The sequence below is a fragment of the Bacteroidota bacterium genome, from assembly GCA_016715945.1.
Lineage (GTDB): Bacteria > Bacteroidota > Bacteroidia > Bacteroidales > F082 > JALNZU01.
On sequence record JADJXJ010000001.1, the window covers coordinates 692,058 to 749,728 of the forward strand.

Below are 57,671 nucleotides of genomic sequence, written 5' to 3' on the forward strand. Positions count from 1 at the left end.
ACCGACCATTTGCCTTGCCCGTTGGGCTTCAGCAGGTCAAAAACCACCTCGCCACCATGTATTTTATGATCGGTTTGTTCGGTGATATCGGTTTCATGGGGTTCGAAGTCGAACTTGTTGCCTCCCCGTCTGAACTCATCTATATAATGATAAACAGCCGTGATTTTCGAGTTTTTTCCCGTCTTGTAGTACGACCGCATACCGGCGCTGCCGGCATCAATCAGTCCCAGCTCCGAAAATCCATCCCCATTGGCATCCCAGTAATCCCGCTTCCGTTTGTTTGCAAATATGCTCACACCTGATTTGTGTTCACTTTCCACCAGGGTCAGATGAAAACCTAGGTTGCGGTCAGCCGCTTCACCGTTGATCAGGGAATAGGTCGAATTCATATTCAACTGGTTCTGAAGCGGTTCGCGTGTGATGATGTTGATCGTCCCGGCTATGGCATTCGAGCCATAAAGAGCGGAACCTCCACCCCTTACAACTTCCACCCGGTCAATCATGTTCAGAGGGAATTGTTCAATGCCATAAACACCACTCAATGCGCTGATTACCGGACGGCTATCAATGAGGATTTGCGAATATGGCCCCTCCAGCCCATTGATACGTACCTGCTGAAAGCCGCAATTCTGGCAGTTGTTTTCTACACGCAAACCCGGACTCAGCGAAAGCCCGTCGGACAAACAGACTCCGCCACTTGCCTGCAGCTGTTCGCTACGGAGCACATTGACTATCATTGGGGCTTCCGACCTTGACATCTCATAGCGCGAAGCCGTTACGACCACCTCATCAAGCCCGAAACGTAAAGCATTCAGCTCGATGTTTAAAAAACTTTGTGCGCTTCTGCAATCTATATCCACTTCATATGACTCATATCCAACGCTTTGAAAACGTAAGCGAACCCGTTCTGCGGCCAACCCTTTCAATTCCCAGTAACCATCGTGGTCGGCTGTTGTACCGGTTGAAGTTCCAGGAATCAATACTGTGGCATATGGCACACCACTGCCTTTATGGGTCACCCGGCCGCGTATTTCCGGACATCCATTGTTGGTTGCCTGAACTAAGAAAGCGATGAGTAAAGAAAAGATCAGGGAAAGAATTTTTTTATGCATGGTTTTGGTCTTTTTTCACGAACAAAATTCCGCAACCATGCCATGCACGAACATACCAAGCTTTTGGTATTCGTTAATGAAATCTTAAACTTGTTTCAGAGCAAAGCTGAACTGCCTGAAAATAATATCAATATAAACGGAAAAAGCTGGAATTCAGTTGCATGGAACGAAGCCTGCAACCGTCGGATTGAAGTTTTAACCTGAGGTCGTCTTCTTTAAGCATGTAGGTGTAGCGCCCGGTCGTATTGTTGCAGGCTGCTGGTCCGGAACTGGTTTTCAGTACCAGCACACCGTCCTGTATGGCAAAGCTACCCGAGATGAGCTGGGTTTCTTCGACCGAGGGCATTTCGAGGGTGTAGGTGTTGTTGCTGAAAGTAATCATGGCGCTGCTGCTGTTGCTCACCCAGGTGCCTGCCAAAGCGGGTTCGGTTGTGATTTTTGGCTTTCGGTTGTTTTCAGGAGTTGCGCCTTCGTTCGCTGCGGTGTCTGGTTCGGCCAGGCCGGAAGTTGTGTCTTCGATGACATTGGGCTGTTCGTGCGGGATCACAGGCAGGCTTTCATGCTTTTTGTTGAGACGGAAATACACATGGCTGGCAGCGAAGGCGATGATAGCCAGGCTGATCAGGGCTACCAAAACCATCAGCAGATTTTTGAGCGCAGGCTGACTTGTTTTGCTGCTTAGTCGCTGCTGTCTCCTTTTTCGTGTGCTTGATTTTGCGGGCATGACCTTTGATTTGGTCAGGCTAAGTTACGCGATTTTGAACCAAGATGCCATTAGGGATAATAGATCGGGGCGCCCGGACCGAGTGGGATTCCCAGGAGTGCCCAGAGCACAAGAAAAGCGGTCCAGACCACAAAAAACCACAAAGAATAAGGCAACATGGTGGATATCAGGGTGCCAATGCCGGCCCTGGGGTCGTACTTTTCGAAATAAACGATAATCAGGGCAAAGAAGCTCATCATTGGCGAGATGATGTTGGTCACGCTGTCGCCTACCCTGAATACGGCCTGCGACAGTTCGGGGCTGTAGCCGAGCAACATGAACATAGGTATAAAAACCGGACCGAGGATGGCCCATTTGGCGGAGGCACTGCCCATAAAGAGGTTGATAAAACCGGAAAGCAAAACGAACATAATCAGCAGCGGAACCATGCCCAGATTGAGTTGGTGCAGCACCTCAGCCCCACGGATGGCAATGATGAGGCCCAGGTGGCTCCAGCGGAACCATGCCACAAATTGTGCAGCAAAAAACACCAGCACCATGAAAGCTGCCAGACTTTTAAAACTTTCGGTCATGCCTTTGATCACATCCGCATCACGTTTGTATTTGCCTGTGGTGGCGCCATAAACGATGCCCAGACTGCCGGCGGCAAAAAACAAAAGCGCAATAAAACCCTTGAGTAATGGCGACCTGAGGATGGAATTGTCCGGCCCCCGGAAAAAACCATTTGCTGGTATAGTGGTAATCAATATAAGCACCAGCCATGCCAGCGAGAGCCACACCACCCGGCGAAGCCCTTTGCGTTCCAGGTCGGTGAGCGGATTGATGGGCTCAGGCATCACATCACCCTGATATTTTCCAAGACGTGGCTCAACCACAGCATGGGTAATCCATGTGGCAAGTATTGCGATAATAAAGGTAGATGCTGCCATGAAGTAATAATTGGCAGTGGGCAGGACGTAATAAGTCTCGTCGAGGATTCTGGCCGACTCGGTGCTAAGTCCGGCCAGCAAAGGATCGATGGTGCCTATGAACAGGTTGGCGCTGAAACCTCCCGAAACACCGGCAAAGGCTGCAGCCATTCCGGCGATAGGGTGCCTGCCCAAAGCGTGGAACACCACGCCTGCAAGTGGAATGATCAGCACATAACCCAGGTCGGAAGCAGTGTTGGACAGGATGCCTGCAGTCACAATCACAAAGGTAATCAGCCTGCGCGGAGCCTTGAGCACCAGCAGCCTGATGGCTGCGCTGATTAACCCGCTACCCTCAGCCATACCAATACCCAGTAGGGCTACCATTACTATCCCCAGAGGCGCAAAGCTGGTGTAGTTGTCCACCAGATCAAGAAAAATACGGTGGATGCCTTCGCGCGACAACAGATTGACCACAGTGACCGTTTCGCCCGTTGCAGGATGTGTGGCTGACCAACCTTGGATGAATCCCAGCCACGAAAAAAACAGCACGCTCAGTGCAAGCAAACCAAAAATGCTTGCAGGATGGGGCAGGGCATTGCCCCCAACTTCCACAAAATGCAAAAAACGGTCGAACAGGCTCTTTTTAGCCCTGGCTGAAGGTTGCTCCATAGGGAGGTTTTGGTTAAGAATTACATGTGACGGACAAATTTACGAAAGTTATGCTGGAATGAGAAGGCTTATTTTCAGCGCACTTTGGTGAGAGCTTTCCAATGCTGTCGAATTTTTGAGTTATTTTGCAACATCAACAGTGCCTGGCTTCATGACGCACGAAACCATCCTTATCCTCGATTTCGGATCACAATACACACAGCTTATCGCCCGCAGGGTGAGGGAGTTGAATGTCTATTGCGAGATTCATCCCTTCAATCATTATCCCGAGCTCACGCCAAATGTTAAAGGTGTCATTTTGTCGGGCAGTCCATATTCGGTGCGCGACGGTCTTTTGCAACCTTCGCCGCTTCCGGCCATTCGTGGTCGGGTTCCTCTGCTGGGTGTTTGCTACGGTGCACAGCTTCTGGCCCACGAAAGCGGAGGAACGGTTGAAGCTTCTGCGATTCGCGAATACGGCCGTGCAAACCTGAAACACATCCGGCACGATTCGCCGCTGATGGCGGACATCAGCCTGAATTCTCAGGTCTGGATGTCGCATGGCGATACCATCCTGCAACTGCCGGACAGCTTTGAAGTGGTGGCCAGTACCGCAGATGTCGAAGTGGCAGGTTTCTCAGTCAAAGGTGAACCTACATTTGGCATCCAGTTTCACCCCGAAGTGTACCACTCCACCGAGGGTATGAAGCTGCTGAAAAATTTTGTGGTGTACATTTGCGGTTGCAGCCAGGACTGGACACCAGCCTCGTTTATCGACGACACAACCCAGTGGCTTAAAAATACCCTTCAGGACGATAAGGTTGTGCTCGGGCTCAGCGGAGGGGTGGACAGCTCGGTGGCCGCAATGCTGCTGCACAAAGCCATCGGCCACAACCTCTATTGCATATTCGTGGACAATGGCTTACTGCGAAAAAACGAGTTCGAAAAAGTGCTCGATTCCTACCTGCATCTCGGCCTCAACGTCAGGGGCGTCAGGGCAGGGGAGCGCTTTCTTGATCGCCTTGCCGGAGTGACCGACCCGGAACAGAAACGAAAGATAATCGGCAACCTGTTTATAGAAATTTTCGACGAAGAAGCCCATCGCATAGAAGACGTGAAATGGCTGGCCCAAGGCACCATTTACCCTGATGTGATTGAGTCGGTTTCGGTCAAAGGCCCCTCGGCCACCATCAAGTCGCATCACAATGTGGGGGGGTTGCCCGACTTTATGAAGCTTAAGGTGGTTGAACCGCTCAAGACCCTCTTCAAAGATGAAGTGCGTGTCATCGGGCGTGCGCTTGGATTGCCCCCGCTCATCATCGACAGGCACCCCTTTCCCGGGCCAGGCCTTGGTATCCGCATTCTGGGCGAAGTAACCCCCGAAAAAGTTCGCATCCTGCAGGAAGTTGACGAGATCTATGTGCAGGCTTTGCACGATCACGGGCTTTACAACAAAGTGTGGCAGGCAGGCGTTATCCTGCTGCCTGTGCAATCCGTCGGGGTAATGGGGGATGAACGCACATATGAAAATGTTGTAGCTTTGAGGGCAGTCAACTCAACCGATGGCATGACAGCCGACTGGTCGCATCTGCCTTATGAGTTTCTGGCCAAAGTGTCGAACGACATCATCAACAAGGTCAGGGGCGTAAACAGGGTGGTCTATGACATCAGTTCGAAACCTCCGGCAACCATCGAGTGGGAGTAACACAACCAAGGCCATGGAAAGACGGATTAAATACTTGTGGATCATACTGATAGCCTTTTTGTCGATGGCAGGCATCGCCATGGCCCAGGTGCCGGTGCAGGTGTCGCAAACCATTGAGACTTACGAAGGAAAAGCATATTATCTGCACACCGTCGAAGCGCAGCAAACCCTTTACAGCATTGCCAAAGCCTACGGGGTGACGGTAGAAGCCATTTTGCTGAACAATCCCGATGCCCGTCGCGGGCTTCGCGTGAATCAGGTGATCCGGATTCCGGCTTCAGGTGCAACGGCTGCCCCGGCTCAGGCTCAGGGCAGCACGAGGCAGGCCCAGGCCACAGGTGAGGCTGATGAGTTTGAATACATCTATCACGTAGCTGGCAAAAACGAGACTTTTGCTTATGTGGCCTCGGTGTACACTGTGCCTGAGAAACGCATCCGGGATGCCAACCCCAGCAGGAGCGAGCCTTTTCGCGAGGGCGATTATATCCTGATACCGATTTTGCGCAAAGACCGCAGGCCACCTGTCACCGAATCAGCCCAGCTGCGCCGTAGCGGATTCGATCCCTACAACACACCCGGACAGCAAAGCGGCCCGACGCGCCGCGACCTGGTGAATGCCGCCAACACCAGCGCTGCCGGACAGACCGAGCCCGCCGCATCCACTTCGCCGGCACAGCGGCAAACATCCACTCAGGCTCAAACAACACCTGCAACCCCACCCAGACAATCGTCCTCTCAGCCCCAGCCGAATGCAGGAAATACTGCCCAGGCAGCACAAACAAACGTGCCCCAGTCGCGGCCGCTGATGCCCGAATCCGTGCCCTCGAATGCAGTGGAACAAACCAGACCTGAAAGGCACATCGTCCGTCCACAGGAAACACTCTACAGCATTGCCCGCAATTACAACCTCACCGTTGCCCAGCTTCAGCAGGCCAACCCTGGCCTGACCGAAAATATTCAGGTAGGTCAGGTGTTGCTTTTGCCATCATCGGCAATTCCACAATCTGCTGTGCAACAGAATGTTGAAGCGGATGAGATCGTGATTCATACGGTTGCGCGGGGAGAAACCCTCTTCCGGATCAGCCGGAATTATGGGGTGACCATCGAAGAGCTTAAGCGATTTAACCCGGGACTTACAGAATCCTTGGCAACCGGTCAGCAGATCAGGGTTCCCAAAAAAAAAATAATTCAGTCGTACCTGATCCATCAGGTAGATAAACAGCAGAGAACCAGGCAACTGGCAAGAGACTACGGCCTGACCACCGAGGAACTCCAGCAAGCCAATCCCTCCATCGGCAAAAATGTGTTTCCAAAACAGGAGGTAAAAATACCACTTCAGACCAAACCTTCTGAAGCCAGGGCAGTTGTAAAACATCCGGAACCTCTGATGCCTCATCCCCAGGCAAAAAAGGAAAAGGAGGTGTTGCATTCAGACGATATTGCTGAACAACAGCCAGATCCCGTTGTAGGTTGCCTTCCTGACAGGAGCAACGAGCAAAAGGTGTACCGGGTAGCTTTGCTTTTGCCTCTCTACCTTAACGAAGTTTCTACCAGCCTGGGTTTTAACGGGCGCAATCCTGCCAGTGAGGCACCCCGCGGGCTGAGCTTTGCACAATTTTATCAGGGATTTCTGGTCGCTGCCGATTCGCTTGCCACAAACTTCGGCCTGAAAACGGAATTGCTGGTGCTCGATGTAGATCAGAGCACAGCGACGGTGCAACGTGCCCTTGCCGATCCACGACTTCGCCAGAGCCAGCTGATCATTGGCCCGTTTTTCAGTCAGGCTTTCGAACAGGTTGCCTCTTTTGCCCGGTCGAACCAAATCCCGATCATCAATCCTGTCACCTTGCGCAGGCAGGTGGTCGAAGGCAATCCATATGTGATTAAACTCAGGCCTGATCAATCGTCACTTTTCAACCAGCTGGCAATCACGCTTACAAACACTTATCCTGAGGCTGGCGTTATTGTACTGCATGCCCCGGGCCGCAACCAGGCCGAAGCCGAACAGGTGGTCAGGGCTTTCGAACAACACATTGCCAGCCGACCCAGGGTGGCCAATGCCGACATCCTGAGGGCCTTGTCGGCCAGAAGCTCCGGGCCGGCTTTCATCAATGCAGGCGGAAAATATATCGACCTTGCTGAGCTGCGTGCCAGATCGTGGGACAGCACCCGGCTTGAGCGCAAGGTTCAGCGCATGGCTTTCGACCGCAACGACCTGGGACGTTTCAGGGAAATGGCTGATACCTGGCGAAACAATATCGTGGTCGTCTATTCCGACGACCGGGCTTATGCCATGGAAGTACTCAACCGGCTCAATCAGGTGGCCGACCAATACAACATCCAGCTGGTGGGTCTGCCCGACTGGCGGAGGTTCGATAACTTATTCACTGAACACCTGGTGCGGCTTAACCTCCATTATACCGATGCCACCTTTGTAGATTATAACGATCACTGGGTCAGGTTTTTCGTCTGGCAATACCGCGAACGATTTGGCATCGAACCCAATAGTTATGCCTTTGAAGGATTCGATACTGGCTGGTATTTTCTGCAGATGCTGATGCGCCATGGCAATGCATTTCTTCCTTGTTTGCCCGACTTTCATATCCGGCTGATGACCAATAGCTTCCGTTTTGTCCGCACAGGCGAGGAAAATGGTTTCGAAAACCAAAACTGGAATATCAGCCGTGTGCGCGACTACCGCTTCGAACCCCTTGAGATGAATCGCTGACAACTGATGCGCCGGAATATCCTGTTCAATTTGATGATTTCAGCAACATTGCTCGTAGGGATATCGTGCAACAGCAATGTGAAAAAATCTTACCACGAAAACGGAAAGCTCAGTTCGGTGCTGCGCTACGAAGATGGCGTACTGCATGGTTTAAGTGAGTGGTATTTTGCCAATGGCAATCCCATGATGCGAACGCATTACAATCGCGGCAAATTGCACGGGAAACAGGAGCGCTTTTACGAAAACGGCGTACTGCAGAGCGTTTCGTGGTATAAAGAAGATCAGCTCGACAGCCTGATGCAGCATTACAGTATCGCGGGCCGCCTGGTGCTTGAAGAATATTATCGCAACGATGTTCTCCATGGCCCCTACCGGAGGTATTACGACGATGGCGCCCTGTTTGCCGAAGGTGCATACCACGAGGGGATGATGGATGGCAGCTGGTTATATTATTCCCCGGATGGCATGATCATTGGCAAAGGGGAGTTTAAAATGGGTGCAGGTGTTCAAAAAGCCTGGCATCCCAACGGCCAGACACATCGCATCATAACTTACAAAGACAACCTGAAACACGGACCTGAGGAACATTACGACCCGCAAGGCAGACTCATCCTGAGGCGCATCTATGAGTCTGGCATAATGGTGAGCGAAGAAAAGACAGAATGAATTGTGGGGTCAGCGGGCAGTAACCTGAAATTTCCGTCCGGCCACGCCCTCAGGTGTCCAGAGCCGGACAATCATGATGCCTTCCGGCAGTTGGGAATGGTCAATGTCGTAAATGTGCTCCCCTGCTTCCAGTTGCTTTTCACATAGCTCGAGCACGCGCCTTCCCTGTAGATCATATACTGCCAAATGCACAGGGCTGGAATGGGCAAGCGTAAAGCTCAGACGACTTTTGTTCGCCTCATTAAAAAAACGTACCGGAATGCCGCCTGCGGCTTCAACGTCCTGGATGTTGACTGCTGAGGCTGAATAGGTTAGCGACATGTTCTTAAAATACGTCTGATCAGGGATAGTAATGTTCAGGGGTGTTGAACCTTTGTTGAATGCAAATGAAAAAAACGGACCTGCGATGCCATTGCTCGCCGAATTGCGGCTGGTGTATTCTATCCAAACCTCATAGGCGCCATCGGGAACCACTTCACCCTGAAGGTTACGGCAGTCCCAGCTAATGGTATGCGAGGTGTGCTGGTTGAGCGTTGCACCGGTGATGGCATCGGTGCTGTTGTTGTTCGAACTTGCTACCCATTTAACCAGATGCTGCTTGCGTACCCCTGCCATCACCTTGCGGCTTTTCACAAAATTGCCGGCACCATCTTTGATCCAGATTGCCAGCACATGTCGGGGGGCATAGGTGCCACCGTCGCTGACGGTTGTCACCTGAAAAGTAACCATGCCTTCAGTATTTACCTGTGCATCAGAGGTATAAAAGCAAAATACCGAAAAAACAGCGATCAAAAGCTGATGTATGGTTTTCATGGCAGGAAATATTCGCACCAAAATTAGCTTTATCCCATGGGTACGTAAATCATTTTTTTCTTTTTTGCGACGAACCGGGCGAAAAATGAGGTTTAATGATGATTTTGGTGCTCCGGCAAGCCTGACTGGTGTAATTTAGTATTCCTAAAACTCGTTCAACCATGGCCAACGATCGCCCACGCATCCGTATTCAACTTACCAAAAGTGATATTATCCTCGAAATCAGCGCACTCGTGCTGCTCCTTGCACTCGTGATCTACAGTCTGGTATCTTGGACCATGCTGCCCGAAACCATACCTGTTCATTTCGATATCAGCGGAAGGCCGGATGGCTGGGGTGGGCGTGCAACAATTTTTTTCTCACCGGCCATTCTTGCTGTGGTTTACATCATGTTGACTGTGCTCAACCGAAGCCCGCACATTTTCAACTATCCGGTGAAAATTACTGCCGAAAATGCGGAGTTTCATTATCGCCTGGCCACCCGCATGTTGCGCATGCTGAAACTATCCATGGTGATACTATTCGGAGCAATCACCTGGGGCACAGTGCACTCAGCTATCTCAGGCGATGCTTCAGCCATGATGTGGGTGTTGCCGTTTGCGCTTATAATTACTTTGCTGCCCATAGTGTATTATCTCTTCAGGGCCTTCGGGCACAAGACCGCCGCTGATAAAAACGACAGGGAAATAAAAAATAAGCGGAAGAAAAACTATAAACTCTATTAAGCAATGAGAGATATTCGCATCCTTCTGTATCTGAGTCTGTTATCATTGTTGTTGACTGCATGTGGACGCCACGGCACGCTTACAGGTTTCTGGGGAGTGGAGGTGCAATTTTCGCCACACGAAACCCAGCACACCGGACTGGTTCTATTCGACGATTCCACCTTTTATTACTTCAACCGGCCTAATAAGGAATTGCCCTGGTCACTTAAAACAGGCACATGGACGATGAGGTCGGGCAAGATCTACCTGGCTTCGGATGGTTTTTTCAATTTGTGGTTGCAGCCGAAAGGAAATCAACTCGAGATACTTGATTTTGAGGGTGATGCAGTCATATCAGGCAAGCCTGTGCAGCTTGCCCGCACTAGCGCAGCCCCCTGGTCGGACGAGATAAGCGTGCCAATGACAGGCAAACTGCTCCTGATAGAGAGCGAACCCTATTTTCTGCCCTGCAACACTTTTCATTTCATCCGTCTCGCACCACTTACCGATCAGCAACTGGGCCTGGTTAACCAAAGTCTGAGTGTTATGCTCAGCGTGGTGCCGGCCAGGGTACATACACAAAAAGCCGAAGCCATCAGGCTGGGCGGGGTTTTTGGTCCCACGGAATGCCGCTGAACAGCCTGTCAGCCAGTATGTTTCAGCCCACCCGATAAGGCGTTGGTGAGCATCAGCAGCAGGGGAAGCATCCTGTCGGCCTCATTAGCCTGTTGCGACCTAAGCTCCCGCCACTTTTTGATTAAAGCTATCTGACGGTGGTTGAGCAGACTCAGCGCCGGACCTCGACACTCCACATTGGCCAATTGGCTTCGCCTGCGGCTGAGCATATTGCCGCCGAGCAATTCGTTGATCAGATTGCGGGCATCTTCCATTTCGCTGGTAATCAAACCCAGAATGCGTTCGCGCGCCGGCTGGTCGTCGAAGAGCTCAGCATAGCTGCGCATGATATGCTCATCGGCATTGAGCAGATTGGTTTCGATGTGGATCAGGGTGTAGTGCAGGAATGGCCATGCAGTGGCATATTGCTGAAGCACCTGCCAGGTTTCGGGATGGTTGTCGCGAATGGTTTTCAGGGCAAATCCCGATCCAAACCAACCGGTGAGGTTGAAGCGCGACTGGTGCCAGCTGAAAACCCAGGGGATGGCCCGCAGGTCACCTATGGTTCTTCTTCCGGTACGGCGAGCAGGCCGGGAGCCTATCTTGCTCATCTCGAGCACATCAATGGGCGTAGCCTGACTGAAAAATGGCACGAACGCCTCGTCGTGTATGAGTCGCTGATATTGCTGCAGACTAAGGCTGGCAAGAAGTTCAAAAGATTGCTCAGGATAGTTTTCATGCGCCGGATTGCGGGTGAGCTGCCGGGCGGTTCCTGCCAGAAGCATCTCGAGGTTGTAGCTGGCATTGAGCAGGTTGGCAAACTGCTGCGAGATGGTTTCGCCTTGCACAGTGATCTTGATGCGACCGCTCAGGCTGCCGGCAGGAAGGCTATCGAGAAAACGGTGGTACTTGCCTCCTCCACGGCTGATGGTTCCGCCTGTGCCGTGAAAGAAAATAAGTTTAACTCCATGTTTGTCAGCAATTTGGGTTAGCTTCTGCTCGGCTTTGTAGATGTTCCATCTGCTGGCCAGTATGCCTCCGTCTTTGTTGCTGTCCGAATAACCCAGCATCACTTCCTGCCAGGCCTGACCACCGGTATTGCTTTGCGTCAGCGGATGCGACAGGAACCTGTCGAGTATTTCAGGGGCGGCTTCGAGGTCTTCAATGGTTTCGAACAAGGGGACAACCATAAACTGCCGGGGATCCAGTCCGGCTTCACGCATGAAAAGGTAAGGCAGAAGCAAATCGCTGAGGCTGCGCGTCATGCTCACAATAAAGCTGCCAATACCCTGGCTGCCATATTGTTCAACATGTTCAGCAATGGTGCGATAGCAGCGCAGCAGTTCGTCGGCTTCCGGCCCGGCAGGAGTTCCGGGATAAAGGAAAGGACGCCTGAGCTGCAGTTCGCTTTGCAGAAAATCGAGGCGTTTGTCCTCCGGCCAGTTGCTGTAATCGTAATCATCAAAACCTGAAGCTTTCAGCAGCTGACCGAAGGCTTTGTCGTGCCATGCACTGTTTTGCCGGATGTCGAGCCTGGCAAGGTGGAAACCGAAGGTGCTCACCAGGCGCTGTATCGGCAGCACATAAGTATCGGCAATGTTGCCTGCATTCATTTCGCACAAAGCTTCGTGAAGCACCTGCAGGTCGTCGAGTAGTTCCTCCGGATGGGGGTAAGCAAAACTTTTTTCTTCGCTTGAAATAAAGGTATGCTTCAGCCTGAGCAACAACAGATTTACATTTTGCCTGAAAGGCTCATAGGGGTTGCGCTCGAGCATTGGTGAAGCCGCTGTCCCCAGCAGGTTTGTCAGCTTTTCGGTGGCCCGGCTCAGCTTGTCAGGAACCGGATTGTGAAGTCTGGAGATGCTTAGTCTGGCGGCCAGATTTTCCAGCTGACTGATTAACATCAACCCCGCTTTTTGCCGGTGTTCGAGCAAGGTTTCCATTGTCACCTCATAGGTGACAAGGGGATGGCCGTCGCGGTCGCCTCCGATCCAGCTTCCGAATTGCAATCGGGGATAGTTGCGGTAGTCTTTGAGCGCTTCTGCCGGGTAACCTGCTTCCTGCCAGGCATGCCGGAGGGCCTGGTCGGTATGCTGCATGGCCTGAGGAAAAATCACCGTAAAGTAGTGCATGATGTTGCGACGCTCATCGGCCACGCTGGGTTTTTCGAGATAGATGTCGCCGGTTCGCCACCAGCGTTCCAGTAGTGCAATAATCTCATTTTCAATTTCTTCGCGCTCTGTTTTTGTCCACATGGAGTTTTCGAGCTTTACCAGCAGGAGGTATAGCTCGCGGTGTATCTCGAGCACGGTAACACGCTTGGCTTCAGTAGGGTGGGCGGTGAGCACGGGCCTTACTTCAACCTGTCTGAGCATCTGCAGGGCATGCCCGGTATCCACGTTTTGTTCGCGCCAGCGGCGAAATGTCTCGGCCCAGCTTCCCCGGATGGCTTCGCGACCCAGCTCGTCCTGCAATCTGCGGCGGTATTGCACAGCGGCGTTTTCTTCCACCAGGTTGAGCAGTTGAAATATCATACCTGTGGCGCGGACAAGCTTTTCCTCCGAAGCCAGGTCGCCTTTTGGCCCTGAGAATCGGAATTCACGCACCATCACAGCGGTTTCCTTCTCGCCTATGTGGTCGAGCATGCGCTCGAAAAGTCGCATTATCTGCTGGTAGTCTTTCCAGATCTTGTCGAGGCCGGCATTTTCGATCAGTTGTTTCATTGCAGTAAGATGTGGAGGGAATATTTCAAACAACGTGCCTGAGCAGTTGTTTAGTAAGCACCATTAAATTGTTTTCGAAGTTCCCAGGTAGCTCTGAGTTGGGTGTAAAGCCTTGATGCTTCGGAATAATCGAGCGTCTGTTGCCCGTCGGACATGGCTCTTTCGGGGCAGTTGTGCACTTCGAGCAATACGCCGTCGGCTCCTGCCATAACGGCAGCCAGGGCCATCTGTGCCACATATTGCCTGACACCCACCCCATGCGAAGGATCGACGAACACGGGCAGGTGACTCTTTTCTTTAAGCACTGGAATGGCATTGAGGTCGAGCGTGTTGCGGTATGCCGTCTCGAAAGTGCGGATGCCACGTTCGCACAGGATAATCTTTTCGTTGCCTGCCGAAAACACATATTCCGCCGCCTGAAGCATTTCTTCGAGTGTGCCCGAGAATCCCCGTTTCAGCATTACAGGCTTTCCGGCTTTTCCCAGCTCGTCCAGAAGGCTGAAATTCTGCGCGTTGCGTGTGCCTACCTGAAACACATCCACGTAATCGTACATTTCGGCCACCTGCGATACCTGCATCACCTCGGTTACGAACAACATCCCATGCTCCCGACACATGGCCGATACCTGTTTCAAGCCCGACAGTCCAACTCCCCTGAATGCATAGGGCGAAGTCCTGGGCTTGAAAACGCCCCCGCGCATCATTCGTAATCCGTTGGCTTTCAAATGATTTATGGTTTGAAGTGTCTGTGCCTCGCTTTCGATGCTGCATGGACCGGCCACAATGCTCAGGTTGTGGCGACCAATCTGCACTCCCTGGCCGAGATCGATCACTGTGTCATGCACACGCCACTTGCGGGAAACGAGCTTGTAGGCATCATCCACACGGTGGATGTCGCGCACACCATCGAGCTGACCAATGGTGCGAATGTCCACTTCTTTCTTTCCAATGGCCACAATGTAATGGTTAAACTGGGTGCGCACCTCGCTGGTGCTGAATCCATTACGGGCCAAAACCCCAATGATGTGCTGAAGCGTTTTCTGATCTGTGTTATTGTCAATCTGAAGAATCATGACTCAGGATTTAGCAAATGTTTCATAAAAGATGGAATGCCGTAGTCGCTTTTGCTGGCGTCGAGATGCCTGATCAGCGCGCTGCCTACTACCGCTCCCGGCAGGTGATCAAACACAAAGCGGAGCGAACGGTTGTCGGATATTCCAAAGCCGGCCAATACGGGATTGTTGAGTTTCAAACCGTTCAACCGCCGAAACCAGGCTGCTTCGAAATCACCAAACTGTTTGTCTTTGCCAGTGGTTGAAGAGGTTGAAACGGCGTAGAGAAAACCCCGGCTCAGGCTGTCGAGCATGCGGATGCGCTCGTCGCTTGTTTGCGGACTCACCAGAAAAACCGGATAAAGGCCGTAGGTTTCATACATGGCCTGGTATTTGGCACGAAACACCTCAGCAGGCAGGTCGGGAAGAATAACAGCAGATGCCCCGGCCCGGGCCGCGTTGCGGAGAAAACGTTCGAAACCATATTGCAGCACAGGGTTGAGGTATCCCATGAGCACTATGGGAATGGAAATATTCACCTGGCTGAGCTGTTCAAGTATTTTGTCGATGGTAATTCCCTGTTGCAGGGCCACCATGCTGCTGTGCTGAATCACAGGGCCATCGGCCAGCGGATCGCTGAATGGCAGCCCGACTTCGACAATGTCGGCCCCGTGTTGCTCCAGCAAACGCAGGATGTCGCCGGTGGATTCCGGATTGGGATAGCCGGCGGTGAAATAGATGTTCAGAATCTCTTTCTGCCTGGTATTGAATAGTTTATCTAACGGATGCATAGCTGTCGGCTTTTTGCATGTAAGTTGAAAGGTCTTTGTCGCCACGTCCCGAAAGGTTGATAACCACAAGTTGGTTTTCACCAAAGCTGACTTTCCCGAGCACGGCCAGGGCATGGGCTGTTTCCAGGGCAGGGATGATGCCTTCGAGCCGGCTGAGCAAAAAAGCTGCCTGAAGGGCTTCGTGGTCGGTGATGGCAAGGTAAGTGGCACGTCCTGAGGAAAATAAATGTGCGTGCATGGGTCCGATACCGGGATAGTCCAGTCCGGCCGAGATGGAATGTGGTTCGGTAATCTGGCCTTGTTCGTCCTGCATCAGCATGGTCATGCTGCCATGGATGATGCCTCTGCTGCCGGTGTGCAGTGAGGCTGCGGTGAGCCCGGAGTCCACACCCATTCCAGCTGCTTCGGCTCCGATAAGTTGAACTTCAGGCGATTCAATGAAATGATAAAAGGCTCCGGCTGCATTGCTTCCTCCGCCCACGCAGGCGATAACTGCATCAGGTTTCGAACGGCCGGTGTGGCTGAGCAATTGAGAGGAAATTTCGCTGCTAATCACCGATTGCAGCCTGGCCACCAGATCGGGATAGGGATGCGGCCCCACCACCGATCCGATAATGTAATGGGTGTCGTCCGGATGATTGATCCAATAGCGAATGGCCTCATTGGTGGCATCTTTCAGGGTGCGGCTTCCCGATTTAGCGGGCCTTACCTCTGCTCCAAGCATCTGCATCCGGGCAACATTGGGCGCCTGCCGCTGCATATCGGTTTCGCCCATAAACACAATACATTCCATGTTCATCAGTGCGCACACCGTGGCTGTGGCCACCCCATGTTGTCCTGCTCCGGTTTCGGCAATGATGCGCTTTTTGCCAAGTTTCCGGGCAAGCAGCACCTGCCCGACAGTGTTGTTGATTTTGTGTGCTCCCGTGTGGGCCAGGTCTTCGCGCTTCAGCCATACATTGGTCTTGTAGCGCTCCGATAGGTTAGGGGCCAGATAAAGCGGGGTCGGACGGCCAACATAGTCGGCAAGCAGGCGATGAAACTCGGTCTTGAACTCATCCGAACCCAATATGTGCAGGTAGTTTTGCCTGAGCTCTTCCACATTCGGATACAGCATTTCGGGGATGAAAGCTCCGCCAAAATCACCATAAAAACCCTGTTCGTCAGGTTGATAGTTGCTATTCATTGAAGTAGGAGTTTAATGAAGTGAGTGAGTTGATTGATGTCTTTTATGCCGGGTTGTGTTTCAAACCTGCTGTTGAGGTCCACACCAGCCAAAAGGGGATGGCGGATTTGCCTGATGCTTTCGGCATCTCCCGGCCCAATGCCTCCGCTGATAAAAAACGGCACCTTGCCTTTGTAGCTGGCCAGCATTTCCCAGGCAAATTGTTTTCCGCTGCCCCCGCTTCCTGTTTTGCCTGAGTCGAAAAGGAAAAAATCAGCGCAATCCTCGAACGCCCCGGTGTGCGCAAAACCCTCATCTTCAGGATGGAAAACCTTGATCACCTGCAGGCCGGCTTTCTTCAGTTCATGACAGTCGGAGGCTTCGTAGGGACCATGCAATTGTACGGCACCCAGGCTGAACTTCTGGGCAGTAGCAAGAATGCTTTGGATGTCGTTATTGACAAAAACGCCTGTAAGCGTGGGTTTTAGCTCCACCTCAGGCAATTTGATGTGCCTTGCATAACGCGGACTCGAAGGATGAAAGATCAAGCCCAGGTAATCTATTTCGGGCCGGTTCAGCTCCAGCAGTTGTTCGGCAAGGGTGATTCCGCAGACTTTAACCTTGAGTGGCATAGGCATTTCGCAGCTCAGAGATGAGTTTCCGGCAGGCATTATGTGGCCTGGTATGTTGCATAAAATATTCCCCGATCAAAAATCCCCGGTAGCCGGCCTGCCGCAGCGCGACAATCTGGGAGGCATTGCTGATGCCGCTTTCGGCCACTTTGACCTGTTCGGCGGGCAGAAGCGATGCCAGCCTGAAGGAGGTCTCCACATGGGTGGTCATGCTTTTGAGGTTGCGGTTGTTTACTCCCACAATCACTTCAAAGTCAGGCAGTTTTTCAAGCTCTTCCTCCTCGTGTATCTCCAATAGGATTTCCAAGCCCAGCGAGGCCGCAAGACTTCCAAGTTTTGCAATTTCTTCTTTTGACAACAGGGCAGCAATGAGGAGAATGGCATCGGCACCAATGCTTTTGGCTTCGATCACCTGGTATTCATCTATGATAAAGTCTTTTCGCAGGATGGGGCAGAAGTTGAACCGCCTGGCCTCAGTGAGGTCTTTGTTGCTCCCTCCGAAATAGGTGCTGTCGGTAAGCACCGAGAGGGCAGAGGCGCCAGCCTGCATGTAACCTAATGTAACACGTTGAATATCTGCAAATTCATTTATCATTCCCTTTGAGGGCGATTTGCGTTTGAACTCCGCAATGATGCCATGCAGGTCGTCGCGCAACAGGTACTTCTTTAATGACAACGGCCTGGTTTCGAAATAAATACTGCGTTCGAGCAGTTTTACGGGATAGAGCGACCGGCGTTCGTCCACTTCGGCCCGCTTGGTTTCGGCAATTTTTTGAAGGATGTTTGTCATGCCTGTAGCTGTATGAGTTTTTTGAATGTTTGGTATGCTTTTCCGCTTTCGAGTGTTTCGTTGGCCAGCATGATGCAATCGGAGAGCTCCATGCCGCTGATGGTGCGGATGGCGAGGGCGGCATTGGCCACCACCACCTGTTTTTGAGCTTCTGAGGCTTTGTTTTGCAAGATGTTCAGGAAGATGGCTGCATTTGCTGCCGTATCCTGACCTCCAAACAGCGCTTCCGGCCTGAGCTTCTGCATGCCAAAATTTGCCGGTGCGAGCAACTCTTCTCCTCTTCGGCTGAATGCTTTAAGGGTATCAGTAAGCGCACATTCGTCGTAACCATCCAGGCTGTGCACCACGCAATATTCCGTTTCGCCTTGTTGAAAAATGTAATGATACAGCCTGGCAAGTTCGAGGCTGAACACCCCGGTGAGCTGGTATTTTGGTTTGGCAGGATTGACCATTGGGCCAAGCATATTAAAAAAGGTTTTGATGCCCAGTTCTTTACGCACAGGGGCTACCGATTTCATGGCAGGGTGAAAAAGCAGGGCATGCATAAAGCAGATGTTGGTCTGCCCGAGCTCGGTGGCCAGTTTGGCGGTGTCGGCCGAAAACTTATACCCCAGGTGTTCTAGCAGGTTCGACGATCCGCTTACCGAACTCACCCCGTAGTTTCCGTGTTTGGCCACTTTGAAGCCGGCAGCAGCCACAACAAAGGACGCCGTCGTCGAAATGTTGAAAGTGTTTTTTGCATCGCCACCGGTGCCGCATAAATCAATGAACTCGTGGGTGCCGAGTTCGACTTTGGTACACAGGTCGAGCAGGGCATCCCTGAAACCGCTCAGCTCCTCCACTTCCACCCCCCGCATCAGAAATACGGTCATAAAACTGGCGGTCTGGGCAGGATTGAAGGCGTTCCGGGTGAGGGCTGTGAGCACTTCCCGGGCTTCTTTGTAGCCAAGTTTTTCGTGACTAAGCAGCGCTTCGAGTGTATGTTTCATTATTTCAATGGTTTAACCAGTTTTCTATAATTTTCTTTCCATAGGGTGTGAGGATAGACTCCGGGTGAAACTGTAGTCCCGCCAGGTCATAAGTCCGGTGCCGGATGGCCATGATCCAACCGTCGTCATCTTCGGCAGTAACCAGAAAACATTCGGGTAGACTCGCACGATCGGCCACCCATGAGTGATACCTTGCAGCCATAAAGTGCTCAGGAATACCTTCGAATAAAGGCTCTTCGGGTGTGGTACGATGGATATTTGTTGCAAGCCCATGATACACCTGCCCCAGATTGATCAGTTTGCCCCCAAAGCTCTCAGCCATGGCCTGCAGGCCTAAACAAATGCCCAGCATGGGTTTGGAAGCAGCATATCGTTTGATCAATGGAATCAATAGTCCTGATTCTGAGGGAATTCCTGGACCAGGCGAGAGGATAATGCGGTCGTAGTTCTCCACTTCATCCAGACTTATTTTGTCGTTTCGGGCAACCACGGGAAGCTTTCCGGTGAGCTGCTCCACTATCTGTACAATGTTGTAGGTAAATGAGTCGTAATTATCGAATACAAGAACATTCATTGCTTAGGATTTTGAAGCGGTTTCGAGGGCATGCCTTAGTGCGGCCAGTTTATTGTTTACTTCCTGAAGCTCGTTTTCGGGCACCGATGTCGCGACCACGCCCGCACCTGCCTGGAAATAAAGATGTTGACGAATGGAAAGGAACGATCGGATGAGAATAGCCAGATTGACCTGGCCATCGAAACCCACAAATCCGGCAGCTCCGCCATAAAAACCCCTGCTGTGGGGTTCCAGGGCATCGATCAGTTGCATGGCCCTCACTTTGGGTGCGCCCGACAAGGTACCTGCCGGGAAAGTATCGGCAACCACCCTGAACCAGTCGGCCGGATTGCGCAATGTGCCGCTTACTTTGGAAACCAGGTGAATCACGTGGCTGAAATACTGGGTTTCGCGCAGGGTTTCCACTTCCACGTCGCGGCAGCTTCGGCTCAGGTCGTTGCGCGCCAAATCGACCAGCATGGCATGTTCGGCGTTTTCTTTGGGGTCGTTGCTGAGCTTTACAGCCAGAGCAGCATCAGCCGCAGCCTGACCGGTACGCCTGTAGGTTCCGGCAATGGGATTCAGTATGGCTTTGCCCTCCCTGATGCGTAGCTGGCTTTCGGGCGAGCTGCCGAAGAGCCGGTAATAGCCGTAATCGAGGTAAAAAAGGTAAGGGGAGGGGTTGATGCGCCGCAAAGCCCTGTACACATTAAAATCGTCGCCTGTATAGTCCACCTGAAAGCGCCTCGAAACCACCAGCTGAAACACATCGCCCCTGAAACAATGCCTGCGGGCCTGCTGCACCATCCCCAGAAATTCCTCATCGGTGGATGTGCTCGTCACATCGCCCCTTGTGCCAAAAGGAAACGACAGGTTGCGTTGAATCCTCATGGCTGCCAGCAAGGCCTCAAGCTGAGAGCTTTCTCCATCGGGAATAAACTCATAAATCCTCAGGCTATCGTTGAAATGGTTGAGGTGCAGCACAAAACGATATACACTCATCACCATGCCGGGATGCACATAATCGGGTTCATGGCGCAGGTTGAGGTCCACATCCTCAAAAAATCGCAGCATGTCGTAGCCAATATACCCGTACAATCCGCCCACAGGCACTGTCGTGTCGGGGACAAAGCTTGTGGCAAACTGTACGAATACTTCCCCAAAGCTGCTTCTGTTGATTGGGATGCGCGCTTTCACTTCCTTTAGGTATTCTATAATAGCCTCGTTGTCAATCACTTTGAAGCTACTCAATGGATCAAGACAGATGAATGAGGAGCTGTCGGAAGCGGAGTGATAATCGGAGCTCTCGAACAACAGGGCCGATGGATAACGGTCGCGCAGCGCCATGTACAATCCGACCGGTGTGGTCAGGTCGCCTGCAACTTCTTCTATTCTGACTTTTAAGTTCATAGTTGTTGGATTTAACTTTTAACAGAAAAGGTCTGCCGCGGACGACAGACCTTTTCGTTGATTTATTGAATGGCCGTACAATTCCTCAGCTCGAGCGGAAGAAACTTCTGTGCCACCACCAGAAATGTACGTGCATTTGCATTGTCAGTGTTCTTGTTTGACGGGCCAAAATTATGGCAAATCTTAAAAAATGCAAGAGCGTAACTGATTTTTTTGTGAAACATGATTAGGCGTATATTTGCAACATATAGTACAGGAATGCGAATTATTTTGATTGTCATTAATTTGGGTTGTGTTTTCATCCTGCCAACATTTGCCCAGGTTGACCAGGTCAAGATGGAGCGCGAAGTGCGGATCAGCCGTAGCGTATTTCCGGAAAGAGCCATTAACCAACTCGCTGCCATCGAAAACGAGATAAGCCTGGTTCGTTATTTCAAAGAATTTAATGAGTCCGATACTTCCTATGAGGCCAAATTTGAGTGGAAGGGCCACCGCTGGAGCATGGAGTTTGACAAAAATGGTCGCTTTGAAGACCTTGAGAAAAGCCTTCCACTGAAAAGTTTCATTTCCAAAATGGGCAAGACTATGAGATCGGAACTCGAATCGCTCGGAAAGCATTACAGGATACTGGAAGCGCAGCAGCAGTATTCCTGGGCAATTCAGGATGGTCGCGACTTTGAACCCACAATGATTCAGCCCGGGCACAAAGGTGTGGTAATCAGGTATGAGCTCGAGGTTGAGGTAAAAAAGGCCGGAAGTCCTGTGGTTACCTATGAGCTGACATTTGACGAAGAAGGCCGGTTGCTGTCAAGGCGGGAGGTGGCGCCATATTCCGACACACATATTTTGCACTGATGCACAAGGTTTTCCCATTATTTCTGGCTATTATATTTGGCTTGATGTCGGGCGCAACCGGACAAACTCCTGTGGTTTGGGAACCCGATGTGAGCTTGTCGGGCAATATTGCCGGTTCGTGGTCGTGGAGCTCAAAATTAGTAACAAGGGTGAGCCTGGGTCAGCTGGGAGATAATACGGGATCGCAATCCGGGAAGCTCATTCTCGGCGAAGCACAGGCTTACCTCAACCGAAGGCTGGTTGGTGGCAGGAGGCTGACATTTGGCCTGCTTTATGGCATAGAGAACCCATTGGAAAACGAACGCTCCACCGAGCTGAGGTTTATCTGGCAATTCAGCAAACGGCATGCGGTAGATTTGTATGGTTTTTCGCATCGGTTCAGGCTCGAACAAAGGGTGTATGAAGATCGCTTTCAGCACCGTGCACGTTACCGCATCGTTGCTGAGCGGCCTTTGTCGGGCGATCGGATTGATCCTCGCGAATGGTACCTGATTGCTGGTACGGAAGTGCTTTTGAGTGCCGATGAGGAGCTAAAAAACTTCCGCCTGGACAACAGGACTGGTATAGGTGTCGGCTGGCTGTTCGCAAACGAACACCGGCTGCAGTTCGAGCTGCAACACCGTGCACAACGCATGTTCGATGCAAGATACCAGTCAGGGCTGTGGCTGCTGACTTCCTGGGTGGTTCCGCTGTAGTCCGATGATTTGCAATGTTTTGTTTCAAACGATTGCAGGCGGTTTATTTAGATTCAATCCATTATTGCTGATCAGCATGTAAATGTTGTGTTATTTTTTGTGGTGGTAACATTAAAAGTACTACTTTTGTATTGTTAAAGTATTCACACTGTGAAAAGTTCACAAAAAATAGTTTGATTTACCTCACAAAACACCAAAACCTATGAACCTCGAAAAAATCATGAACGACCTGGAGAAGAAGCATCCGGGCGAAGTGGAGTATCTGCAGGCAGTGCGCGAAGTGCTCGAATCGATTGAGGAAGTGGTGAACCAGAACCCTCAGTTCGAAGCCAAAGGCATTATCGAGCGCATTGTGGAGCCCGACAGGGTGCTGATGTTCAAAGTGCCGTGGGTTGACGATCATGGAAAAGTACATGTCAACCTGGGTTACAGGGTTCAGTTCAACAATGCCATCGGACCATACAAAGGCGGGTTGCGTTTTCACCCCAGCGTAAACCTCAGTATCCTGAAGTTCCTTGGTTTCGAACAGATTTTCAAAAACAGCCTGACTACTTTGCCCATGGGCGGCGCCAAGGGTGGATCGGATTTTGATCCCAAGGGCAAGTCGGATGCTGAAATCATGCGTTTCTGCCAGTCGTTCATGCTCGAACTCTGGAGGCTCATTGGACCCGAAACCGACGTGCCTGCAGGAGATATCGGCGTAGGTGGCAAGGAAATCGGCTACCTCTATGGCATGTACAAAAAGCTGACCATGGAGCATGTGGGCGTACTCACTGGCAAAGGCATCAACTGGGGTGGTTCGCTCATCCGTCCCGAAGCCACAGGTTTTGGTGCTGTTTATTTTGCACAGGAAATGCTGGCCACACGCGGTCAGGATTTCAAAGGCAAACTGGTTGCTGTTTCGGGATTCGGCAACGTGGCATGGGGTGCCATCACCAAACTGAACCAGCTGGGTGCCAAGGTGATCACCATCTCCGGACCTGATGGCTACATCTACGATCCCGATGGTATCTCGGGCGAAAAGATTGATTATCTGCTTGAGCTCCGCGCTTCGAACCAGGATATTGTGAAGCCCTATGCACTCGAGTTTCCCGGCGCACAGTTTGTGCCCGGCAAGCGCCCCTGGGAAGTAAAATGTGATGTGGCTATGCCTTGCGCCACCCAGAACGAATTGCACAAGGAAGATGCCGAGAAGCTTGTAGCCAATGGTTGCATCTGTGTAGCCGAAGGCGCCAACATGCCATCGACTCCCGAAGCTATCGAGGTGTTTAAGCATGCACGCATTCTGTTTGCCCCGGGCAAGGCTGCCAATGCCGGTGGTGTGGCCACTTCGGGCCTCGAAATGACCCAAAACTCGATGAAACTCTCCTGGAGCCGCGAAGAAGTGGATGCCCGCCTGCACGAAATCATGCGCAACATCCACAACGCGTGCGTGAAATACGGCAAACAGGATGATGGCTATGTGGACTATGTGAAAGGCGCCAATGTGGCCGGATTCCTCAAAGTTGCCAATGCCATGATGGATCAGGGCGTGCTCTGAGGCTTTCGTAAACAGCACTTATAAAAAGAGGCTGATCCGCACCGGATCAGCCTCTTTTGTTCATGCACTGATTTAAGCTACATCGGAGGCAGGAAAAACATATCGCGCGGAGGGCCTTGAGGTGCTGCCGGGGCCTGAGTCCGCTGATTCTGTGCGCCAAAGTTGCGGAAATTGTAGGTAAATGAGAGCATAAGAAAGCGGTTGAGTACATTGTACCGCGCGTTCTCAATATAGGTATCCGTCACATTTTGCGCGACACTGCGGTTCTGGTTCAACAGGTCGTAAACCCCGAGGGTAAGTTCGCCGCGATTGTTCTGAAACAGCTTGCGTCCGACGTTGATGTTCCAAAGCCAGTAATTCTCGTTGAAGTTGTCGCCCAGCCCCGTGTAATACAGGTTGTTCAGGTCGCTGCGCAGCACCCACTTCTTGTGTACGGTCCAGGCCACTCTGGCTTCACCCACATGATAGAAGTATTCGTTATTGGATTGTGGCCTGAGCTTGTTGGCAGCAGTTTGGTAATTGAGCCGGTATGCCAGGGTAAAATCGAGGTTCTGACTGATGTTGCTGCTTAGGGTTGCGCCGGCTGATGTGGTGTAGGTGTTGGTAATGTTCTGCAACTGATTGACCAGGCTGGGGGTGCGCGACCAGGCAAATCCTCCGGTCAGGTTGACGTTGCTCTTGATTTTGCGGAAGGGAAAGCCATAGGTGAGCGAAGACCTCAGATTGACCATACCGCTCAGGTTTTCCGGCAGGCTGTATTGTGCGCCGGCGGGCAGGGTATAGCCATTCTCGAGCACGGTATCGCTGCGGGCAATGAGCAGCGAGTTGCCAATGTAATTGTCGGTCAGATTGAGAAAGACAAAACCCATAAACGACTTGCCTTTGGCAATGCGGGTCAGGTTGTAGCTGCCGGTGAGGAAGTGGCTGTAGCTCTGTTTGAGTTTTGGATTTCCGCTCGAAAGCAGCAAGGGATTGGTGTTATCAACCACATCCGAAAGTTGCGCAGCCGAAGGGCCGTTGGTAAATGTGCGGTACATCAGGCGGGCAGTCTCGCTGCGCGAAAAGTTGTAGTTGAATTGAAGCGAAGGCATCAGGTTACCAAAACTGTAGTCGGTTGTTTTCACATAGGGCAGGGTTTGCTCGGCCTGCAGCCTTGCTTCCTGCCAGGCCAGCTCGAGCAGGAAGTTAGATTTCTCGGTGCGGTAACGATAGCCGGCGCCGGCCCGGTGTGTCACATAGCCGCTGTTCAGATCGCTCGAAAGCTCCGGTACCAATTGGTTGTAGGCCCCGGCGATAATATCGAAATCGTTGGTAAGTCGCTCGCTCTGGTTTTTGGTGTACGAAAAGTTGTAAGAAGCCTGGATCATGCCGTTTTTGCCGGCCGGTTCGGTAAAGGTAAGATTTGCCGAATGGCTTTGGTTCAGGGTTTGGGTGGTTGATTGTTGACGGGTGGTATCGCTGTGGAGTACAATTCCGCCGGTGTATTCGATGGCATCGAGGGTGTAGAGTAACTCGTTGTTGTTGAGGTTGTTGTTGATGCGGGTGGAAATCGAGCGGCCTTTTTCGTTGAGTCGCAGGCGGTAGATTAATGTGTTGCCAAAGTTGAAGCCGTCCCATTCGCGCTTGTTTGAAGTGATGCTCTGGTTGCCTGCCGATTGCATGAGCATGGCCATACTCGCCTGGGTAAAGTTGTCGGAATTGGTTTTTTGGGCGCTGAAGCGGGGAATCAGCATCAGGGTATTGTTGTCGTCAATTTTGTACTCGAGCCTGGCATTGAAACGATGGTTGTAGTTGTCGCGGTTGCTCTTGCTGGTTTCGTCGTACTGCCTGCTCAGGTTTTCGCCTATGAAATATTTCCGCTCAACCACCTGATTGGTGTTGTTGCGCGAAAGGTTGAAGAAATAGCTCATGTTGGCATTTAGTTTATCAAACCACACATCCGTGTAATTGATGCCGTAGGAGTGGGTGGTGTTGTTGCCATTTTGCTGGCCAACTAGAAAATCGCCCCGGTTGAATCCTCCGGGGAAGCCTCCGGCACCACCGAACATCATGCGCATGCCACCACCTCCGCCTCCGCTTCGGCCGCCCGAGAAAAAGCCCGACAGGTCTTCGGTGCTGAAGTTTTGCTGGTTGATGTTGTTGCTCATCCCAAGAATGGAAAACCGCCGCTTTCCGAGGAAAATATTGGTGGTGATGCCTGCCTGAAAGCGTTCATTTTCGCCAAAGCCAGCGTAAACTTTGCCAAACTGCCCGCTGCGGCGGTCCTGGCGTGTGACAATGTTGATGGTTTTGGTGCGTTGGCCGTCGTCGAAACCTGTCAGCCGCGACTGGTCGCTCATCTGGTCAAAAATTTCTACCTGGCTGATCATTTCGGCCGGCAGGTTGCGCAGGGCGATGTTGGGGTCGTCGCCAAAAAATTCCTGACCGTCCACCAGCACACGCCTTACGGTTTCGCCCTGTGCCTGAACACCTTCCGGCGTTATGGTTACTCCGGGCAGCTTGCGTACCAGGTCTTCGGCTGTGGCATCGGGATTGGTCTTATAGGCCTGGGCATCAAATTGCAAAGTGTCCGATTTGACCCTCACCTGCACTGCTTCACCCGCCACAGTCACTTCGTTTAACATGGCATCCGCCTTCTCGAGTGCTATCGAACCAAGGTTGTTCGATTCCTCGATGATGGTCAGCTGCCGTTCATCGGTTTTATAACCAAGGTAGCTGGTGCGCAGGGTGTAGCGCCCACGAAGCATATTCACCGAAAACTGGCCGTTATTGTCGGTGGTTGTGCGCACAACCCGGCTGGTATCGCGCATGTGCCTGAAAATGAGATGGGCTCCAGGTAAACCTGCGCCATCGGTTTTGTCGGTTACTTTTCCAATAACCTTCACAGGTTGCATCATCCGCTGGGGATCGGGTTGCGCGATTGTATCAATCGAAAAGAGTAAAAAAACAAAAAAAACTGACAGTAAGGCACGTAGCTTCATTTGGTGCTGAATTTTGGTATTAAACAAAAAACCAGGGGATCGTATTCCTGTTTCTATTGCTGCGTAAAGGTTTTTTGATGGGGGGCTGGTATAAAAAATTCGACCATTTGTCACACAACTGGCTAAAAATCAGCATTATGTTAATTTATTGTAACCCGCATCCGGTGAAATGCATTATGCCTAATTTTGCACCGGTCTATGAAGTTTTCCAGAAAGCATTTAGTTCACCTGCTGCTTGCCGTTTTGATCATCATTGCAGGTTATTTTTTAACACTTACAGCCTTCCCGAAAAACGCCGGAAGGTATCCATTTTTCGTTTTCCTCCTGCTCATCGACGTGTATGTCTGGGGGATGTTCAGGCGCAAGCTGTTTACCTACAATAAGTTGCTTAAAACATTGCTTATTTTGGTTTACTGGTTTCCGCTTGCTGCCCTGGCCGTTTCAACCATCATTACACTCAGTTTGGGGCAATACGACTGGCTGCCATGGGTGCGCAACCTCGTATTTGGAAGCATCTTCACATTTTATGTGGCCAAGTTTTTCATGGCGGTCATCATTTTCTTTGCCGATATTCTTAAGTGGATCAAGGGTTTGTGGGCATGGTTCAGTTTTTCGAGAAACAAAACGCCAGGCGAAGGCGAAACCAAATACAAGCGCTCTGAATTTCTGCAACAGATGGCGCTGGTCACAGGAGGACTTGTGGTCACAACCATGTTTACCGGTATGTTTCGCTGGGTGCATCGTTTCGATCTTAAGCGTTTGACCATCAGGCTTAAAGGCTTGCCTGAGGAATTTTCCGGGTTCAGGCTGATTCAGATTTCCGACCTCCACCTTGGCTCCTGGTCGTCGGTGGATGCCCTGGAGGAAGCCGTGGACGACATACTTTCGGCCAGGCCAGATGCCATTGTGTTTACGGGCGATCTGGTCAATTATACCAGCAGCGAGGCCGACCGTTTTGTTGACGTGCTCAGTCGCCTCAAAGCGCCGCATGGCGTTTATGCAGTGTTGGGCAACCACGACTATGGCGACTATGTGAGCTGGCCCGATGCTGAGGCCAAGGCGAAAAACATGCAGCATTTGCTCGACATCTATCGCAAGGCGGGTTGGAATCTGCTTCGCAACGAAGCAGCCATTCTGACCAGAGGCGAGGCCCGGATGGCCATTGTGGGTGTTGAAAACTGGAGTGCCAATGCGCGATTTCCCCGCAAGGGCGAGCTCGATGCTGCATTGCGCGAAACCGAAACCATAGAAACGAAAATCCTGCTCAGCCACGACCCAAGCCATTGGAGTGCCCAGGTAACAAACCATCCCTCGAAAATTGGACTCACCTTGTCGGGTCATACGCATGGGTTTCAGTTTGGTATCGAGTTACCAGGTTTCAAGTGGAGCCCGGCCCAATACGTTTACAAACACTGGGCAGGACTCTATGAGTCTGAACAAGGTCATTTTTTATACATAAACCGTGGTCTGGGCAGCATCGGCTACCCCGGTCGCATCGGCATTCTGCCGGAAATCACATTAATTGAGCTTTATCCCTCAAACGAACTCACATGAAAGCAAAAGTTTTATTCATTGTCCTGGCCATTTTGGCTGTTGGTATCGAGGGCAGGCTGTTTGCCCAAAAGAAAAAATCCAAAGCTGAAACTGTGCAGCCGACAACAAAGGCTGATGCAGAAGTAAAAAATGTCATTTTCCTGATAGGCGACGGCATGGGGCTTGCGCAAAGCCATGCACTGATGCTGGCTACCAACAAAATGCCATACATGTTCAAAGCTCCGGTGGTCGGTTTGATCAGCACAAACTCCTACACACACAAGATTACCGATTCCGGTGCGGGTGGCACTGCCCTTGCCACCGGTTACAAAACACGCAATGGGATGATTGGTATGCGTCCCGACAGCACGGCAGCGCCCAGTCTGGTGGACATCTTTGCCTCAGCCGGAAGACGCACAGGCGTTGCGGTCACCTGCGACCTGACCCACGCCACACCTGCTGATTTTGTGGCAAAAAATATTTCGCGTAAAAACGAACAGGAAATTGCTGCAGATTTTATCAAATCGCCCATAGATGTGGCAATTGGTGGCGGATTGCACAATTTCACAAAACGAAAAGATGGCCGCAACCTTGTGGCCGAGATGACAGACAAGGGCTTTGCCTTCTTCGGTCAAATGCCCAGAAGTGGCAAGGGCTTCAGCAAACTGCTCGTGCTTACCGATACTGCACATCCTGCCCCGGCTGCAAGTCGTACCAATTATACTTTGGCCGAAGCCACCCGCGTGGCTATCGAAGCATTGTCAACCAACAACGACAAAGGCTTCTTCCTCATGGTCGAAGGCTCGCAAATCGACTGGGCTGGTCATGCCAACGATTCTGCATACCTTATCACGGAAATGATCGACTTTGACAAGGCAGTAGGGGTGGCCGTCGAATTTGCAGAAAAGAATCCGGGCACCCTGGTCGTAGTTACAGCAGACCACGAAACTGGTGGCCTGACTTTCATCCATGGCGACAACAAAAAGAACCCCGGCGTCAAATTTCATTTCTCAACCAACGACCACTCGGGTGTCCTCGTTCCGGTGTATGCGTTTGGCGCTGGCGCCCATCATTTCAGCGGAGTATACGACAATACCGATGTTTTCAGAAAAATACTCAAAGCTTCAGGTCTTGAACCAAAGTAGAAGCTTGCGTTATGGGTAGATTGCTTCGTAAACCACTTGTTTACAAGTTCTTACTATTATTAACCCTGTTTATGGCCACGGGACCGATGCAAGCACAAAAACCTGAGCGGCCTCTGGTGATTGCACACCGTGGCGCATCGGGTTCGGCCCCCGAAAATACCCTCGCGGCCGTTTCCAAAGCCATGGAAATAGGCGCCGACCTCATTGAGATCGATGTGCACCTCACGCGCGACAGGCAACTGGTTGTGATTCACGATTATACCGTTGACAGAACAACCAACGGAACAGGAAAGATAAAAGACCTCGACTTCAATACAATACGTGAACTGGATGCCGGGAGCTGGTTTTCAAAAGAGTTTGCCGGTGAAATGGTGCCCACCCTGGACGAGGTGCTCAGGCTCATCGGTGGAAAACATAAGCTGCTGATTGAAATCAAACCTACCTGGACCGGCGACCATGAAACCGAAAAACAGGTTTTAGGATACATACGTGCCCATGCCGCCGAAAGCTGGTGTGTTGTGCAAAGCTTTGATCCACAGGTTATCCGGAATCTCAGGCAGCTCGATCCGAAAATTGAACTCCACCAGCTTGTTGTGGGTAACCTGCCTTTGCTGCCGCTGCACTTTCATAAATCGCTGGCAGGAGGCTCCTACCTTCGCCATCGTGATGTGGCAGCTGTCAATCCCAACTACAGGTTTGTGGGTGCCGGAAAAATCAAACGCCTGCATAAAAGGGGACAAAAGGTGTTTGTGTGGACGGTGGATGAACCGCACAAGATGGAAGCCCTGATCGATGCCGGTGCCGACGGAATCATTACCAATCATCCGGAAAGGTTGATTAATATACTGAAAAACAAAGGTTTAATGTAGAACCTTTGGCCCCGGTGATGCCAATTTAGAATCATTCAATCTGTTTTTTGGGCTAATTTTGCCGGCAAACCAGCGACAGATATGAACCAGAGGATTCTTGAACTCACCTCCGATGTACGATGGATAGGTGTGCTCGACAAAGACCTTGTCACCTTTGATGTGGTGATGGAAACCAAGTATGGCACCACCTACAACAGCTATTTTATCAATGCAGAAAAGAAAGCCGTGGTTGAAACGGTAAAGGAGCGTTTCTGGCCCGAGTATGAAGCCAAGCTCAGGTCGCTGATGAATCCTGCTGAACTTGAATACATTATCCTCAATCATACCGAGCCTGACCATTCCGGATGTGTGCAACATTTGCTCGAGATTGCTCCACAGGCCACAGTGGTAGGTAGCGGCAATGCAATCCGTTATCTCAATGATCTGGTTTCCATTCCTTTCAAAAGTATTCAGGTCAAAGATCAGGATACGCTAAGTCTGGGCAACAAGACCCTCCGCTTTATCTCGGCACCTAATCTTCATTGGCCCGACAGCATGTACACCTGGCTTGAAGAAGATCGCATTCTCTTTACCTGCGACTCTTTTGGCGCACATTATGCTGATGATCGGATGTTCGACGACCTGGTTGGCAACTGGGATGATGCATTCAAGTATTACTTCGATGTGATTCTCAAGCCTTTCAGCAGGTTTATGATCAAGTCAATCGAGCGCATACGTCCGCTCGACATACGGATGATAGCCACCGGACATGGCCCCATACTGCGCACCCATTGGAAGCGCTATGTGGACCTCTCGGAGCAGTATGCGCGCGAATACCTCGCCCTGCCACAGCCGCACCGGGTGTACATTCCATATGTTTCGGCATACCACAAAACCGGAGCCCTGGCCGAAGCCATTGCTCGTGGCATCGAGAAGTCGGGCATTGTAAAAGCTTTTGCTCAGGATATCGAACATACCTCGATAGGCGACCTGGAAATGCAGCTCACCATGTCGTCGGGCTTGATCGTAGGAAGTCCGACCATCAATCAGAACATCCTTCTGCCCATTTACAAGCTCTTTGCGGTGATCAATCCCTTGCGCGACAAAGGCAAGCTTGCCGGAGGTTTTGGCTCTTATGGCTGGAGTGGCGAGGCCATGAAAATCATTCGTGCCAACCTCGAAAGCCTCAAACTCAAATACACCGACACCGATGTGTTTGTGAAATTTTCGCCCGCCGAAGAGGACCTTGCACGCGCTGAGGCTTACGGGCAAAAATTTGCCGAACAGCTGCTTCAGCAGGCCTGAAGTTTTTGTTAATCTGCCCTGATGTGCCTTGCATTGGAAGCCATTGATTAACTTTGCCGTCAACCGGTTTCCTATGCGAAAAAGTAATTTTTCGGTTCACCTGCTCCTGTTGGTTCTTGTTGCAGCCTTATCGTCATGCTCCCCGGAGCGCAACCTGGCACGCAAATATGCGACACAGGCAAAAGACAAACCGGTGTTTGTGCTGCTGCCTACCGAGGTTTGGCTGGTTAACCAGAAATCTGATTATCCGGATGGCAGTTTCACTTTCGATCAGGCACGCATCGACCCGCAACTGCTTGAAAACACATTGATTCTGCCAAAACTAAGCCGACAGGGTGTGCTCCGCTTGTTTGGCGAAAATTTTATCAACGAATTGCGCAAATATGGCCTGAAAGTCTTTACCGAAGACCAGACCGAAGCCTTCATGGCTACCGACACCACAGCTTATATCCTCAATCTGGCACAGATTGAGTTGCAGGAATACTATAGCCCGGTGGAAGACGAGGTGCTTGTGGGTGAAACCGTTTATACCTACGATTTCACCATCAATGGGTTCAATCTTGGCCTCTGGCTCGAGCTGAACAAATTCAACGACACTAACTTGCAAAAACCCAGGGTGCTTTTTGCCACACACGACCTGCTCGACCGCTATGACGGGTACTTCACCATGAAGTTTATGACAGGAAAAGTAGATTACAAGCTAAAGGTAGATACGCTGAGTCTTGAGCGTGTGAACAATTTCATTGCATATCTTGGCAGGCTCTATGCTGCCTATACCTTTGATTATATGATGAATGCGCATGTAGAGCGCAAACTTGGTCCGGCTGTGGTGCCTCGCAGATATTTCCGTTGGGATCCGTACAACAAAACCCTTAAGGCGACCACCACCGACAGATTCATTCCATTGGAAGAATAAAAAAAAGCCCGGAGCACAGCTCCGGACTTTCTGGTTATGTTGCTTCGAAATCTAAACAGTTTTTAGCACATCCCACACAAAGGCCCGGATGCCCACCTCCTGATTGATGGCATCAATGCGTTTTACCTTTTCGAGTAAAGAATCCACCTTGTCGTCATCCACAAATGTGATGACCGCCGAGTTGATTTCGGGCCAGGTATGGGTGCCCATGCGGGGTTCGCCGGTGTGTGTGCCGCGTCCTTTCACGTTTTCAAACCAGCTGTAGCCACGTATGCCAAGTTGGTCGAGCACGTAATCCACACGCTCGGTGTGGGCGATATTGAAGATAATCATGACTGCTTTCATAGGTTTTCAGATTAAAGGTTTTGCTCCTGGAATTTGCGTCTCACTTTCATTAGTTTATCGCGCTCACCGCTGCGGGCAAGCACGGCATACATAACCGGAACCACCACCATTGTAACTATAGTGCTGAATACCAGACCTCCTATAACCGAAATACCCATAGGTCGCCAGATTTCGGAACCTTCGCCCGTACTTAATGCCAGCGGTAGCATCCCAAGTATGGTGGTAAAAGCAGTCATGAGCACCGGACGCAGACGCGAACGGCCGGCATTGGCAATGGCATCATACAAACGTTCTCCGCGGTCGCGCAGCAGGTTGATGAAGTCAACCAGCACAATCCCGTTTTTCACCACAATACCGATCAGCAACACCGAACCCAGTGCGGCAATAATGCTGAGCGAAGTGCCTGTGAGCAATAAGGCCAGGATCACTCCTGAAAATGCAAACGGGATGGAAAACATGATGATGAATGGCATGGTGAATGATTCGAATTGCGAAGCCATCACAATGAATACCAGCACAATACTGAGAAGCATGAGTAAGCCCAGGTCCTGAAACGACTCCTGCTGGTCTTTGTAAGCCCCGCCGATCTCAATCATCACATCCTGAGGCACATTGCTTTTGTCCAGATCTTTGATGATCTTTTCTGCCAGCTGGCCCAGTGTCATGCCATCGGGTTTGGCGCTCACCGTAACCACACGTTCTTTGCGTTTGTGCTGAATGGCTGGCGGCCCCCAGTTTTCGACAATGGTGCCAAGCTCTTTAAGCTTGATTTTCTTGCCCTGAGGATTGGTGATGCTTATTTCTTCAAGCAACGTAATGTTGTTGCGATACTCCTCGGCCAGGCGGACAACAATCTGATATTCGTCGCCCTCTTCTTTGAGCAGCGATGCCACCATGCCACTGATACGGTTGCGAAGCATGCCGCCTACCTGGGCTGTGGTCAGGCCATTGGCAGCCAGTTTGTCGCGGTCGAGCACAAACTGCAATTCAGGTTTGTCTTTCTTGCGGCTGATGGTGATGTCTTTGGCTCCGCCCATAGCCAACAACTGGTTTCTGAAATCTTCCGCAATCCGGTTGGTGGTGTTGAAATCGTAACCAAAAATATCGATGTCAACCATACTTTCGCCACCGAACGACATGCCTCCGCCGGATGTGGAAACGTTGTAATTGATCACCTCCGGAAACTCGCTCAGGCGCTGGCGCAAACCATCGGCCACCTGCCAAACGGTTCGTTCTCTTTTATCCACAGGCGCCAGGCGGCTCAGCAGGTTGATGATATTGGAGCCTGATTGTTGGAAAGTGGAAAACATCGCTCCCTCGTCGTCGGAGCCTGCTGTCACAGCCATAATTTCGATTTCCGGAAACTCATTAAAAATAATCTGCTCCAGCTTGCGGGCGGTTTTCATGGTTTCTTCCACCCTTGTTCCTGTTTGCAGCTCGATGGTAGCTGTGATGCGCGACTCGTCGGTCTGAGGCAGGAAGTCGGTGCCCACAAAACGCAAAAGCATCAGCGATCCCACGAAAACAGCCGTGGCTGTGAGCATGGTAAATGTTTTGTGTCTAAGGACCCATTTCAGCGTGCTCACATAAAAGTTGTCGAGCCAATTGAGCATGGGCTCAACTGTGCGCTGGTGATGATACCATTTGGGTTTTGTCTGTTTTGGTTTTAGCCGGAGCAAACGCGACGACAGCATGGGCGTCAGGCTGATGGCAGCAAGGGTGGAGGTGGTCACGGTGATGGTTACAATCCAACCTAACTGGTTGAATAGCATGCCCGTAAGACCTCCAACCAGCGTCAAGGGGAAGAAAACGGCAACCACTACAAGGGTAGTGACGATTACTGCCAGCCATACTTCGTTGGTGGCATAAATGGCAGCTTCTCTCGGGCTGTTGCCTCGTTCGATATGCCGGGTGATATTTTCGAGTACCACAATGGCATCGTCAACCACCATACCGATGGCAATCGAAAGTGAGGTGAGCGAGATGACATTGATGGTATTTCCGGTGATAAACAGATAGATGAATGAAACAATGAGCGCAATGGGAATGGTCAGGATGATGATAAAGGTTGCACGCCACCGGCCAAGGAAGAAGATAACAACAAGCGCCACAAAGATGAAGGCATACATCAGTGTGGTGGCCAGGTTGTTGATGGAGCCACGGATGAAAGTGGAGGTATCGAGGATTTGTTCCACTTTCACATCAGGCGGCAGGGTAGGGAGGAGCTCGGCCATTTTTTTGTTGATCTCTCTGGCCACCTTCACGGTGTTGGCGCCCGATTGTTTCATCACAAACAACCTAAGCCCGGTTCTGCCATTGATCTTCTCATCCTGCGATTTGTCTTTCAACGAGTCGCGTACCATGGCCACATCTCGCAAATAGATCGGGCGACCGTTGAAATTACCCACTACGATGTCCTGAATTTCCCGGCTTTCGACAAACTCGCCCATCACACGCAGCTGGTAATCAAATTGCCCCATGCGGAGGTTACCTGTTGGAACATTGGCGTTTTCAGCAGCAATCGCATTGCCGATTTGCTCGATGGTCATGTTGTGGGCTTCGAGTTTCCGGGGGTCAGCTTCCACATATACGACGCGTTTGGGCACGCCAATCATTGATACTGAGCCAACCCCATCCACGCGGTTAAGGGGGTTGACGATTTTCTCATCCAGAATTTTCTCCAATCCTGGATAACTTTCACCAGCCGTGACTGCATAAAACACAATTGGCATCATGCTGGTGTTGAACTTAAAAATGGTGGGCCGGTCCACACCCTCGGGCATCCGGTCGTATATCCGGTCGATAACATCCCTGATCTCGTTGGTGGCCTCCGCCAGGTCGGCTCCCCAGTTAAATTCGATGGTGATCACCGACAGGTTGTCGCTCGAGGTGGAACGCACCATTTTTACCTTATCAACCGTGTTGAGGGCATCTTCCAGACGCTTGGTTACATTGGTTTCGATGTCGGCCGCACTGGCGCCCCTGTAGGTGGTAAGCACGGTGAGAAATGGCGGATCAATTTCGGGATACAGGTCCACCGAGATATTCATAAGCGAGTAAATCCCCATCACAATCACGGCGGTAAACACCATGAGCGTGGTGATGGGTTTGTTGACGGCAGATTTGTAGATACTCATCTCAGTATTGTTTAGTTGTTGACAACCTGTACTTTAGAGCCGTCGAGCAACCTTGCCTGACCTGATACAATTAATTTCTGCCCGGGCTTGAGCTGGTCGCTTTCCACTTCAACCATCTCGTTGTAACGTTTGCCGAGTTTCACGGCTATTCTTCTGGCAACGCCGTTTTCTTCAACAAACAGGTATCGGTCGTTCGAACCCTGCAGCTTAAGCACGGCTATGTCGGGTACAAGCATGGCATTGTCGCGGTCGAGATCGAGGGTGACGCGCACAAACATACCCGGCCGGAGCAGTTCGCCGGCGTTATCAATGGTAACCTCAATCTGGAAAGTGCGGCTCATCTGGTCAACCACCGGAAAAATATTGGTGACTCGTCCTTTGAACTGTTGTCCGGCATACACATCGCTCCTTACATTAGCCTCAATGCCTCGGCGGATGAGCGGGAAATACTTTTCAGAAACCGGAACAAGGGCTTTGAGCTGGTTGATCTGCACCAGCGAGACGATGGCCGGCTTTCCAACCGAGGGCACGGGTGCGCCGGTATAAACCTCGCCATTTTCGAAGTATTTGCCTGAGATGATCCCTGCGAAAGGCGCACGAAGCTGCGTGTTCTCGCGGAGAAAAGCAACGTTGTTGCGCAATACCTCAAGCTGCGATTTGAGCTGATCATATTGCTGCTGCGCCACCGAACCAACTTTCCGCAAAGTATCGAGGCGGCGAAAATCGGTTTCGAGCGTGGCAAGCTGTATCTCGGCCTGACGCAACTGGGTTTGATCCATTTGAACCAGCAGATCGCCTTTGCGAACCCTGCTGCTAACTTCAACAGATATGCGCTCGATGCGTCCGGGCGATGAAGGCGCAAGGTGCAACTCCTCAAAAGGCATGAGGGTCGCCGTGTATTCCACACTTCGGGCAATCTCTTGCAAACCAAGCTCCAGGGTCTTGACCGGCTCGATGCGTTCGGCCACTTCAAATTTCTTGCTTTCTTTCTTTCCGCACGATGCAAGCAAGGCCGGAATCAATAAAACAGGTATGAGATGAATTCGTTTCATGATGTTTATGTTATTGAATTACTTAATGTTACCATTTAATTTGTCGAGCTGAAGCTTGGCATTGAGCACCTGCATCATGGCATTCAGATAATCCGACTCTGCCCTGAGGTAGTTGTTGTCGGCCGTGGTCAGATCAAGACCGGATATCATGCCCTGGGCATATTTGTTCTGAAGGTTCTGATAAACCCGGCGTGCAACTTCGACGCTTTTTCGCTGGTTCTCGTATTGCTCGATGGCGCTGTTGAGGTTGAACCGCAGTTGTTTTTCCTGAATACGGAGCTGATCGGTGAGCAGCTCGCGGGTATTCTGCATGTTTTTCTCATCTACCAGCGCCTGTTGTACCTTGTAATGTTTTACACCACTCGAGAAAATGGGTATGTTGAGCTGCAGTCCGACCACATTATTTGGTGTCATGTCAAAGTCGGGCTTTAATATTTTGTAGGTGTAGCGGTAATAGCCGGCAAGCGTAGGCAGGTAAGCGGCGCGTTGCAGGTCGGTCATTTTGCGGCTCATGCGTTCCTGCTGTTTGATCAGGCGATATTCAATCTGGTTTTCAAGCAATAATCCCTGAAGCCTGGCCACCGCCTCATAATTGGACTGGAGCAATTGCTCGAGCTGATCAGTCAGCTGCAATTCTGTTTCAGGCTGCAATCCGAGCTGGAGCCGCAAAAGGTTCAATGCCATCTCGTGCTGGCGCTCGGCCGAGGCCAGGGCATTGCGCAATGCCATCATCTGAACTTCGAGCTGATCCACATTGGTTTGCTCTATCATTCCCACTGCAGCCAATGCATTGGTTTTTTCGAACAGCTGCTGCATGTTTGCCAAATTCTGGCTGATGATGCGCTGGCTCTCGGCTGTGAGCAAGGCCATGTAGTAAGCCTCTGTAACTCCGCTAAGTACCTCAAGTTCAGTGCGCTCCCGGCTCAGCTGCGTCAGCTCTTTCGACAGACGGGCCATCTGCACGCCTACAATGTAATTGCTGCTGAACAGCAATTGCTGCACATTCACAAACAAGTTGCTTGTGGGCTTGATGTCGATCTCGCTTGGGGGCATGTTTTCGTTGAATCGGATGATGATCTTGGCGCCGAGGGCATTGCTGTAATCGGCATTGGCATTGATCTGTGGCAGACCGTTGGCTATGGCCTCGCGCAACGCCATCTCGGCCTTGGTAGTGGCATAGCCGGCTGCTTTCATCTGTCGGTTGTGCTCCAATGCATAAGCCCTGGCTTCCGATAAACTGAATACCCTGGCTTCGGCTGCCGAAGCAAAAAGCGTGGCAGAGAGCAATAATAAAGTAAGTAAGTGCTTGGTTTTCATTATCATTAGATTATGATGTTTGATGCAGAAAAAAATTCGTCCATCAGTTTCACCCCACGTTCGGTGCAAATGCCTCTGAAATAGGGGATGAAGATGTTCACAAGCAGTTCGTGATCACCGGGATTGAGCGCCTTTATTCGGGTACTCACGTGAATCACGTTCATCATTTCGTGAATGAAATTATCCACAATGGCAATGTTGATCTCGCTGCGGAAAATGCCTTGACTCATGCCTTCGCGCAGCAACACAAAAGACGCAGAATAGCGCGAAAGGTCACTGTTGTCGGTGTAAAACATCTCCTGTATTCTGTCGATATACTTACCGATGTCTTCAATGAACAGCGGCGAAACCGAGAGTCGTTTATCCCGCTTGTGTTTCATTATGCGGAACAAGGCCTCCACAACGTGCTCCGAGTCGGAGATGATCTGCAGCATCTCGTTGTTCTCCCGGGTGATCATCTGCCGGAAAGTTTCGAGCACCAGATTGTCTTTTTGTCCAAACAGCTCGTAAATGGTACGCTTCGACATGCCCAGGTCTGCGGCCAATCCATCCATGGTCACATTCCGGATACCAACCACAGGAAACAACTCGCAGGCCCTGTTAATCACTTTTTCCCTGGCTTCCATGTGAAAAATTTTGGCAAAACTATAAAAATTATTTCGTTTCAAAGTTTTTTTTTACAAATTTCACAGAAGTCCGAAAGCCACAGAAACAAAAAAAGCGACTCTGCTGAGCCGCTTTTTCTGGTCTAAAGAACTAAATTAATTGTTTATCAACAGCTTACGGCTTTCTGTCCGCAGGCCGTCAACGACATGGACGAGATAGGTTCCGCTGGTCAGGTTCACATTGATCGAGGCATGCGGCCCGGCAATATTGCCTGCATAAACAACGCGTCCGCTCAGGTCGGTAATGGTGACATTCGCCTTTGCAGGTGTGCTGCGCTGGATGTGTATGTGCCGGCTCCGGGCATCAAAATAAAGCTTTAGTGCTTCTTTTTCAGATTGTTCCGGGGTTGAGACAAATTGTGATACAACCACATTGTCGATGAGCAACGGATTTCCAAAATAGCTTACGGTTTCGAATGCCAGCCTCACCGATGGCTGTCCGGCCAGCTGGCTCAGATCGATGGTCTGGCAGGGTGCGCCAAAGCCGCTGCCACACCAGTCGTCGGCTGTTTGGGGCCAGAACACCTGTTGGGTGGGAGGGTGGGTGGCAAAATTGCCGCTTCCGTTTTCGCCATACCTTGCCAGCGCTGTCCAGGTTTGTCCGCAATCGAGCGAATACAGGATGTTGAGCGAGTCGCTATAGTTGGGATACTGGGCATTCTGGGCATAAGCATGTGAAAAGCTCAGGTAGGCCGCCTGCATATTGCTGAAATCGAAGGGTTTGGAAATGAGCCTGTCGCGTTGACCAATGGCAAAATAGGTGCGGAAGTTGATGCCTGCGGCCCAATTGCTGCCATTTCCCTGCACCGGATGCAATTGCCATGTGACACCATTGTCAGGATTGTGGATCTTCCACGAGCCCTCGGTAAAGCTGTTGGTTTCAAAATCATCTTCGAAATGCCCGGCTTGCGGACCAACCCGAAACCAGTTCTCGAGCACAGTGTTGTGGATGCCCAGGTTGTTCGACACAGTAAGTGCCAGGGTATAGGTGCCAGGAGCATTGAATTTTACGACCGGAAAACGTGAATTGGCATTGGTGCCATTGAGGAAAGTGAAGTTTGGCGGGTTGATCTGCCAGGTCCAGGTGTCGGGCAAGCCGGTGGAACGGTCAATCAACTGCACCTGGTCGTCCAGGCAAAGCTCTTTCACATTTGAGCTCGGAATGGCCACCGGTACCTCGGGAAAGTCCACCCTGAACGACATGGTCGGTCCTACCTGCGAAACATTTGAGATGTAGATTCCGGCTGGACCTCCGTTCTGAAGAAATGCATTTGGATTGGTAAAGTCATTGAATTCAGTCCTGTTATAATTGGCTCCAAACACGGCATCGTTCAGGTTGCCATTGGCCGACAGGCTGCCGCCAGGTCGGAAGATGTATATTTCATCCGGCGGACCCTGTGCATTGCCGTTGCCCGCAGCCAGATTGATTCTGTAGATCAACAGACCACTCTTGGGTAAGGTGCCATCGAAAGTGCCGGCTTTTCTGCGGAATTCGAGCAGAAAGAATTCGCTGTTGCTGTTGGGCGAATTGACGCGCCAGACGTTGTTGCTGCTGTTGGATAGGTCTTCGATGGTGTACACCCCACTCTGGGTAATCACAGGAATGTTGTCGATCCACCCGCCATACTTGCGTTTCATCCAGGCCCCCATCGACTGTGGTGGGTTGTTGTTGGCTGCCATCACATCCCAGGGGCCAACAGGAGTGAGGTCGGTGTTGGTGTAGCGGTAAAGGTCGGGAGCACCAAGTGAATGATACATTTCGTGTGCAATCACCCCCACACCACTCGACTGGATACTGGTCTCCAGGTTGAAGTTGTAGTCCCAGACGCGTTTACCGTTGATAAAAGCGGACTGTGTATAAAGCGACCAGCGATGTGGCCAGAGCAGGGTGCTCCAGGCAGTAGTGCCTCCGCGAACTATAAAAATCACATTGTCAACCCTTCCGTCGTTGTTGTAATCCAGGTTGATGCTTGTGGGAACGGGAGAATTGATGTTGATCCAGTTGACTGCATTTACCAGCAAAGTATGCTCGCGCTGAGTACGTTGGTTATCAGTTTGATAGCCATCGGGATTGGTGGCTGCGTTATAGGGCATGTAATAGCTGCGGGGGAAGATGTCCTGGTAGGAACGCACAATATTATTTTCAGGCACCGGAAAAAAATAGCTCACCAGGTCGAGCTGGCCGTAGCTGACGGTTTTGAAAAAATTGTACATGCTGTTGTAATCCGGCGGTGTGTTCCTGTTGCACATGTTCCAATAGACCGTGGTGTCGGTGGTAAACTCGGCCTGATCGGCAAAGCGGATATAAATCACAATGTTGTTGAATTGGCCGATGGCGCGCGATTCGCCCCTTAAGCCTTCGGCAAAACGAAATTCAGTTTCCCACTTCTGCCGGATAGCCGTGCGCTTCTCGGCCGAAATCATCAGGCCAGGCCGAAGATGTGTGCCGGCCGGATCGATGCTCCCTACGCGGTAATCCGAAGGCACAAGCTCGTCATCAATCAAGTCAGCATAGTAGTAAAATCCGTCTTCGGGATGCTGTATGATTGTAAACATCTGCGCGTCGTGCAGCCAGTTGAAAAACTCATCTCCCGTGGCCAGCAGGTGCAAGACACTGCCATCGGGCTGGTTCACCTCCACGGGCTGGTTGTTGAGCCAGGCTGCCCTGAGCCCGGCAAATGGAAGGAAAACGAGAAAAATAATTGCGAATAAAAAGTGCTTCATGGGTCGAATGGATTGAATATCGGTGGGATGCAAATCTAAACAATATTGATTACCGCGCTTATAATCGGCGTGCCTTTGCCCTTTTCAATCCGACCACTTGCTGAATAGTTACGAATTCCACTGCAACAAGCGCCTTTCGCCTGTGAGACCAACGATCCCGCTGATATCCTGGCTTACCTCAAGCACACCTTTGTATTGCCCTTGCGGATTGCGCAGTGCGAAATACCGGATCATGATCTTTCGCCCTTTATGGTCAATCCAGAAAGTAGCTTCGTTTTGCGTGCCTGTCCTGAAGGCCTGAATAATTTCTTCCACCGTGCCGATGCTCTCCGGCGGATGGCACTGGCGCACGTTCCTTCCAATGATGGCTTTCGTTCGAGGAAACACCCTGTGTGGAGGGTCGGAATAAAAACACACTTTATCAGTTTCGTCCACGAGCGTAATGTCCACCGGAAGGTGACTGAACACCAGCATCAGCTGTTCCATGTTTAGCCTGCCTATGGGGAGCAATATCTCCTCATTTTGTTCGCTTAAGCTGGTCTCAGCACCTGGCCGGAAATTTCGGGCTTCCGGCATTTGTAATCCAAGTGATTCAAAATCAGGAACGAGGGCAATCAACTCATCCGCAGGAATACTTTCTTCCACATGATACAAAAGTATCCTGGTGTCTCGCAAATGAATGGCATAAGTGGTAAAATACAACTTTCCGATTTCCCTGTTGAAGGCTTTAAGATCGAATTTGCCGGGTTCAAGCATGTCCACCGAATTCTTGAAGCTTCGCCGGATATCGTCGTGGAAAGACCACATCACACCGAGGCAGCCAAAATGCGGCCAGTGTTTTTCCAGCAAAGGAAACAGAACGTTTTCCTTAGCTGTGTAGTAAACCATCATCGGTTCCAAAGCCTGAAACAAATGTTTTGCTTGGCCAAGCAGATCAGGGTTATCCGGCATCTCATTGATCCGGCGGATGACAGGTTTCAATGCATGGAGCTGATCAACAATATTTTGGCTCCACCGGGCCAATATACCTGTCACGCTTTTTTCTTTCGGGTTAACTCCGGGCATAGTGCGAAGAGTATTGCCCAGGGTGTTCAGGAACTTATTGATCCCGGTTTTGAGTGTAGCTATTTCAATTCCCTCCTGAACCAACCCGTGCACAAGTTCGATGATGTCGTATGCCTGGGTGTTGTTGATTATTTCTTTGTTTCTGCGAATCGCTTCCAGCGCATCATCTTGATTCAAAATACTGTAAAACAGTTCCTTGAGTGCTCTTAAACGTTCTTGCCGGTGAATAGATATCTCTGACATGTGTAAATTTTTTGCAAAAATGATGAAAATAAGTACGTCAATACCAATTTTATTGTTGCTATTTACTTCATAACAATTAGTTAACATAGCATTTAACTTCACCTTAAAGCGCCGTTCTAAGTTTGCCGCAAATTTTGCAGGGAGTATGAGATTTATTCACGTTCTTTTTGTGGGAATGCTGTTGTTTGCTGTCCTTCCGGTAGTGTCGCAAAACGCCGCGATCACAGGTAAAGTGACAGACAAGGCCACGGGTGAGGAGCTGGCCGGTGCCAATATATATATAAAAGGTACAACTATCGGTGTTTCCACCGACCTGGATGGAAATTATACCTTAGCCAACATACAGCCTGGTACCTACACCATTGTTTGCTCATACATATCATATAAGACCATTGAGTTCCCGAACATCAGGCTTAATTCTGGTCAACGGCTGACCATGAACATCCAGCTCGAGAGCGATGCTTTTCTGATCGAAGGTGTGACTGTGGTAGCACGCAGGGCCACCAATACCGATTTAGCCTTGATCAGCTCCATAAAATCGGCCGAGCAGGTGGTAAGCGGCATCTCCTCGCAACAAATCAAACGTTCGCAGGACAGCGACGCCGCACAGGTGGTAAAACGTGTTCCGGGTGTGATTGTGGTTGACGGGCGTTTTATCAACATCCGTGGTCTGAGCGAGCGGTATAACACCGTTCTCCTGCACGATGTGACAGCACCCAGCATGGAAGCCGACGTCAGATCGTTTTCTTTCGACATCATACCCAGCAACCTCATCGACCGGATAATGATCTACAAGAGCCCTTCGCCCGAGCTGCCCGGCGATTTTGCGGGTGGGGTGGTGAAGATCTACACCAAAGGTATCCCCGACGAGGAAGGCATTCAGGTGGGATACAATGCAGGGTTTATCGAAGGCGTCAGTTTGGGAAGCTTTTACCGGGCGCCTCAGGACCGGATGTACTGGACTGGCTTCAACAATGGAAAGTACAATCTTCCAGCCGATTTTCCGGCCGACTTGCGAAAGATTTACGACAACCCTGACCGTCGCACTGCTGCCGGGCGGAGTCTCAACAATGCCTGGGTGCCCGAACAGCTACCTGCACTTTGGAACCACAGCGCCTCGCTGAATGTCGCAAAACGCTTCAAACTACCTAAAGATCAATTTATTGGCAGCATCAGCTCGGTGAGCTACAGCAACAGCAAGAATGTGCTCGATATTGAGCGCAAGGATTTTAATTCATGGGATCCGGTCACCGGAAGCAGCGTCATTTACCGCTTTAACGACGAACGTCATGTTCAGAATATCCGTCTCGGGGTGCTTCAGAATTTTGCCTGGTCCATCAAACCAGATCACATCATCGAGTGGAAGCATCTCTTCAATCAGTTCAGCCAGGCAGAATATATCCGCCGCACCGGGCCACATTACGACTTTGGTTACAATGCCGACAACCATTCCTTCTATCAAATTTACAGGGGTGTTTATACTACCCAGTTGACAGGAAGCCATAAGTTTGATGAAAACAACAGCTTCGACTGGGTAGCCGGCTATGGCATGGCGTACAGGGACGAGCCCGATTACCGGCGCTACAGGTCAGATCTGGACACGATCAACCTCACTAAAACACTCTACGTGCCTTTTGGTGCTGCAGCAGCGTATTTTCTTGGCAGGTTTTTCTCCGAAATGCGCGAATACAACTATACGGCTAATGTAAACTACTCCAGAAAACTTGGTATTATTGCAGGTATCCGGCCGGTGCTCAATGCAGGGCTGTTTGCCGAGTTCAAAGATAGAAGCTTTCAGGCCCGCAATATTGGCTATGTGAGGTCGAGCATCACCAACTTCAATCAAAACCTGTTGAGAGTTTCCATCGACTCCCTTTTCCATCCTCAGAACATCAATAACACCAACGGAATTGCCATTGACGAGCAATCGAATCCAAGCGATAGTTACACCTCCGACAACACCAATTATGGTGGTTTTATTTCGGTGCTTGCGCCTCTGGGTCCGCGCCTGAACCTGACTTTTGGTGCACGCCTCGAAAACAACCTGCAACGCCTGAACAGCTTTACCCTGACCAACGATCCGGTGAACGTGGAGCTACCTGATCTGAAGCTCCTGCCCTCAGCCAGCCTCACTTTTAACCTCAACGAAAGCATGGTGCTGAGAGCTGCCTACGGACGCACAACCAACCGGCCTGAGTTCAGGGAGCTTGCACCTTTCGGATTTTACGATTTCAACTACAACCTCGTGAAGAAGGGTAACGATAGCATCGTAAATGCAACCATTGATAACTTTGATATTCGCTGGGAATGGTATCCGTCTGCCAGTGAGCTGGTTAACGTTGGCCTGTTTTACAAACTTTTCGATAAGCCCATTGAAACCACCTTCGTACCCGGAGGGGGATCGGGCGGTATCAAAACTTTCACCTTTGCCAATGCATCATCAGCTTACTCTTTCGGCCTGGAAGCGGAAGTCAGAAAGTCGCTGAAAGGGTTGATAAACTCTGGTTTTGTGGATAGACTAAGCATCATGTTCAACGGTGCCTTAATCCGCTCCCAGGTTAAACTTGGCAGCGCCGGAATCGGTCAGAAATACGAATCCAGACCATTGTTCGGCCAGTCGCCCTACATTATCAATGCCGGATTTTATTTCAGCGATCCCTTAACACAAACTTACGTTACAGCACTTTTCAATGTGATCGGACGCCGGATTTATATCGTAGGCTTCGACGACTATCCCGATATTTATGAAATGCCCCGAAACCTGCTTGACCTGACCATAACTAAAAATTTTGGAAAACGAATTGAGTTGAAGGCAGGTGTGAGCAACATTCTGGGCGCGCCTGCCTTGCTGCTGCAGGATGGAAATCAGGATGGAATATTCGACCGTCAGGCGGATCAGCGGATACAATTCAACAACTCTCCCCGCAACTACACTTTGGGAATGACTTACAGTTTTTAATTCATACTCTCCTTTTTCCCTGCTTAATTCACAGCCGGCGCTTTCGAGGCGCTGGCTTTTTTGTTAACCTTGACTTAACAGTGATGGCCGAATGTTTACAATTAGCTTAAACTACAATTAACGGCAAGGCAAACTGGGCCGGATAGCTTTGCCACATCAAACTCTAAACCCAAATCAAAATCCATTATGCGAATTAAAAATCAGCTTTTGAAGAGCATTTCCGGCCTGTTCATCGTAATGCTCGCCGTCAGCATGAGTCTGACTGGTTGCAAAAAAGAAGATGAAAAGCCTGTAGGCGATCCACCAAGCATCAGCCTGAGTGCCGAGACCCTGAATGCCCTTACCGGCACCAGTGCAAGCACCGTACTCACGCTCACCGCTCCTGAAGGACTTAAGCAGGTGATTATCCTGAAAAACGGTGTGCCTTTCCGGACTGAAAACTACAATGGCGAAACCTCTGCCACACTCAACTTTAGCTATGATATCACCGAAACAACTCCCGGCACAGTCATCAACTTTTCTTTCCAGGCCATCGACAAACTGGATCGCTATTCCAGCCTTAAAACCTTCACAATCACGATTGTGGAAGAAGTGAAGGAAATTGTTCAGGTGAGTGGCAACATCACAGGTAATGTAACCTGGACTGCCGATAAGATATATCGTCTGAACGGCTTTGTGCGCGTACAGGATGGCGCTGTCCTGACCATTCAACCCGGTACACTCATCATTGGAAACCGCGAATCGAAAGGAACCCTCATTGTTCAGATGGGTGGCCGCATCATTGCCGATGGCACTCCGGACAATCCTATTGTGATGACATCCGAACGTGCACCAGGTTTGCGTAATCCCGGCGACTGGGGTGGACTTGTAATTTGCGGTCGCGCAAAGAACAACATCACCGAAGCCACTGGACAGCCCACTGAGCTTGAAGGTGGTTATGGCGGATTCCACGGCGGAAGCAACGACGACGACAACAGTGGTATCCTTCGCCATGTGCGCATCGAGTTCGCCGGAGTTCCGATCAATCCTAATGAAGAAGTAAACTCGCTCACCCTGGGCAGTGTTGGTCGTGGTACCATTATCGAAAACGTAATGTGCTCCTATGGCCTCGATGATGCATTCGAATGGTTTGGCGGCACTGTGAATGCCAAGAACCTCATTTCTTATCGCAATCTTGACGACGACCTGGACGTTGACCTTGGATACAGTGGTAACGTACAGTTTGTGCTTGTAGTTCGCGGCGAAAATCTGGCCGACCAGTCGGGTTCCAATGGTTTTGAGGTTGACAACAATGGTTCCGGAAGCAATGCCCAGCCATTCACAAGTGGTGTTTTTGCTAACGTAAGCATCATTGGCGCCAAAGCAAACCGCGAAACCCCCATCAGCCTCCAGTACCAGCACGCTGCTCAGTTGCGCCGTAACTCGCGCATCAGCATCTACAATTCCTTTATGACCGGCTTCCCATATGGCCTTTATGTGGACGACGACCGCGCAGGTTCCGGACAAGCTTTCCTCGACAACGAACTGCAAATCCGCAACCTTATCCTTGCAGGTGTTGAACACTGGGGCGGCAACGGTTACGGTTCGGCCGGCACTGTGTTTACAGGCCCACCATCCAATGGCAACCAGCATCCTACCAACCCGCGCGGCCAGGCACTTCGTTCGCATGCCAACTTCCCCGGCGGCCAGGCTGCTTATGAAGCTCACTTCAATACAGCTTCATTCAATAATGTGCTCATGCCTAAGTGGCAGGATGCCGGCATCAACCCCTCGCTTTTCGAAGATGGTACCATCAATCCTGTGCCATTGGCCGGTTCTATGCTGCTCACCGCTGCCAAATGGGACAACACCCCGAAAGCTGGTGAATTTTTCCAGAAGGTGAACTTTATTGGAGCTGTTGGCACACAAAATTGGACAGCTCCCTGGGCCGAATGGAACTGCCACATCGTAAAATACTACTAATCAGGCAATTTCTCTCATAGGTGAATCAAGTCGGGAAGCCTCAGAACTTCCCGACTTTTTTGATTTATTTGCAAATTAATGTGCTCATGAGATATATGACGTTCACAAAAATCTTTACCCTATCGGCAGCATTCATCATTGCAATGCTTGCAGCCTGCAACCAAACAAATAAAAAAACCACAGCTCAGGAACCTGCTTTCAGGCCGGTTTCATATTATTATGGTGAAGCAGAAAGAGATACCCTGCTCGTTGACCTGGTGACCTATATCGGACGTAAACCGCCACATGCCACTGCGCACACGAGGTTTGAGCCACAGTTCCGGACTTACTACACTGATCTGGCGAAAAACTTCACCTTGTATTACTACAGTGTACAGAACGATCTCCATACCTTTTACCTGAGCAGGCCTGCCCGTACCCTGGAAGGCAATCGCCGGGGTGTGCTCGGAACATTCAGGCGTAATGAGGAAGGAAAAATTGTGGATTTCAGAGAGGTGCTCAACACGGTGGCGGGCGACGAAGAACGGATCAGACAGCTTGGCCGGCAACTGATGGAAGCTTTTCTCACCAAAAACGGTTTTGATGAACTGCTCAATAACAGAAACCTCATTGAATGGCCCGACAGTTCGCTGAAATACGACACTACCGTTTTTGAGTGGCGTTATGTGCCTTACGCGATAGAATAGCTTAAGCACAAAAACAAAAAGAGGCTGACTTTTTGCAAAGGCAGCCTCTTTATTTTTTACAGTGAAAGTATCACGAAAGCAGTTCAAGCATTTTTGAGCCGATTTCGGCAGGGGAGTCCACCACATGGATGCCACACGAGCGCATGATTTCCTTTTTGGCCTGTGCGGTATCGTCTTTCCCGCCGATAATGGCACCGGCGTGGCCCATGGTGCGGCCTTTAGGTGCAGTGGCACCTGCGATGAATCCAACCACCGGCTTGGTACCATATTCCTTGATCCAATAGGCCGCATCGGCTTCCATGCTTCCGCCGATCTCGCCAATCATGACAATTCCTTCGGTTTCAGGATCTTCCATCAGAAGTTGAACAGCTTCTTTGGTTGTGGTGCCAATGATAGGGTCGCCGCCAATGCCGATAGCTGTAGTCTGACCTAAGCCGGCTTTGGTAAGCTGGTCAACGGCTTCGTAGGTGAGTGTTCCGGAGCGCGACACAATCCCCACCCGTCCTTTTTGATGGATAAAACCGGGCATGATGCCCACTTTGGCTTCGCCCGGGGTGATTACTCCCGGACAGTTTGGTCCGATGAGGCGACAGTCGTAGGCCTTGATATATTCTTTAGCCTTAACCATATCGGCCACCGGAATGCCCTCAGTGATGCAAACGATCACTTTGATTCCGGCTTCGGCGGCTTCCATGATGGCATCGGCAGCAAATGCAGGGGGCACAAAAATTACACTGACATCTGCACCGGTTTTATCTACAGCTTCTTTTACAGTGTTGAACACCGGACGGTCAAGATGGGTGCTGCCACCCTTGCCGGGGGTAACACCACCAACCACATTGGTGCCATATTCAATCATCTGTCCGGCATGAAAAGTGCCTTCGCTTCCGGTAAAACCCTGAACGATAATTTTGGAATGTTTGTTGACGAGTACGCTCATTATGGTGTTTTTTGAGGTTCAAAGGTAAGTCTTTTTTGTGCGCTGTCATCACGAAATGTAATGTTAACAGGGCTTTGGCGGTTAACCGAACAGGCTGAAGCTTACTGTAAGCCCGGCCATGACCACCGACACCATCGACATCAGCTTGATCAGAATGTTGAGCGAAGGTCCGCTGGTGTCCTTGAATGGGTCACCGACGGTATCGCCAACCACGCCGGCTTTGTGGGCATCGCTGCCTTTGCCACCATAGTTGCCTTTTTCAATAAACTTCTTGGCATTGTCCCATGCGCCACCGGCATTGTTGAGCATCGAAGCCAGGGTAAAGCCTGCGGTAAGTCCGCCCACGAGCAGGCCAACCACACCGGCCACTCCGAGAACCACTCCAACGAGCACAGGAATAATTATCGCCAATAGCGATGGAACGAGCATTTCACGCTGGGCACCACGGGTGGATATTTCAACACAGCGGGCATAATCAGGAGTGGCTTTACCTTCCATTATACCTTTGATCTCGCGGAACTGCCTTCTCACTTCATCCACCATGGCGCCTGCAGCCCTGCCTACAGCTTTCATGGTCATGGCTGAAAATACAAAGGCCATCATGGCGCCAATGAAAATGCCTCCCAATAGCAAAGGATTAAATATGGTCAGGTTGTATGCCTCAGCAAAATCGGTGATTCCGGCTGCTGATAGCTGTATAATCCGTTGACCTTCAGCAACAACAGGTTCCACAGTGGCACGACCGGAAACAAAAACGATCTTGCCCACTTTCATCAGGCCATCAGATTGGTCGGCAATCTTGCCGATCCAAAGCCTGATTTCTTCCATATAGGCTGCCAGAAGGGCCATGGCTGTGAGTGCAGCCGAGCCAATGGCGAATCCTTTGCCGGTGGCGGCGGTGGTGTTGCCCAGCATATCAAGGGCATCGGTACGTTCGCGAACTTCTTTGGGTAGTTTTGCCATCTCGGCATTGCCCCCGGCATTATCGGCAATGGGTCCGAAAGCATCTGTGGCCAGCGTAATGCCAAGGGTGCTGAGCATACCTACCGCAGCAAATCCGATTCCGTAAACCCCTTGGGCAAAATCGCTGAAACCTCCGGCAAAACCAAATGCAGCCAGAATACCGGCCACAATGGTTGTAACCGGAATCCAGGTAGAGAACATGCCGACAGCCACACCATCGATAATAGTGGTGGCAGGACCGGATTGTGCCTGACGAGCGATGCCTTTGGTAGGCTTATATTCATCCGAGGTGAAATATTCTGTGCCCTGTCCAATGATGACACCTGCAACAAGACCAGCTACAACCGAGCCAAATATTCCCCACGAAATCCAGCCAAAATTGGCCAGGGCTGCAACCACAACAAGGATGAGCAGTGAGCTTCCGCCAGTGCCAAGCAACAATGCATTGAGCAGGTTTTTTTGTGAGGCCGATTCTTTTGCCCGAACGAAGAAGATCCCGATGATGGAGATGATAATACCCACAGCAGCCACAATCATGGGTGCGATGACATATTTTTCCTGTTCACCGCCTGCGATCACCGGAAGGGCAGCACCCAGGGCAGCAGTGGCAAGAATTGATCCGGCATAGGATTCGTAAAGGTCAGCGCCCATACCGGCCACATCGCCTACATTGTCGCCCACATTGTCGGCTATGGTTGCGGGGTTGCGCGGGTCGTCTTCAGGAATACCGGCTTCAACCTTACCCACCAGGTCGGCCCCCACGTCGGCAGCCTTGGTGTAAATACCACCTCCCACACGTGCGAACAAGGCCTGGGTAGAAGCTCCCATACCAAAAGTGAGCATAGTGGCAGTGATCTCAACCATTTTCATGTGCTCGGTGGTGCCGGGATGCACCAGGTGGAGCCCCAGAAAGGTGAGTCCGTTGGCCATATTTTCTGGAGTGTACACCCATTGGCTGAGTATATAATACCAGGCTGCAATGTCGAGCAGGGCAAATCCCACCACCACCAGGCCCATCACTGCACCCGAGCGAAAGGCAATTTGCAGACCACGGTTGAGCGAGTGGGTGGCCCCCCAGGCCGTACGAGCCGAAGCATAGGTGGCTGTGCGCATCCCCAGATAACCGCACAAACCTGAGAAAAAACCTCCGGTGAGAAACGCCACAGGTACAAAAGGATTCTGCACCTGAAAGTAGGCCAGCACTCCCAGCAATACCACCATCACGCCAAATACCTTGAGCACAACGGTGTACTGCCGTTTCAAATAGGCCATGGCACCTTCGCGCACATACTGGGCAATGCGCTTCATCTCATCTGTACCCTCGCTGTTTTTCATCATGGTTTTGAAAAAATACCATGCAAAGGCCAGTGCCGCCAGCGAGGCCAGAGGAACAAGCCAGAAAATGGAAGTCATCATAACGTTTTTTGGTTTTGGTTATAGTTTGGTCTTAAAATCTTCACGTACGAAAAACCAGCTTGCAAACGATTGCAATTCGATGGCCAGAAATTAAAGCCCACAAATTTAGGGCATAGCCTCTTGGCATCAAAGATTTTTTTAACAATGCTTTTGCACCGGTCGATGTTAATAAATTTGCGAACCGTATGTAAAAAGCAGCATTGTAAGTCCATTAATTTGTAAATGGTTTACAAGGAATCAATCCGACATGCAGAAAGTGAGGCTTGAGATAGTCAGGATGACCTACAGCCAGTCGCAAAGCGGGGCTTATGCACTCATCCTCGGAGAAGTAGGCGGCACCCGTAGGTTGCCCATCATCATCGGAGGCTTCGAAGCCCAAGCCATCGCGCTCGGTCTGGAACGAATCAGACAAAAGCGTCCGCTCACGCACGATTTGTTTATGAATTTTGCCAGATTCTACGGCATCGAACTTGTGGAGGTGGTAATCAATAAATTTCGTGAAGGTGTTTTCTTCGCCATTTTGCGATGCGAAAAAGATGGCGTTATCAGCGAGATCGACGCACGTACTTCCGATGCAGTTGCCCTCGCCCTCAGATTCCAATGCCCGATTTATACCTACGAAAGCATTCTCAAAGAAGCGGGAATTGTGATGGATGACGAAGGCTCCAATATCGAACCCGAAGAATCCGGTGAGGACGATAGCCCTTTTTCAAATTACCTGCTGAGCGAACTTGAAGAATTGCTCCAGAAGGCCATCGAAAACGAGGAATACGAAAGAGCTTCCCAGATTCGCGACGAAATACAGCGCCGAAAGAAAAACCAAAACCTATAAAAGCGAAAATGAAACTGGATCACATCAGATTGCTCTTGCTTGCAATGGGGCTGTTAGCCTCTTTTTTGTTCGTAAAAGCGCAGGACACTTCAGCTCTTGAAAGCGTGACTAACGAAATGGTGCTTCAAGCAGATAACGATAGCACTGTGGAGGCTGATACGCCGCAAATGACCGAAAATGCGGATGAGCAAGGCAGCCAGAAAAAGAACATTCTTGCCATGGAAAGGCGTTCAGGCTTCGGACTTGCAACCATTTTGCGGGGATTGCTCGGTATGCTTGTCTTAATAGCCATTGCATGGGGCTTCAGCACCGATCGCAAGGCAGTTAACTGGAAAGTAGTGGGCATCGGATTGCTGCTTCAGCTCGGACTGGCGCTCGGCGTGCTTTTTGTTCCATTCATAAAGGCCTTTTTCGAATTTTTTGGGCAGATGTTTGTGCTGGTGCTCGATTTTACAAAGGCCGGCACCATGTTCCTGTTCCGCAGTTTTGTGTCCGATTCCATTGAGTCGGCGCTTCAAAACTTTGCTGTTCAGATCCTTCCAACTATTATTTTCTTTTCTGCACTCACCAGCTTGCTGTTTTATCTGGGTATCATCCAACGCATCGTGAAAGGTATGGCATGGGCAATGGTGCGCCTGATGAACCTGTCGGGCGCCGAGAGCCTCTCGGTTGCAGGGAATATCTTTCTTGGTCAAACCGAAGCTCCTCTGATGATTAAAGCATACCTGCCAAAGATGAATAAGTCCGAAATCATGCTGGTCATGCTTGGCGGAATGGCCACGCTTGCCGGCGGGGTGCTCGCTGTGTATATCAGCTTCCTGGGGGGCGACGATCCGGAACAGCGTCTTCTTTTTGCAAAACACCTGCTCGCAGCTTCAGTTATGGCCGCTCCGGGTGCCATCGTGGTTTCCAAGATTTTGGTTCCGCAGACCGAAAAAATCGACAGAACCATCGAGGTAAGCAAAGAACAGATCGGCAGTAATGTGCTCGACGCCATCAGCAATGGTACCACCGAAGGTCTGAAGCTTGCCGTGAATGTGGCAGCCATGTTGTTGGTTTTCATTGCATTCATTGCCATGTTCAATCATATCAGTATCTGGATTGGAAACGTCATTGGCCTGAACGACAACATTGCACAGTGGACAGGAGGTCGCTACAACGAGCTCTCGCTTCAGTTTATGCTAGGATATATTTTTGCCCCCATCATGTGGCTGATTGGCATCAGCGGACCAGATATCACCCTGGTAGGCAGGCTATTGGGCGAAAAGGTCATCATGACCGAATTCATCGGCTATGTGAGTCTGGCTGAGCTGAAAGGTCTGAATGCATTCAGTGACCCGAAAAGTGTGATCATGGCCACCTATATGCTTTGCGGATTTGCCAACTTTGCCTCCATCGGCATACAGATTGGCGGCATTGGCTCGCTGGCCCCCAACCAACGGGTGCTGCTCTCAAAACTTGGCATGCGCGCTCTGCTGGGTGGCACTTTGGCTTCGCTGCTTTCGGCCACCATCATCGGAATGCTCATAGGATAAGTTAACCAGTTTCATGCAACAATACCTCGACCTCCTGAAGTTTGTACTCGAGAACGGTGTACGTAAGTCCGACCGTACCGGAACCGGAACCATCAGCATTTTTGGATACCAGATGCGTTTCGACCTGTCGGAAGGCTTCCCCTTGCTTACTACCAAAAAGCTGCATACACGTTCCATCATCCACGAGCTTTTATGGTTTCTGAAAGGAGACACCAATATCCGTTACCTCAACGAGAACAAAGTGACAATATGGGACGAATGGGCTGATGCCAATGGCGACCTTGGCCCGGTGTATGGTGCCCAGTGGCGGAACTGGAATGGCGAGGGCATTGATCAGATCAGCCAGCTTATTGAAGGCATCCGAACCAACCCCGACAGCCGAAGGCATGTGGTTAGCGCATGGAACCCGTCGGTGCTGCCGGTTGCCGGCAAATCGTTCAGCGAAAATGTAGCCCTTGGTAAAGCTGCATTGCCTCCCTGCCATGCCATGTTTCAGTTTTATGTGGCCAACAACAGGCTATCGTGCCAGATGTATCAGCGCAGCGCCGATATCTTTCTGGGAGTGCCTTTCAATATTGCCTCCTATGCCTTGCTCACTATGATGGTGGCTCAGGTTTGCGAACTTGAGCCGGGCGAGTTTATCCTCACCCTGGGCGATGCACATATCTATCTGAACCATATTGAGCAGGTAAAACTGCAGCTCAGCCGCGAACCGCGCCCCTTACCCAGGATGACACTTAATCCCCGGGTGAAAAATATATTTGACTTCAGGTTCGAAGATTTCACCCTCATAGGTTACGACCCGCACCCGCACATCAAAGGAGATATCGCCGTATGAGCAATCCCTGCAGGCTGATTATCATAGTGGCCATGGCCCGAAACGGGGTCATTGGCAAGGGTAACAAACTTCCGTGGCACCTCCCTTCCGACCTCAAAAGGTTTAAGTCATTAACCCTGGGGCATACCGTGGTCATGGGGCGAAAAACATTCGAATCCCTGCCCAATGGTCCGCTCCCGGGCCGCCATAACGTAGTACTGACCCGTAAACAAATCGCACCTGCCGACAATCTTTCGGTGGTTCACAGTGCAGAGGAGGTGCTGAAGCTTGCCGGAACTAACACCTTATATATTATAGGTGGTGGTGAGGTTTACCATCAGTTCCTCCCGCTTGTCTGCCGGCTTGAGCTTACCGTAATAGATGCAGATTTTGAGGGAGACACATTCTTCCCTGTGGTAGATTCTGCACAATGGAAAGTGGTTGCCGAACAGCCGTTTACCGATGAAAAATCTGGTCTTCGCGGCTGGTATCGCAGCCTGGAGCGTTTGTAGGCATTAAAAAATTAAGGTATCGGGCTGCGCAATTATTTTTTTAGTACTTTCGGCGCTCAAGCTTTGTTATTCAGACTGATACGTTTTCAACCATGTTCATAAAATTATCCCGATACCTGTTTTTATCCATTTTGGCAGCCCTGGGAGCCTTCGCCCTCAAAGCTCAGGTAGCAGTGATCAATCCGGCCGAGTTCGAAAAAAATGAGGGCATCCTGTTGGTCTGGGACTACGCCCCTTCGCGCGATTCCATCACCGCAAATATTGCCAGGGCCGCCCAGCAGGCCGGCAAAGTATGGATCATATATTATCCCGGACAAGCCCCCTGGGACACGGCACAGATTCGCAATTATCTGTACAGCAGGGGGGTACTACCTCTGAATTTGTACTTTATCCCCGGTTGGACCGAAACCCTCTGGGTGCGCGATTTCGGACCGGCTGTGCTCTATGGCGATTTTGGCCAGGGTTCCGAGCGGTTCATTGTCGATATGGGCTACAGTGCTTATGGCCGCCCGAAAGACGACTCCATTCCGTCGCAACTGGCCAATCTTTGGGGCTGGCACAAACAGAATTTCTCTATTCAGATCGAAGGAGGAAACCTGATGTTCGATGGTCTGAAACGAGGCTTTGCTTCAAAACGTGTGCTAGCTCAAAATCCCCAGTATTCTGCCTCATTGCTTCGAAATATGTTCATCGACCGCTTTCAGGTGGACGATTTTGTGTTTCTCGAAAACCTGAACAATTCGGGAGGAGGAATCTGGAAGCATATCGACATGTGGATGAAAGTGCTTGATTACGAGACGATTCTTGTATCGTCCTATCCCGAACATCTGCCGGATTATCCTGTGATCGAACAAAATGTCAATTATCTTCGCAGCCTGCTGAATGCTTTTGGCAAACCATATACCATTATCCGCATTCCGGCACCACCCAAAGCCGATGGCACCTGGGCCACCACCCAGAACGACGAAATGCGCACCTACACCAACTCGCTCATCATCAACAATACGGTTATCGTTCCATCGTACAACCTGCCCGAGTATGACAATCTGGCCAAACAAATCTACGAGCAGGCCATGCCGGGTTACAAAATTGTGATGGTAGATTCGCGCAACCTCACCACCCTCGGAGGAGCCATACATTGCATCACGCGTGAAATCCCTGCACCTAAATTTGCCCGTATCACTCATCGCAAAGTGATTGGCAGTCAGACCTATTCGCCCGAATTTTACATTTACAGCAACTGCTCATCCAATTCTGCAATCCAGCGGATGTGGCTTTACTACAAAAAGAACCAACAGACAGAGTACACCAGGGTGCCGGTTTACATGGCCTGCCCCGAAAATATCGGGATCATCGAAGGACTGATGCCCGGCGACACCGTGAGTTATTATCTGGAAGCAATCACTGCCCACGGCAACGTAACCTATCCTCTGGCTGCACCGGCCGGCAACTTTACATTCTGGTTCGATCAGGCTGTGGGTATCGCTGAAACCCACCCGGCCAGCCGCCTGCATGTATTCCCGCAACCGGCAAAAGAAGGATTCTACGTTCACATTGCTGGTGAATCAGGTCCCGCCCGGCTCAGTATTTTCGATGCAAGCGGCAGAATGGTTTACCAAAACGATGCCTATCTGCCCGGAACCCACGTCAATCCCGGACTTCGCCCAGGCTACTATCTGCTTTTGCTGCAAAACGGTGTTGAACAATACAAAAGCAAACTAAGCATCAGCCACTGAGCATACTGCCATGCCGGTTTACAGGCTGGATCACACCTTAAGGTTTCCTTCGCCACATAAAGCCATGCCCGGTGGCCTGCTTGCCGTTGGGGGCGATCTCAGTGTGGAGCGCCTGATAGCGGCCTACTCCAGAGGTATTTTTCCGTGGTCAAATCCCGGTGAGCCGCTTTTGTGGTGGTCGCCCGACCCCCGGATGATGATGCTCCCTGGAGAATT

The 57,671-nt window shown here is 50.8% G+C and carries 45 protein-coding genes (2 of these 45 cut by a window edge); 22 read left to right on the forward strand and 23 right to left on the reverse strand.

Annotation, left to right across the window (positions count from 1 at the left end; genetic code table 11):
• The 3 genes from IPM52_02510 to IPM52_02520 form a co-directional block, all read right to left on the reverse strand.
• Window positions 1–1,112: the beginning of a TonB-dependent receptor gene (locus IPM52_02510; GenBank protein ID MBK9290493.1), read on the reverse strand. Its footprint begins 1,174 nt before the window's first position; the window shows 1,112 of its 2,286 coding nt (coding positions 1–1,112); its start codon is at window positions 1,110–1,112; the stop codon falls past the left edge of the window.
• Window positions 1,113–1,239: 127 nt separating this feature from the next.
• Window positions 1,240–1,836: a hypothetical protein gene (locus IPM52_02515; protein MBK9290494.1), complete on the reverse strand. Its 597-nt coding sequence runs from the start codon at window positions 1,834–1,836 to the stop codon at window positions 1,240–1,242.
• Between the two features lie 50 nt (window positions 1,837–1,886).
• Window positions 1,887–3,416 (reverse strand): AbgT family transporter, encoded by a 1,530-nt coding sequence (locus tag IPM52_02520; GenBank protein MBK9290495.1) that lies wholly within the window; start codon window positions 3,414–3,416, stop codon window positions 1,887–1,889.
• A 151-nt stretch (window positions 3,417–3,567) separates the two neighbouring features.
• On the opposite strand from IPM52_02520, the gene guaA reads away from it, so the two are divergent.
• Genes guaA through IPM52_02535 form a run of 3 tightly spaced genes read left to right on the forward strand, consistent with a single transcriptional unit; the run spans window position 3,568 to window position 8,494 of the window.
• A complete protein-coding gene (guaA, locus tag IPM52_02525; protein MBK9290496.1) occupies window positions 3,568–5,100 on the forward strand; it encodes a glutamine-hydrolyzing GMP synthase in 1,533 nt (510 codons plus the stop codon).
• Between the two features lie 13 nt (window positions 5,101–5,113).
• Window positions 5,114–7,828: a LysM peptidoglycan-binding domain-containing protein gene (locus IPM52_02530; GenBank protein MBK9290497.1), complete on the forward strand. Its 2,715-nt coding sequence runs from the start codon at window positions 5,114–5,116 to the stop codon at window positions 7,826–7,828.
• A gap of 33 nt (window positions 7,829–7,861) precedes the next feature.
• Window positions 7,862–8,494: a toxin-antitoxin system YwqK family antitoxin gene (locus tag IPM52_02535; protein ID MBK9290498.1), complete on the forward strand. Its 633-nt coding sequence runs from the start codon at window positions 7,862–7,864 to the stop codon at window positions 8,492–8,494.
• A 9-nt stretch (window positions 8,495–8,503) separates the two neighbouring features.
• Here the strand turns inward: IPM52_02535 and IPM52_02540 are convergent, their stop codons facing one another.
• Window positions 8,504–9,307 (reverse strand): DUF2271 domain-containing protein, encoded by an 804-nt coding sequence (locus IPM52_02540; protein MBK9290499.1) that lies wholly within the window; start codon window positions 9,305–9,307, stop codon window positions 8,504–8,506.
• Between the two features lie 161 nt (window positions 9,308–9,468).
• On the opposite strand from IPM52_02540, the gene IPM52_02545 reads away from it, so the two are divergent.
• Together IPM52_02545 and IPM52_02550 are read left to right on the forward strand one after the other, a co-directional pair.
• Window positions 9,469–10,032, forward strand: coding sequence for a DUF1648 domain-containing protein (locus tag IPM52_02545; protein ID MBK9290500.1), 564 nt, complete (start codon window positions 9,469–9,471; stop codon window positions 10,030–10,032).
• A 3-nt stretch (window positions 10,033–10,035) separates the two neighbouring features.
• Window positions 10,036–10,647, forward strand: coding sequence for a hypothetical protein (locus IPM52_02550; protein MBK9290501.1), 612 nt, complete (start codon window positions 10,036–10,038; stop codon window positions 10,645–10,647).
• 8 nt (window positions 10,648–10,655) lie between these two features.
• On the opposite strand, the gene IPM52_02555 is transcribed toward IPM52_02550, so the two are convergent.
• The 9 genes from IPM52_02555 to IPM52_02595 are packed head-to-tail and all read right to left on the reverse strand — an operon-like array spanning window position 10,656 to window position 20,731.
• Window positions 10,656–13,349, reverse strand: a complete 2,694-nt coding sequence (locus IPM52_02555; protein ID MBK9290502.1) for a phosphoenolpyruvate carboxylase — start codon at window positions 13,347–13,349, stop codon at window positions 10,656–10,658.
• A 50-nt stretch (window positions 13,350–13,399) separates the two neighbouring features.
• A complete protein-coding gene (gene aroF / locus IPM52_02560) occupies window positions 13,400–14,422 on the reverse strand; it encodes a 3-deoxy-7-phosphoheptulonate synthase (GenBank protein MBK9290503.1) in 1,023 nt (340 codons plus the stop codon).
• Window positions 14,419–15,192 (reverse strand): tryptophan synthase subunit alpha, encoded by a 774-nt coding sequence (locus tag IPM52_02565; GenBank protein MBK9290504.1) that lies wholly within the window; start codon window positions 15,190–15,192, stop codon window positions 14,419–14,421. The genes aroF and IPM52_02565 overlap by 4 nt, the downstream gene beginning before the upstream one ends.
• On the reverse strand, window positions 15,176–16,378 hold the full coding sequence (gene trpB / locus IPM52_02570) for a tryptophan synthase subunit beta (GenBank protein ID MBK9290505.1): 1,203 nt from the start codon (window positions 16,376–16,378) through the stop codon (window positions 15,176–15,178). Before trpB ends, IPM52_02565 begins: the two co-directional genes overlap by 17 nt.
• Window positions 16,375–16,989 (reverse strand): phosphoribosylanthranilate isomerase, encoded by a 615-nt coding sequence (locus tag IPM52_02575; GenBank protein ID MBK9290506.1) that lies wholly within the window; start codon window positions 16,987–16,989, stop codon window positions 16,375–16,377. Before IPM52_02575 ends, trpB begins: the two co-directional genes overlap by 4 nt.
• Entirely contained in the window at window positions 16,973–17,779 is an 807-nt protein-coding gene (trpC, locus tag IPM52_02580) for an indole-3-glycerol phosphate synthase TrpC (GenBank protein ID MBK9290507.1), read from the reverse strand. The genes IPM52_02575 and trpC overlap by 17 nt, the downstream gene beginning before the upstream one ends.
• The gene (gene trpD / locus IPM52_02585; protein ID MBK9290508.1) at window positions 17,776–18,768 is read right to left on the reverse strand and encodes an anthranilate phosphoribosyltransferase; all 993 of its coding nucleotides are present in this window, start codon (window positions 18,766–18,768) and stop codon (window positions 17,776–17,778) included. The genes trpC and trpD overlap by 4 nt, the downstream gene beginning before the upstream one ends.
• Window positions 18,769–18,772: 4 nt before the next feature.
• On the reverse strand, window positions 18,773–19,342 hold the full coding sequence (locus tag IPM52_02590) for an aminodeoxychorismate/anthranilate synthase component II (protein ID MBK9290509.1): 570 nt from the start codon (window positions 19,340–19,342) through the stop codon (window positions 18,773–18,775).
• A gap of 3 nt (window positions 19,343–19,345) precedes the next feature.
• Entirely contained in the window at window positions 19,346–20,731 is a 1,386-nt protein-coding gene (locus IPM52_02595; protein ID MBK9290510.1) for an anthranilate synthase component I family protein, read from the reverse strand.
• 258 nt (window positions 20,732–20,989) lie between these two features.
• Between IPM52_02595 and IPM52_02600 the strand changes: the two genes are divergently transcribed.
• From IPM52_02600 to gdhA, 3 genes are all read left to right on the forward strand, one after another.
• The gene (locus tag IPM52_02600; GenBank protein ID MBK9290511.1) at window positions 20,990–21,586 is read left to right on the forward strand and encodes a hypothetical protein; all 597 of its coding nucleotides are present in this window, start codon (window positions 20,990–20,992) and stop codon (window positions 21,584–21,586) included.
• Complete coding sequence (locus tag IPM52_02605; GenBank protein MBK9290512.1) at window positions 21,586–22,281, forward strand: DUF2490 domain-containing protein; 696 nt, start codon at window positions 21,586–21,588, stop codon at window positions 22,279–22,281. Before IPM52_02600 ends, IPM52_02605 begins: the two co-directional genes overlap by 1 nt.
• Before the next feature lie 202 nt (window positions 22,282–22,483).
• Window positions 22,484–23,821, forward strand: a complete 1,338-nt coding sequence (gdhA, locus tag IPM52_02610) for an NADP-specific glutamate dehydrogenase (GenBank protein ID MBK9290513.1) — start codon at window positions 22,484–22,486, stop codon at window positions 23,819–23,821.
• Window positions 23,822–23,898: 77 nt separating this feature from the next.
• Here the strand turns inward: gdhA and IPM52_02615 are convergent, their stop codons facing one another.
• A complete protein-coding gene (locus IPM52_02615; protein ID MBK9290514.1) occupies window positions 23,899–26,718 on the reverse strand; it encodes a TonB-dependent receptor in 2,820 nt (939 codons plus the stop codon).
• Window positions 26,719–27,000: 282 nt separating this feature from the next.
• Between IPM52_02615 and IPM52_02620 the strand changes: the two genes are divergently transcribed.
• The 5 genes from IPM52_02620 to IPM52_02640 all read left to right on the forward strand — a co-directional run bounded on the left by IPM52_02620 (window position 27,001) and on the right by IPM52_02640 (window position 32,549).
• On the forward strand, window positions 27,001–28,356 hold the full coding sequence (locus IPM52_02620; protein MBK9290515.1) for a metallophosphoesterase: 1,356 nt from the start codon (window positions 27,001–27,003) through the stop codon (window positions 28,354–28,356).
• Entirely contained in the window at window positions 28,353–29,480 is a 1,128-nt protein-coding gene (locus tag IPM52_02625) for an alkaline phosphatase (protein MBK9290516.1), read from the forward strand. The genes IPM52_02620 and IPM52_02625 overlap by 4 nt, the downstream gene beginning before the upstream one ends.
• 11 nt (window positions 29,481–29,491) lie before the next feature.
• The gene (locus IPM52_02630) at window positions 29,492–30,349 is read left to right on the forward strand and encodes a glycerophosphodiester phosphodiesterase (protein MBK9290517.1); all 858 of its coding nucleotides are present in this window, start codon (window positions 29,492–29,494) and stop codon (window positions 30,347–30,349) included.
• Between the two features lie 81 nt (window positions 30,350–30,430).
• Window positions 30,431–31,633, forward strand: a complete 1,203-nt coding sequence (locus tag IPM52_02635; protein MBK9290518.1) for an FprA family A-type flavoprotein — start codon at window positions 30,431–30,433, stop codon at window positions 31,631–31,633.
• 73 nt (window positions 31,634–31,706) lie between these two features.
• The gene (locus IPM52_02640) at window positions 31,707–32,549 is read left to right on the forward strand and encodes a hypothetical protein (protein MBK9290519.1); all 843 of its coding nucleotides are present in this window, start codon (window positions 31,707–31,709) and stop codon (window positions 32,547–32,549) included.
• A gap of 51 nt (window positions 32,550–32,600) precedes the next feature.
• Here the strand turns inward: IPM52_02640 and IPM52_02645 are convergent, their stop codons facing one another.
• The 7 genes from IPM52_02645 to IPM52_02675 form a co-directional block, all read right to left on the reverse strand.
• The gene (locus IPM52_02645; GenBank protein MBK9290520.1) at window positions 32,601–32,894 is read right to left on the reverse strand and encodes a hypothetical protein; all 294 of its coding nucleotides are present in this window, start codon (window positions 32,892–32,894) and stop codon (window positions 32,601–32,603) included.
• A gap of 11 nt (window positions 32,895–32,905) precedes the next feature.
• The gene (locus IPM52_02650; protein MBK9290521.1) at window positions 32,906–36,031 is read right to left on the reverse strand and encodes an efflux RND transporter permease subunit; all 3,126 of its coding nucleotides are present in this window, start codon (window positions 36,029–36,031) and stop codon (window positions 32,906–32,908) included.
• An 11-nt stretch (window positions 36,032–36,042) separates the two neighbouring features.
• Window positions 36,043–37,083, reverse strand: a complete 1,041-nt coding sequence (locus IPM52_02655; GenBank protein MBK9290522.1) for an efflux RND transporter periplasmic adaptor subunit — start codon at window positions 37,081–37,083, stop codon at window positions 36,043–36,045.
• An 18-nt stretch (window positions 37,084–37,101) separates the two neighbouring features.
• Complete coding sequence (locus IPM52_02660) at window positions 37,102–38,400, reverse strand: TolC family protein (GenBank protein MBK9290523.1); 1,299 nt, start codon at window positions 38,398–38,400, stop codon at window positions 37,102–37,104.
• Window positions 38,401–38,405: 5 nt separating this feature from the next.
• Window positions 38,406–39,026, reverse strand: coding sequence for a TetR/AcrR family transcriptional regulator (locus IPM52_02665; GenBank protein ID MBK9290524.1), 621 nt, complete (start codon window positions 39,024–39,026; stop codon window positions 38,406–38,408).
• A 135-nt stretch (window positions 39,027–39,161) separates the two neighbouring features.
• Window positions 39,162–41,789, reverse strand: coding sequence for a M6 family metalloprotease domain-containing protein (locus tag IPM52_02670; GenBank protein ID MBK9290525.1), 2,628 nt, complete (start codon window positions 41,787–41,789; stop codon window positions 39,162–39,164).
• 108 nt (window positions 41,790–41,897) lie between these two features.
• Window positions 41,898–43,097, reverse strand: a complete 1,200-nt coding sequence (locus tag IPM52_02675) for a DUF438 domain-containing protein (protein MBK9290526.1) — start codon at window positions 43,095–43,097, stop codon at window positions 41,898–41,900.
• A gap of 145 nt (window positions 43,098–43,242) precedes the next feature.
• On the opposite strand from IPM52_02675, the gene IPM52_02680 reads away from it, so the two are divergent.
• From IPM52_02680 to IPM52_02690, 3 genes are all read left to right on the forward strand, one after another.
• Window positions 43,243–46,056, forward strand: a complete 2,814-nt coding sequence (locus IPM52_02680; protein ID MBK9290527.1) for a TonB-dependent receptor — start codon at window positions 43,243–43,245, stop codon at window positions 46,054–46,056.
• A gap of 186 nt (window positions 46,057–46,242) precedes the next feature.
• Window positions 46,243–48,018: an Ig-like domain repeat protein gene (locus IPM52_02685; protein MBK9290528.1), complete on the forward strand. Its 1,776-nt coding sequence runs from the start codon at window positions 46,243–46,245 to the stop codon at window positions 48,016–48,018.
• A gap of 86 nt (window positions 48,019–48,104) precedes the next feature.
• The gene (locus tag IPM52_02690; protein MBK9290529.1) at window positions 48,105–48,704 is read left to right on the forward strand and encodes a hypothetical protein; all 600 of its coding nucleotides are present in this window, start codon (window positions 48,105–48,107) and stop codon (window positions 48,702–48,704) included.
• 70 nt (window positions 48,705–48,774) lie between these two features.
• On the opposite strand, the gene sucD is transcribed toward IPM52_02690, so the two are convergent.
• Both sucD and IPM52_02700 read right to left on the reverse strand, forming a co-directional pair.
• Complete coding sequence (sucD, locus tag IPM52_02695) at window positions 48,775–49,644, reverse strand: succinate--CoA ligase subunit alpha (protein MBK9290530.1); 870 nt, start codon at window positions 49,642–49,644, stop codon at window positions 48,775–48,777.
• Window positions 49,645–49,725: 81 nt separating this feature from the next.
• Window positions 49,726–52,023, reverse strand: coding sequence for a sodium-translocating pyrophosphatase (locus IPM52_02700; protein MBK9290531.1), 2,298 nt, complete (start codon window positions 52,021–52,023; stop codon window positions 49,726–49,728).
• Window positions 52,024–52,270: 247 nt separating this feature from the next.
• Here IPM52_02700 and IPM52_02705 point away from each other — a divergent pair, with 247 nt between their 5' ends.
• From IPM52_02705 to IPM52_02730, 6 genes are all read left to right on the forward strand, one after another.
• The gene (locus IPM52_02705) at window positions 52,271–52,855 is read left to right on the forward strand and encodes a bifunctional nuclease family protein (GenBank protein MBK9290532.1); all 585 of its coding nucleotides are present in this window, start codon (window positions 52,271–52,273) and stop codon (window positions 52,853–52,855) included.
• A gap of 8 nt (window positions 52,856–52,863) precedes the next feature.
• Window positions 52,864–54,390, forward strand: coding sequence for a Na+ dependent nucleoside transporter (locus tag IPM52_02710; protein MBK9290533.1), 1,527 nt, complete (start codon window positions 52,864–52,866; stop codon window positions 54,388–54,390).
• Window positions 54,391–54,403: 13 nt separating this feature from the next.
• Entirely contained in the window at window positions 54,404–55,228 is an 825-nt protein-coding gene (locus IPM52_02715) for a thymidylate synthase (protein MBK9290534.1), read from the forward strand.
• On the forward strand, window positions 55,225–55,719 hold the full coding sequence (locus IPM52_02720) for a dihydrofolate reductase (protein MBK9290535.1): 495 nt from the start codon (window positions 55,225–55,227) through the stop codon (window positions 55,717–55,719). The genes IPM52_02715 and IPM52_02720 overlap by 4 nt, the downstream gene beginning before the upstream one ends.
• 92 nt (window positions 55,720–55,811) lie before the next feature.
• Window positions 55,812–57,455 (forward strand): agmatine deiminase family protein, encoded by a 1,644-nt coding sequence (locus IPM52_02725; GenBank protein MBK9290536.1) that lies wholly within the window; start codon window positions 55,812–55,814, stop codon window positions 57,453–57,455.
• Between the two features lie 10 nt (window positions 57,456–57,465).
• Window positions 57,466–57,671 carry the beginning of a leucyl/phenylalanyl-tRNA--protein transferase gene (locus IPM52_02730; protein MBK9290537.1) on the forward strand. It continues 505 nt past the right edge of the window, so the window shows 206 of its 711 coding nt (coding positions 1–206); the start codon lies at window positions 57,466–57,468; its stop codon lies off the right edge, out of view.

What these genes read in the sequence shown, in the direction of transcription:
- IPM52_02550 (MBK9290501.1), top strand. Translation starts at nt 10,036, where the DNA reads ATGAGAGATATTCGCATCCTTCTGTATCTGAGTCTGTTATCATTGTTG.
- IPM52_02670 (MBK9290525.1), bottom strand. Translation starts at nt 41,789, where the DNA reads ATGAAGCACTTTTTATTCGCAATTATTTTTCTCGTTTTCCTTCCATTT.
- IPM52_02665 (MBK9290524.1), bottom strand. Translation starts at nt 39,026, where the DNA reads ATGGAAGCCAGGGAAAAAGTGATTAACAGGGCCTGCGAGTTGTTTCCT.
- IPM52_02725 (MBK9290536.1), top strand. Translation starts at nt 55,812, where the DNA reads ATGTTCATAAAATTATCCCGATACCTGTTTTTATCCATTTTGGCAGCC.
- sucD (MBK9290530.1), bottom strand. Translation starts at nt 49,644, where the DNA reads ATGAGCGTACTCGTCAACAAACATTCCAAAATTATCGTTCAGGGTTTT.
- gdhA (MBK9290513.1), top strand. Translation starts at nt 22,484, where the DNA reads ATGAACCTCGAAAAAATCATGAACGACCTGGAGAAGAAGCATCCGGGC.
- IPM52_02625 (MBK9290516.1), top strand. Translation starts at nt 28,353, where the DNA reads ATGAAAGCAAAAGTTTTATTCATTGTCCTGGCCATTTTGGCTGTTGGT.
- IPM52_02540 (MBK9290499.1), bottom strand. Translation starts at nt 9,307, where the DNA reads ATGAAAACCATACATCAGCTTTTGATCGCTGTTTTTTCGGTATTTTGC.
- IPM52_02605 (MBK9290512.1), top strand. Translation starts at nt 21,586, where the DNA reads ATGCACAAGGTTTTCCCATTATTTCTGGCTATTATATTTGGCTTGATG.
- IPM52_02650 (MBK9290521.1), bottom strand. Translation starts at nt 36,031, where the DNA reads ATGAGTATCTACAAATCTGCCGTCAACAAACCCATCACCACGCTCATG.
- IPM52_02555 (MBK9290502.1), bottom strand. Translation starts at nt 13,349, where the DNA reads ATGAAACAACTGATCGAAAATGCCGGCCTCGACAAGATCTGGAAAGAC.
- trpC (MBK9290507.1), bottom strand. Translation starts at nt 17,779, where the DNA reads ATGACAAACATCCTTCAAAAAATTGCCGAAACCAAGCGGGCCGAAGTG.
- IPM52_02615 (MBK9290514.1), bottom strand. Translation starts at nt 26,718, where the DNA reads ATGATGCAACCTGTGAAGGTTATTGGAAAAGTAACCGACAAAACCGAT.
- IPM52_02655 (MBK9290522.1), bottom strand. Translation starts at nt 37,083, where the DNA reads ATGAAACGAATTCATCTCATACCTGTTTTATTGATTCCGGCCTTGCTT.
- IPM52_02700 (MBK9290531.1), bottom strand. Translation starts at nt 52,023, where the DNA reads ATGATGACTTCCATTTTCTGGCTTGTTCCTCTGGCCTCGCTGGCGGCA.
- IPM52_02660 (MBK9290523.1), bottom strand. Translation starts at nt 38,400, where the DNA reads ATGAAAACCAAGCACTTACTTACTTTATTATTGCTCTCTGCCACGCTT.
- IPM52_02535 (MBK9290498.1), top strand. Translation starts at nt 7,862, where the DNA reads ATGATTTCAGCAACATTGCTCGTAGGGATATCGTGCAACAGCAATGTG.
- IPM52_02600 (MBK9290511.1), top strand. Translation starts at nt 20,990, where the DNA reads ATGCGAATTATTTTGATTGTCATTAATTTGGGTTGTGTTTTCATCCTG.
- IPM52_02630 (MBK9290517.1), top strand. Translation starts at nt 29,492, where the DNA reads ATGGGTAGATTGCTTCGTAAACCACTTGTTTACAAGTTCTTACTATTA.
- IPM52_02590 (MBK9290509.1), bottom strand. Translation starts at nt 19,342, where the DNA reads ATGAATGTTCTTGTATTCGATAATTACGACTCATTTACCTACAACATT.
- IPM52_02685 (MBK9290528.1), top strand. Translation starts at nt 46,243, where the DNA reads ATGCGAATTAAAAATCAGCTTTTGAAGAGCATTTCCGGCCTGTTCATC.
- IPM52_02545 (MBK9290500.1), top strand. Translation starts at nt 9,469, where the DNA reads ATGGCCAACGATCGCCCACGCATCCGTATTCAACTTACCAAAAGTGAT.
- IPM52_02715 (MBK9290534.1), top strand. Translation starts at nt 54,404, where the DNA reads ATGCAACAATACCTCGACCTCCTGAAGTTTGTACTCGAGAACGGTGTA.
- trpD (MBK9290508.1), bottom strand. Translation starts at nt 18,768, where the DNA reads ATGAAACATACACTCGAAGCGCTGCTTAGTCACGAAAAACTTGGCTAC.
- IPM52_02705 (MBK9290532.1), top strand. Translation starts at nt 52,271, where the DNA reads ATGCAGAAAGTGAGGCTTGAGATAGTCAGGATGACCTACAGCCAGTCG.
- IPM52_02530 (MBK9290497.1), top strand. Translation starts at nt 5,114, where the DNA reads ATGGAAAGACGGATTAAATACTTGTGGATCATACTGATAGCCTTTTTG.
- IPM52_02675 (MBK9290526.1), bottom strand. Translation starts at nt 43,097, where the DNA reads ATGTCAGAGATATCTATTCACCGGCAAGAACGTTTAAGAGCACTCAAG.
- IPM52_02710 (MBK9290533.1), top strand. Translation starts at nt 52,864, where the DNA reads ATGAAACTGGATCACATCAGATTGCTCTTGCTTGCAATGGGGCTGTTA.
- IPM52_02680 (MBK9290527.1), top strand. Translation starts at nt 43,243, where the DNA reads ATGAGATTTATTCACGTTCTTTTTGTGGGAATGCTGTTGTTTGCTGTC.
- IPM52_02640 (MBK9290519.1), top strand. Translation starts at nt 31,707, where the DNA reads ATGCGAAAAAGTAATTTTTCGGTTCACCTGCTCCTGTTGGTTCTTGTT.
- IPM52_02595 (MBK9290510.1), bottom strand. Translation starts at nt 20,731, where the DNA reads ATGAACTTAAAAGTCAGAATAGAAGAAGTTGCAGGCGACCTGACCACA.
- IPM52_02575 (MBK9290506.1), bottom strand. Translation starts at nt 16,989, where the DNA reads ATGCCACTCAAGGTTAAAGTCTGCGGAATCACCCTTGCCGAACAACTG.
- IPM52_02690 (MBK9290529.1), top strand. Translation starts at nt 48,105, where the DNA reads ATGAGATATATGACGTTCACAAAAATCTTTACCCTATCGGCAGCATTC.
- aroF (MBK9290503.1), bottom strand. Translation starts at nt 14,422, where the DNA reads ATGATTCTTCAGATTGACAATAACACAGATCAGAAAACGCTTCAGCAC.
- IPM52_02645 (MBK9290520.1), bottom strand. Translation starts at nt 32,894, where the DNA reads ATGAAAGCAGTCATGATTATCTTCAATATCGCCCACACCGAGCGTGTG.
- IPM52_02720 (MBK9290535.1), top strand. Translation starts at nt 55,225, where the DNA reads ATGAGCAATCCCTGCAGGCTGATTATCATAGTGGCCATGGCCCGAAAC.
- IPM52_02620 (MBK9290515.1), top strand. Translation starts at nt 27,001, where the DNA reads ATGAAGTTTTCCAGAAAGCATTTAGTTCACCTGCTGCTTGCCGTTTTG.
- trpB (MBK9290505.1), bottom strand. Translation starts at nt 16,378, where the DNA reads ATGAATAGCAACTATCAACCTGACGAACAGGGTTTTTATGGTGATTTT.
- IPM52_02520 (MBK9290495.1), bottom strand. Translation starts at nt 3,416, where the DNA reads ATGGAGCAACCTTCAGCCAGGGCTAAAAAGAGCCTGTTCGACCGTTTT.
- guaA (MBK9290496.1), top strand. Translation starts at nt 3,568, where the DNA reads ATGACGCACGAAACCATCCTTATCCTCGATTTCGGATCACAATACACA.
- IPM52_02565 (MBK9290504.1), bottom strand. Translation starts at nt 15,192, where the DNA reads ATGCATCCGTTAGATAAACTATTCAATACCAGGCAGAAAGAGATTCTG.
- IPM52_02635 (MBK9290518.1), top strand. Translation starts at nt 30,431, where the DNA reads ATGAACCAGAGGATTCTTGAACTCACCTCCGATGTACGATGGATAGGT.
- IPM52_02515 (MBK9290494.1), bottom strand. Translation starts at nt 1,836, where the DNA reads ATGCCCGCAAAATCAAGCACACGAAAAAGGAGACAGCAGCGACTAAGC.